General features: G+C 58.6%; 62 protein-coding genes, 1 tRNA gene and 4 pseudogenes (2 of these 67 cut by a window edge). 48 read left to right on the forward strand and 19 right to left on the reverse strand.

The genetic code is table 11. From position 1 onward, the window contains the following. The 4 genes from RAE19_RS10915 to RAE19_RS10930 form a co-directional block, all read right to left on the reverse strand. Positions 1-286: the 5' portion of a hypothetical protein gene (locus tag RAE19_RS10915; RefSeq protein WP_313874911.1), read on the reverse strand. Its footprint begins 230 nt before the window's first position; the window shows 286 of its 516 coding nt (coding positions 1-286); its start codon is at positions 284-286; the stop codon falls past the left edge of the window. Positions 287-522: 236 nt separating this feature from the next. Next, entirely contained in the window at positions 523-1,350 is an 828-nt protein-coding gene (locus RAE19_RS10920) for an ABC transporter permease (protein WP_313874912.1), read from the reverse strand. 1 nt (position 1,351) lies between these two features. After that, positions 1,352-2,284, reverse strand: coding sequence for an ATP-binding cassette domain-containing protein (locus RAE19_RS10925; RefSeq protein WP_313874913.1), 933 nt, complete (start codon positions 2,282-2,284; stop codon positions 1,352-1,354). Further along, entirely contained in the window at positions 2,284-3,777 is a 1,494-nt protein-coding gene (locus tag RAE19_RS10930; RefSeq protein WP_313874914.1) for an AMP nucleosidase, read from the reverse strand. The genes RAE19_RS10925 and RAE19_RS10930 overlap by 1 nt, the downstream gene beginning before the upstream one ends. A gap of 85 nt (positions 3,778-3,862) precedes the next feature. Between RAE19_RS10930 and RAE19_RS10935 the strand changes: the two genes are divergently transcribed. After that, complete coding sequence (locus RAE19_RS10935; RefSeq protein WP_313874915.1) at positions 3,863-4,189, forward strand: hypothetical protein; 327 nt, start codon at positions 3,863-3,865, stop codon at positions 4,187-4,189. On the opposite strand, the gene RAE19_RS10940 is transcribed toward RAE19_RS10935, so the two are convergent. Continuing rightward, complete coding sequence (locus tag RAE19_RS10940; RefSeq protein ID WP_313874916.1) at positions 4,158-4,439, reverse strand: cysteine-rich CWC family protein; 282 nt, start codon at positions 4,437-4,439, stop codon at positions 4,158-4,160. The two genes, RAE19_RS10935 and RAE19_RS10940, sit on opposite strands and share 32 nt — an antisense overlap. Between RAE19_RS10940 and RAE19_RS10945 the strand changes: the two genes are divergently transcribed. Then, on the forward strand, positions 4,438-4,896 hold the full coding sequence (locus RAE19_RS10945; protein ID WP_313874917.1) for a CYTH domain-containing protein: 459 nt from the start codon (positions 4,438-4,440) through the stop codon (positions 4,894-4,896). The genes RAE19_RS10940 and RAE19_RS10945 overlap by 2 nt on opposite strands. 32 nt (positions 4,897-4,928) lie before the next feature. Here RAE19_RS10945 and RAE19_RS10950 read toward each other — a convergent pair whose 3' ends face one another. After that, the gene (locus RAE19_RS10950; RefSeq protein WP_313874918.1) at positions 4,929-5,396 is read right to left on the reverse strand and encodes an Lrp/AsnC family transcriptional regulator; all 468 of its coding nucleotides are present in this window, start codon (positions 5,394-5,396) and stop codon (positions 4,929-4,931) included. Between the two features lie 206 nt (positions 5,397-5,602). Here RAE19_RS10950 and RAE19_RS10955 point away from each other — a divergent pair, with 206 nt between their 5' ends. The 4 genes from RAE19_RS10955 to mmuM all read left to right on the forward strand — a co-directional run bounded on the left by RAE19_RS10955 (position 5,603) and on the right by mmuM (position 8,855). Beyond that, a complete protein-coding gene (locus tag RAE19_RS10955; protein WP_313874919.1) occupies positions 5,603-6,388 on the forward strand; it encodes a transporter substrate-binding domain-containing protein in 786 nt (261 codons plus the stop codon). A gap of 55 nt (positions 6,389-6,443) precedes the next feature. Beyond that, on the forward strand, positions 6,444-7,124 hold the full coding sequence (locus RAE19_RS10960; RefSeq protein ID WP_313874920.1) for an ABC transporter permease: 681 nt from the start codon (positions 6,444-6,446) through the stop codon (positions 7,122-7,124). Between the two features lie 2 nt (positions 7,125-7,126). Then, a complete protein-coding gene (locus RAE19_RS10965; RefSeq protein WP_313874921.1) occupies positions 7,127-7,822 on the forward strand; it encodes an ABC transporter permease in 696 nt (231 codons plus the stop codon). A gap of 88 nt (positions 7,823-7,910) precedes the next feature. Next, positions 7,911-8,855 (forward strand): homocysteine S-methyltransferase, encoded by a 945-nt coding sequence (gene mmuM, locus RAE19_RS10970; RefSeq protein ID WP_313874922.1) that lies wholly within the window; start codon positions 7,911-7,913, stop codon positions 8,853-8,855. Between the two features lie 89 nt (positions 8,856-8,944). Here mmuM and RAE19_RS10975 read toward each other — a convergent pair whose 3' ends face one another. From RAE19_RS10975 to RAE19_RS10990, 4 genes are all read right to left on the reverse strand, one after another. After that, positions 8,945-9,430, reverse strand: coding sequence for a c-type cytochrome (locus RAE19_RS10975; RefSeq protein ID WP_313874923.1), 486 nt, complete (start codon positions 9,428-9,430; stop codon positions 8,945-8,947). A gap of 108 nt (positions 9,431-9,538) precedes the next feature. Further along, entirely contained in the window at positions 9,539-9,928 is a 390-nt protein-coding gene (locus tag RAE19_RS10980; protein WP_313874924.1) for an MAPEG family protein, read from the reverse strand. Between the two features lie 13 nt (positions 9,929-9,941). Beyond that, complete coding sequence (locus tag RAE19_RS10985; RefSeq protein ID WP_313874925.1) at positions 9,942-10,409, reverse strand: SRPBCC family protein; 468 nt, start codon at positions 10,407-10,409, stop codon at positions 9,942-9,944. Positions 10,410-10,438: 29 nt separating this feature from the next. Continuing rightward, entirely contained in the window at positions 10,439-10,792 is a 354-nt protein-coding gene (locus RAE19_RS10990) for a YciI family protein (protein ID WP_313874926.1), read from the reverse strand. A gap of 143 nt (positions 10,793-10,935) precedes the next feature. Here RAE19_RS10990 and RAE19_RS10995 point away from each other — a divergent pair, with 143 nt between their 5' ends. Next, positions 10,936-11,889, forward strand: a complete 954-nt coding sequence (locus RAE19_RS10995) for a LysR family transcriptional regulator (RefSeq protein ID WP_313874927.1) — start codon at positions 10,936-10,938, stop codon at positions 11,887-11,889. A 98-nt stretch (positions 11,890-11,987) separates the two neighbouring features. Here the strand turns inward: RAE19_RS10995 and RAE19_RS11000 are convergent. Continuing rightward, positions 11,988-14,218, reverse strand: a pseudogene (locus RAE19_RS11000) (malate synthase G). Positions 14,219-14,371: 153 nt separating this feature from the next. Here RAE19_RS11000 and RAE19_RS11005 point away from each other — a divergent pair. From RAE19_RS11005 to RAE19_RS11025, 6 genes and pseudogenes are all read left to right on the forward strand, one after another. Then, positions 14,372-14,671, forward strand: a complete 300-nt coding sequence (locus RAE19_RS11005; protein WP_313874928.1) for a Dabb family protein — start codon at positions 14,372-14,374, stop codon at positions 14,669-14,671. Between the two features lie 175 nt (positions 14,672-14,846). After that, positions 14,847-15,680 (forward strand): annotated as a pseudogene (locus RAE19_RS11010) (SdiA-regulated domain-containing protein); the annotation flags it as partial. A 75-nt stretch (positions 15,681-15,755) separates the two neighbouring features. After that, a pseudogene (locus RAE19_RS19440) lies at positions 15,756-15,839 on the forward strand (PEP-CTERM sorting domain-containing protein); the annotation flags it as partial. Between the two features lie 198 nt (positions 15,840-16,037). Then, a complete protein-coding gene (locus RAE19_RS11015; protein WP_313874930.1) occupies positions 16,038-17,234 on the forward strand; it encodes a CaiB/BaiF CoA transferase family protein in 1,197 nt (398 codons plus the stop codon). A 142-nt stretch (positions 17,235-17,376) separates the two neighbouring features. Continuing rightward, the gene (locus tag RAE19_RS11020) at positions 17,377-18,324 is read left to right on the forward strand and encodes a LysR family transcriptional regulator (RefSeq protein ID WP_313868459.1); all 948 of its coding nucleotides are present in this window, start codon (positions 17,377-17,379) and stop codon (positions 18,322-18,324) included. Positions 18,325-18,420: 96 nt separating this feature from the next. Beyond that, complete coding sequence (locus RAE19_RS11025) at positions 18,421-19,029, forward strand: PEP-CTERM sorting domain-containing protein (protein WP_313874931.1); 609 nt, start codon at positions 18,421-18,423, stop codon at positions 19,027-19,029. 128 nt (positions 19,030-19,157) lie between these two features. Here the strand turns inward: RAE19_RS11025 and RAE19_RS11030 are convergent, their stop codons facing one another. The 6 genes from RAE19_RS11030 to RAE19_RS11055 all read right to left on the reverse strand — a co-directional run bounded on the left by RAE19_RS11030 (position 19,158) and on the right by RAE19_RS11055 (position 25,647). Next, positions 19,158-19,454, reverse strand: a complete 297-nt coding sequence (locus RAE19_RS11030) for a hypothetical protein (protein ID WP_313874932.1) — start codon at positions 19,452-19,454, stop codon at positions 19,158-19,160. A gap of 109 nt (positions 19,455-19,563) precedes the next feature. Further along, entirely contained in the window at positions 19,564-20,790 is a 1,227-nt protein-coding gene (locus RAE19_RS11035; protein ID WP_313874933.1) for a DUF1501 domain-containing protein, read from the reverse strand. Between the two features lie 68 nt (positions 20,791-20,858). Beyond that, a complete protein-coding gene (locus RAE19_RS11040) occupies positions 20,859-22,418 on the reverse strand; it encodes a DUF1800 domain-containing protein (protein WP_313874934.1) in 1,560 nt (519 codons plus the stop codon). 59 nt (positions 22,419-22,477) lie between these two features. Next, complete coding sequence (gene proC / locus RAE19_RS11045; RefSeq protein WP_313874935.1) at positions 22,478-23,293, reverse strand: pyrroline-5-carboxylate reductase; 816 nt, start codon at positions 23,291-23,293, stop codon at positions 22,478-22,480. A 38-nt stretch (positions 23,294-23,331) separates the two neighbouring features. Beyond that, entirely contained in the window at positions 23,332-24,822 is a 1,491-nt protein-coding gene (gene glpK / locus RAE19_RS11050) for a glycerol kinase GlpK (RefSeq protein ID WP_313874936.1), read from the reverse strand. A 57-nt stretch (positions 24,823-24,879) separates the two neighbouring features. Beyond that, a complete protein-coding gene (locus RAE19_RS11055) occupies positions 24,880-25,647 on the reverse strand; it encodes a DeoR/GlpR family DNA-binding transcription regulator (protein ID WP_313874937.1) in 768 nt (255 codons plus the stop codon). 159 nt (positions 25,648-25,806) lie between these two features. Here RAE19_RS11055 and RAE19_RS11060 point away from each other — a divergent pair, with 159 nt between their 5' ends. The 26 genes and pseudogenes from RAE19_RS11060 to RAE19_RS11185 all read left to right on the forward strand — a co-directional run bounded on the left by RAE19_RS11060 (position 25,807) and on the right by RAE19_RS11185 (position 43,794). Further along, on the forward strand, positions 25,807-26,880 hold the full coding sequence (locus RAE19_RS11060) for an ABC transporter ATP-binding protein (RefSeq protein ID WP_313874938.1): 1,074 nt from the start codon (positions 25,807-25,809) through the stop codon (positions 26,878-26,880). Position 26,881: 1 nt separating this feature from the next. Further along, the gene (locus RAE19_RS11065; RefSeq protein ID WP_313874939.1) at positions 26,882-27,958 is read left to right on the forward strand and encodes an ABC transporter ATP-binding protein; all 1,077 of its coding nucleotides are present in this window, start codon (positions 26,882-26,884) and stop codon (positions 27,956-27,958) included. Then, complete coding sequence (locus RAE19_RS11070; protein ID WP_313874940.1) at positions 27,955-28,848, forward strand: carbohydrate ABC transporter permease; 894 nt, start codon at positions 27,955-27,957, stop codon at positions 28,846-28,848. The genes RAE19_RS11065 and RAE19_RS11070 overlap by 4 nt, the downstream gene beginning before the upstream one ends. Beyond that, the gene (locus RAE19_RS11075; RefSeq protein WP_313874941.1) at positions 28,841-29,653 is read left to right on the forward strand and encodes a carbohydrate ABC transporter permease; all 813 of its coding nucleotides are present in this window, start codon (positions 28,841-28,843) and stop codon (positions 29,651-29,653) included. The genes RAE19_RS11070 and RAE19_RS11075 overlap by 8 nt, the downstream gene beginning before the upstream one ends. 12 nt (positions 29,654-29,665) lie before the next feature. Further along, positions 29,666-29,974 (forward strand): DUF2160 domain-containing protein, encoded by a 309-nt coding sequence (locus RAE19_RS11080; protein WP_313874942.1) that lies wholly within the window; start codon positions 29,666-29,668, stop codon positions 29,972-29,974. Positions 29,975-30,059: 85 nt separating this feature from the next. Next, positions 30,060-31,791 (forward strand): annotated as a pseudogene (locus RAE19_RS11085) (ABC transporter substrate-binding protein). Between the two features lie 114 nt (positions 31,792-31,905). Beyond that, positions 31,906-33,513 carry a glycerol-3-phosphate dehydrogenase/oxidase gene (locus tag RAE19_RS11090; RefSeq protein WP_313874943.1) on the forward strand — a complete coding sequence of 536 codons (1,608 nt, stop codon included), beginning with the start codon at positions 31,906-31,908 and terminating at the stop codon, positions 33,511-33,513. Positions 33,514-33,696: 183 nt separating this feature from the next. Then, entirely contained in the window at positions 33,697-34,065 is a 369-nt protein-coding gene (gene rplN, locus RAE19_RS11095; RefSeq protein WP_007861702.1) for a 50S ribosomal protein L14, read from the forward strand. 9 nt (positions 34,066-34,074) lie between these two features. Further along, entirely contained in the window at positions 34,075-34,395 is a 321-nt protein-coding gene (gene rplX, locus RAE19_RS11100) for a 50S ribosomal protein L24 (protein ID WP_087496064.1), read from the forward strand. 2 nt (positions 34,396-34,397) lie between these two features. Next, complete coding sequence (gene rplE / locus RAE19_RS11105; protein ID WP_087496065.1) at positions 34,398-34,937, forward strand: 50S ribosomal protein L5; 540 nt, start codon at positions 34,398-34,400, stop codon at positions 34,935-34,937. An 8-nt stretch (positions 34,938-34,945) separates the two neighbouring features. Next, positions 34,946-35,251, forward strand: a complete 306-nt coding sequence (rpsN, locus tag RAE19_RS11110; protein WP_313874944.1) for a 30S ribosomal protein S14 — start codon at positions 34,946-34,948, stop codon at positions 35,249-35,251. Positions 35,252-35,269: 18 nt separating this feature from the next. After that, the gene (gene rpsH / locus RAE19_RS11115) at positions 35,270-35,665 is read left to right on the forward strand and encodes a 30S ribosomal protein S8 (protein ID WP_313874945.1); all 396 of its coding nucleotides are present in this window, start codon (positions 35,270-35,272) and stop codon (positions 35,663-35,665) included. 20 nt (positions 35,666-35,685) lie between these two features. Further along, on the forward strand, positions 35,686-36,219 hold the full coding sequence (gene rplF / locus RAE19_RS11120) for a 50S ribosomal protein L6 (RefSeq protein WP_313874946.1): 534 nt from the start codon (positions 35,686-35,688) through the stop codon (positions 36,217-36,219). 11 nt (positions 36,220-36,230) lie between these two features. Beyond that, the gene (gene rplR, locus RAE19_RS11125) at positions 36,231-36,596 is read left to right on the forward strand and encodes a 50S ribosomal protein L18 (RefSeq protein WP_313874947.1); all 366 of its coding nucleotides are present in this window, start codon (positions 36,231-36,233) and stop codon (positions 36,594-36,596) included. A gap of 17 nt (positions 36,597-36,613) precedes the next feature. After that, entirely contained in the window at positions 36,614-37,138 is a 525-nt protein-coding gene (gene rpsE / locus RAE19_RS11130; RefSeq protein ID WP_313874948.1) for a 30S ribosomal protein S5, read from the forward strand. 13 nt (positions 37,139-37,151) lie between these two features. Further along, entirely contained in the window at positions 37,152-37,334 is a 183-nt protein-coding gene (rpmD, locus tag RAE19_RS11135; protein ID WP_087496071.1) for a 50S ribosomal protein L30, read from the forward strand. 10 nt (positions 37,335-37,344) lie between these two features. Next, the gene (rplO, locus tag RAE19_RS11140) at positions 37,345-37,776 is read left to right on the forward strand and encodes a 50S ribosomal protein L15 (RefSeq protein WP_313874949.1); all 432 of its coding nucleotides are present in this window, start codon (positions 37,345-37,347) and stop codon (positions 37,774-37,776) included. A gap of 20 nt (positions 37,777-37,796) precedes the next feature. Beyond that, a complete protein-coding gene (gene secY / locus RAE19_RS11145) occupies positions 37,797-39,107 on the forward strand; it encodes a preprotein translocase subunit SecY (RefSeq protein WP_313874950.1) in 1,311 nt (436 codons plus the stop codon). A gap of 131 nt (positions 39,108-39,238) precedes the next feature. Further along, positions 39,239-39,352 (forward strand): 50S ribosomal protein L36, encoded by a 114-nt coding sequence (gene rpmJ, locus RAE19_RS11150; protein WP_012348927.1) that lies wholly within the window; start codon positions 39,239-39,241, stop codon positions 39,350-39,352. A 24-nt stretch (positions 39,353-39,376) separates the two neighbouring features. After that, positions 39,377-39,742, forward strand: coding sequence for a 30S ribosomal protein S13 (gene rpsM, locus RAE19_RS11155; protein ID WP_087496073.1), 366 nt, complete (start codon positions 39,377-39,379; stop codon positions 39,740-39,742). Between the two features lie 19 nt (positions 39,743-39,761). Beyond that, entirely contained in the window at positions 39,762-40,166 is a 405-nt protein-coding gene (gene rpsK, locus RAE19_RS11160) for a 30S ribosomal protein S11 (protein WP_029706489.1), read from the forward strand. Between the two features lie 81 nt (positions 40,167-40,247). Beyond that, a complete protein-coding gene (rpsD, locus tag RAE19_RS11165) occupies positions 40,248-40,871 on the forward strand; it encodes a 30S ribosomal protein S4 (RefSeq protein ID WP_313874951.1) in 624 nt (207 codons plus the stop codon). 106 nt (positions 40,872-40,977) lie between these two features. Continuing rightward, a complete protein-coding gene (locus RAE19_RS11170) occupies positions 40,978-41,967 on the forward strand; it encodes a DNA-directed RNA polymerase subunit alpha (RefSeq protein WP_313874952.1) in 990 nt (329 codons plus the stop codon). Between the two features lie 80 nt (positions 41,968-42,047). Continuing rightward, entirely contained in the window at positions 42,048-42,443 is a 396-nt protein-coding gene (gene rplQ, locus RAE19_RS11175; RefSeq protein ID WP_313874953.1) for a 50S ribosomal protein L17, read from the forward strand. 22 nt (positions 42,444-42,465) lie between these two features. Continuing rightward, positions 42,466-42,542, forward strand: a tRNA-Met gene (locus tag RAE19_RS11180). Positions 42,543-43,014: 472 nt separating this feature from the next. Next, entirely contained in the window at positions 43,015-43,794 is a 780-nt protein-coding gene (locus RAE19_RS11185; RefSeq protein WP_313874954.1) for a hypothetical protein, read from the forward strand. Between the two features lie 2 nt (positions 43,795-43,796). On the opposite strand, the gene RAE19_RS11190 is transcribed toward RAE19_RS11185, so the two are convergent. Beyond that, positions 43,797-44,774, reverse strand: coding sequence for a sodium-dependent bicarbonate transport family permease (locus RAE19_RS11190; protein WP_313876223.1), 978 nt, complete (start codon positions 44,772-44,774; stop codon positions 43,797-43,799). A 91-nt stretch (positions 44,775-44,865) separates the two neighbouring features. Between RAE19_RS11190 and RAE19_RS11195 the strand changes: the two genes are divergently transcribed. The 9 genes from RAE19_RS11195 to RAE19_RS11235 all read left to right on the forward strand — a co-directional run bounded on the left by RAE19_RS11195 (position 44,866) and on the right by RAE19_RS11235 (position 53,634). Then, positions 44,866-45,759, forward strand: coding sequence for a LysR family transcriptional regulator (locus RAE19_RS11195; protein ID WP_313874955.1), 894 nt, complete (start codon positions 44,866-44,868; stop codon positions 45,757-45,759). Between the two features lie 48 nt (positions 45,760-45,807). Continuing rightward, a complete protein-coding gene (locus RAE19_RS11200) occupies positions 45,808-46,656 on the forward strand; it encodes a plasmid replication/partition related protein (protein ID WP_313874956.1) in 849 nt (282 codons plus the stop codon). 155 nt (positions 46,657-46,811) lie between these two features. Beyond that, positions 46,812-47,984, forward strand: coding sequence for an ABC transporter substrate-binding protein (locus tag RAE19_RS11205; protein WP_313874957.1), 1,173 nt, complete (start codon positions 46,812-46,814; stop codon positions 47,982-47,984). A 137-nt stretch (positions 47,985-48,121) separates the two neighbouring features. After that, the gene (locus tag RAE19_RS11210) at positions 48,122-48,997 is read left to right on the forward strand and encodes a branched-chain amino acid ABC transporter permease (RefSeq protein WP_313874958.1); all 876 of its coding nucleotides are present in this window, start codon (positions 48,122-48,124) and stop codon (positions 48,995-48,997) included. Between the two features lie 20 nt (positions 48,998-49,017). Beyond that, positions 49,018-50,001, forward strand: coding sequence for a branched-chain amino acid ABC transporter permease (locus RAE19_RS11215; protein ID WP_313874959.1), 984 nt, complete (start codon positions 49,018-49,020; stop codon positions 49,999-50,001). Then, on the forward strand, positions 49,998-50,789 hold the full coding sequence (locus RAE19_RS11220; protein WP_313874960.1) for an ABC transporter ATP-binding protein: 792 nt from the start codon (positions 49,998-50,000) through the stop codon (positions 50,787-50,789). Before RAE19_RS11215 ends, RAE19_RS11220 begins: the two co-directional genes overlap by 4 nt. Beyond that, positions 50,786-51,511 (forward strand): ABC transporter ATP-binding protein, encoded by a 726-nt coding sequence (locus tag RAE19_RS11225; protein WP_313874961.1) that lies wholly within the window; start codon positions 50,786-50,788, stop codon positions 51,509-51,511. Before RAE19_RS11220 ends, RAE19_RS11225 begins: the two co-directional genes overlap by 4 nt. Before the next feature lie 84 nt (positions 51,512-51,595). Continuing rightward, positions 51,596-52,573: a Bug family tripartite tricarboxylate transporter substrate binding protein gene (locus RAE19_RS11230; RefSeq protein ID WP_313874962.1), complete on the forward strand. Its 978-nt coding sequence runs from the start codon at positions 51,596-51,598 to the stop codon at positions 52,571-52,573. A gap of 113 nt (positions 52,574-52,686) precedes the next feature. Next, positions 52,687-53,634 (forward strand): AEC family transporter, encoded by a 948-nt coding sequence (locus RAE19_RS11235; protein ID WP_313874963.1) that lies wholly within the window; start codon positions 52,687-52,689, stop codon positions 53,632-53,634. A 1-nt stretch (position 53,635) separates the two neighbouring features. Here RAE19_RS11235 and RAE19_RS11240 read toward each other — a convergent pair whose 3' ends face one another. After that, positions 53,636-53,863 carry the 3' portion of a LysR family transcriptional regulator gene (locus RAE19_RS11240; protein ID WP_313874964.1) on the reverse strand. The gene runs 687 nt beyond the window's last position, so the window shows 228 of its 915 coding nt (coding positions 688-915); its start codon lies off the right edge, out of view — the gene reads right to left on this strand; the stop codon is at positions 53,636-53,638.

The following is a 53,863-nucleotide window of genomic DNA, read 5'->3' on the forward strand; positions in this document are numbered from 1 at the left end:
CGCTGTAAGGGTACTCGGAAACCAGCGATTTTGAGCCGAAGTAAAACCAGGCACCAAAGATTGGAATAAGAAGGAAAGACCAAGCCCATCCTACGACTACGCCAACAACAATCATTGTTGGTAGAGACACTTTGTAGTAACGACTAAGAAAAGCACGAACTTTTGTTTCAGTCGGTTCGTCTGGAATAACTCGACCCCTACCAAGAACTCCCCAAGGGAAAAATACCGTATTGCCTTTTTGGTCTTTTTTGAAGCTTGCGTTGGTTAAGCCTTGAAAATATCCCATTATTTCCTCCTTAATGCATAACGTAATTTATGCCGCAAAGCGCTGCGGGATAAAGTGGCAGTGTGGTCTAGCAAAATCGGCATTCACTCATATCCAGCGTGCGCAAGTTGCTATCATAAATATAGCAACAAGCCCCGCGGTTTGCCAAACTAGCTTTGGCGTTCCAGTAAGGCGCTGAATATCCCCATTCGGGTGAATTTCTGAACTTCGGCTTCCGCTGTCAACCAGACACCTCATCATTTGGCAAACCGCTTCCGCGTAAGCGCCAACGCCACCCAAAACGACACCACAGCATAGGCCGCCAGTACCGCCAGATGCCGCACCGCATCCGCAGGCCACTGATCCATGAACAGCGGTCGCACTAAGGCCACCGCGTTGGACAAGGGCAACCAGTCGGCGACGACCCGCACCGCAGATGGCAATTGATCCAAGGGAAAAAACACACCACTCAAAAACATCATGGGCGTGAGGAACAGCGTGAAGTAGTAGGTGAAAAAGTCGTAGCCCTTGGCCAGCGCATTGAAGATCAGCGCAATGCAACTAAATGTAATGCCCACCCCCAGCAATATGGGCCAGGCCACCAGCAGCTTGGGACTGTGGCTGATACCGAGCACCAACATCACACCCAAGATGGCCGTCACAGTGAACAGCGACTTGAAAGCCGCCCACAGCATTTCGGCCAGTACCACGTTGTCCAGGCTCACGGGGGCGTTCATGATGCCGTCCCAGGTCTTTTGCACATGCATGCGGCTGAAGGCGGAGTACAAAGCCTCAAACGAGGCAGACTGCATGGCGCTCATGCAAATCGAGCCGCTGGCCAGAAACAGGATGTAGGGCACTTGCTGCCCGTTCACCGTGATCTGCCCGACCAGCGCACCCATGCCGTAGCCGAAGGCGACCAGCCACATCAGCGGCTCGGCAATATTGCCCACCAGGCTGGGGATGGCCAGCTTGCGCCAGACCAGCAGGTTGCGCAAAAACACCGGCCAGAAGCGCATGGATAGCTCGGGCGTGCGCCAGATGCTCTGGGGTTTGAGAAGGCGGGCAGTTGTGGGGGTGCTCATATCAGGCGTCCTCCCGGATCTGGCGTCCGGTCAATTTCAAAAACAGGTCTTCCAGGTTGGCCGGGCGGTGCAGGGTGCGCAACTGCGGATAAGCGACCAACGCCTGCAGCAACTGGGCGGAGTCCTGGGTGTAGAAGAAGACGGTTTCGCCGCTCACCTCCACCCGCGCAGCCAAACTACGCAAGGGGCTGTCTAGCAGCGCGTGGGCGCCAACGCCGAACACCTCTACCACATCAGGCTCTAGGTGGGCGGCAATCAGGTCGCGCGGGGTGCCTTCGGCAATCTTTTTGCCATGGTCCAGCACCAGCAGGCGGTTGCACAGGCGCTCGGCCTCGTCCATGAAGTGGGTGGTCAGCAGGATCGACTTGCCTTGCTGTAGCAGCACCTGCAAGCGCTCCCACATGAGGTGGCGGGCCTGCGGGTCCAAGCCGGTGGTGGGCTCGTCGAGCAGCAGCAGCTTGGGGTCGTTCACCAGTGCGCGGGCCAAGCTCAGGCGGCGGCGCATGCCGCCGGACAGTTCGCCGGGTTTGGCGTTGGCCTTGTGGGTCAGAGCCGCAAACTCCAGCAGCTGCGGAATCCGGGCCTTGATGGCAGCGTCCTTCATGCCAAAGTAGCGGCCATAAACCAGCAGGTTCTCGGCGCAAGTGAAGTCCGGGTCCAGGGTATCGAACTGGGTCACCACGCCCAGTTGCGCTTTGATGGCCATCGCCTCATGGGGCATCTGCAAACCCATCGCAGTGATCGTGCCCCCATCGGGCAGGGTGTGGCCCAAGCACATGCGGATGGTGGTGGTTTTGCCGGCACCGTTGGGGCCGATCACACCCAGGCACTCGCCCGGTGCGATGCTGAAGCTCAGGTCTTTGACGACCTCGGCATCGCCATAGCGCTTGTAGAGGCGGTCGACCTCGAAAAAAGTGGAGTTCGGTGTTGTCATTATTGAAATGCCACTTCCGCAAAACTGCGCAGCTTGCGGCTGTGCAACTGGTCTATACCTTGTGAGCGCAGCAGTTCTAGCGCGCGGATGCCGATGCGTAAATGCTGATCTACCCGCTCCCGGTAGAAGTGGTTGGCCATACCGGGCAGCTTGATTTCGCCGTGCAACGGCTTGTCGCTCACGCACAGCAAGGTGCCATAGGGCACCCGAAAGCGGAAGCCGTTGGCAGCAATCGTGGCGCTCTCCATGTCCAGCGCCACCGCGCGGCTTTGGCTGAAGCGGCGCTGGGGCTGGTTGTCGGGCAGCAGCTCCCAGTTGCGGTTGTCGGTGCTGGCCACGGTGCCGGTGCGCATGATGCTCTTGAGTGCGCTGCCGCTGACCTGCGTCACATCGGCCACGGCTTGCTCCAATGCCACCTGGATCTCCGCGAGGGCTGGAATCGGCACCCACAGCGGCAGCTCTTCGTCCAGCACATGGTCTTCGCGCACATAGCCATGGGCCAGCACATAGTCGCCCAGCTGCTGGCTGTTGCGCAGGCCGGCGCAGTGGCCCAGCATGATCCACGCATGCGGCCGCAGCACGGCAATATGGTCGGTGATGTTTTTGGCGTTGGCCGGACCCACGCCGATGTTCACCATGGTGATGCCCGCGTTGTCGGCCCGGACCAGATGGTAGCCGGGCATTTGAGGCAGGCGGGGGGGCTCTTTGCCCAGTGCGTCTGCGGCCTCTGCCGGCAGACCGACCCGGCGGGTGACCATGTTGCCGGGCTCCACAAAAGCGATGTATTCGCTGTCCGGGTCCTGCATGGCTTTGCGGCCCAGCGCGATGAACTCGTCGATGTAGAACTGGTAGTTGGTGAAAAGCACAAAGTTCTGGAAGTGCTCCGGGCCGGTGCCGGTGTAGTGGCGCAAGCGGTGCAGCGAATAGTCCATGCGCGGCGCGGTGAACAGCGACAGCGGCAGGGGCTCGCCCGGGCGGGGCTGGTAGGTGCCGTTGGCAATGCCGTCGTCCATGGCGGCGAGGTCGGGCAGGTCGAACACATCGCGCATCAGGGTGCGGCGCTCGGCGCTCATCTGGCCTTCCACATGGTCATGCTCTGCAAACGAAAAGTGCACCGGAATCGGCTGGTTGCTGGTGGCCACCTCAATTTCACCGCCGTGGTTTTGCAGCAGCAAGCGGAACTGCTCAAGGTAGTAGCGGTGGTACAGGTCAGGCCGCGTGAGCGTGGTCTCAAAACGGCCGGGGCCTGCCACAAAGCCGTAGCTCAGGCAAGCAATGTCGGCCGCCGCCTTGCGCGACACGGTGTCGGTGTGGATGCGCACCAGCGGGTAGCAGGCGCGCACATGGCCACCCAGATCCTCGCCGGCCACAAATCGTTGCATCGCTTGGCGCAGATGGGCGATGCTTTGGTCGTAAATGGCGTGAACCTGCGCCAGCGCAGCGGCGGCGTCGGTGAATCGGGCGGGTGCGATGAAAGAGGGATGGCTGGTCATGCGCCCATTGTGCCGCCGTATTTTTGCGCTGCGAAGACAAGGGGCATGGGGTAAAGTGTGAGCAGAACCACCTAAGTGAACTCTGGTGACTGACCCCAAAGACTCTCGTTACACCGAAACCGGCTTCCCCTCCTTGCAGTGGGAAGACGATGACTTGGACACGCGCCCCCTGCCTCTGAACGAGCGGCCCTTGCAGGCCCGTATTGACCATGAGATGGCCATCATCGCGGAGCACCACATCCGCATTGCCCTGGCGATCGAGCGGTTCTGGGGCCACCGGGATTGCGTGGAGTACATCCGGACCCTGATCTTGAATGGGGGCTACTCAGATGGCGCTACCAAACGGGTCGGCTTCAAAGCTGAAGTGATTTCGGCACTGATCAATCTGACGGCGCTGCACCAGATTGAGTAGCGCAATCTGCGCAGACGCAGGCCAAACCCTGAGCTTGCGGGGGAATGCGGCCGAGTAGTTCTGCGCTGAAACTCACCTGCGTGCACCAGCAAGGGCCTTGCGCTTGGCCGGTAGATTTCGCAAGCTCCATGGCGCACTGGTTCGCCTTGCCGCACACAGGGCACACTTGAGGGTTGATGGTTGGCGGAGTGGTCATGGTGTTGGCAGTGTAGCCATCCGCTGCCCGCAGCTCACACACGGAGTGCTTCATGGGGATTGAGATCGAACGCAAGTTTTTGGTGAGCGGGGACGCTTGGCGCAACGACAGTGGCGTGTTGTACCGGCAGGGCTACCTGAATCGGGACAAAGCACGCACGGTACGGGTGCGCCTGGCTGGGGATGCTGCTTATCTAACCGTCAAGGGCCAAAGTACCGGCGCCAGTCGGGCTGAGTTTGAGTACCCGATCCCGTGCGCGGATGCGGTTGCGCTTCTGGCTTTGTGCGATGGCCCCTTGATTGAGAAGACCCGCTACATCGTGCTGCATGCCGGCATGCGCTGGGAGGTCGACGAGTTTGCGGGCGACAACGCGGGCTTGGTGGTCGCAGAACTGGAGCTGGCGTCCGAAGACCAGGCCTTTGAGCACCCCGCTTGGCTGGGCGCAGAGGTCACCCACGATGCCCGCTATTTCAACTCCAACCTCGCAACACACCCTTTCAGGGCTTGGTGAGCACCAGGTCTTGTTGCCGGTGACGGGCGGCCTTATTCGTCCACCGGCACATAGAGGTCGGATTTCATTGCATCGATCACCACATTGGTGGTCATGCGAATCACCTGGGGCACTTCGGCCATGAGTCGGGCGGAGAGAGCGTCGTACTCCTTCACGCTTTTGCTCAGGATGACCATCACCAGGTCGACCGCGCCGGTGACGTAAAAGAGCTGCTGCACTTCAGGCTCTTTTTGCACCCATACGCGGATGCGGGGCAGGGCCTCGTAGTTGTCTTTGAGCTCGATGCCGGCGATGAACTGCATGCGCTGGCCCACCACCTGCGGGTCCACGATGGCTACCTCGGCCGTAATCACCTTCTCCGCCCGCAACCGGCGCAGGCGGCGTTGCACCGCGGATGCGGACAGGCCGACGGCCTCGGCAATCACTTCTGCATTGACTTGGCAATCGCGTTGCACGAACTCCAGAATTTTCCGGTCAAAGGGGTCCAAAGGCGTTTCCATCGGTGCATTGTAGGCAGCGTGGGGTGTTGGGCTCCATCGGCGTGCAAGGTGCCTTGTGTGCCGTTTTGCCGCGTGAAAAGTGCCGAATATGCCGCCTGCCGTTATTTCTTTGGGCGAAACTTGAGTTTCCTTTGCGTCTTGAAAACGCAGTGTTGGGTGAATAAAGCGGCGTCTTGCGGTGGGGCGCCCGGATGGAGAAACAAAGAATGAAGCGTCAGTTTGTGAAAGCCTTGTTGGGTGGTCTGTTCCTAGCGGCTGGTTTGGCCCAAGCCCAAGACGTGGTGCGTATCGGCACCCTGTCCGACTACCCGCCGTTTGAGTACAAGGATGCGACCGGCCAACTCAAGGGCATGGAAATCGAGTTGGGAAACGCGATGTGCAAGCACATGCAAGCCAAGTGCGAGTACGTGACCATGGACTTCGATGCGCTCATCCCCGCGCTCAAAGCCAAGAAGATTGACGCCGTGCTGGCCCAGATGTCCATCACTGCTGAGCGCAAAAAAGCGGTGGACTTTACCGACCTATTCACCCTGGCGCCGGTGCAGTACGTAGCCAAAGTGGGCTCCGGCATCAACGAAGATCCGGCCACCCTGCGCGGCAAGACCGTGGGCGTGTACAGCGGCTCCAATAGCGAGACCTACTTCAAGAAGCGCCTGCCCAAGGCCAAGTCCGGCGTCGCCACTAAGTCTTACCCCAACCAGGACGCTATCTGGTTGGACCTGGAAGCCGGCCGCTTGAACACCACCTTGACCGACACCACCGTTGCTTACGAGTGGCTGGAGAAAACCGGCAAGGCCAAGGGCTTCGACTTCGCCGGCAAGCCGGTGAACGACGTAGAAATTTTCGGCGAAGGCACCGGTATTGCTGTGCGCAAGGGTGACCCCCTGAAGGCCCGCTTCAACGCCGCCATCAAGAAAGTGCTGACCGATGGCACCTTCGCTGCGGAGAACAAGAAAGTGTTTCCGTTTAGCATTGCTCCCGCTAGCAAGTAATTGACAGGCCGCCACCGCCCCGAGCGGGCGGTGGCCGCGCTTTCCCGGAGCCGAGATGGATGTTTTGCAGGCCTACACGGGCCAGCTGCTGCAAGGTGCGCTGATGACCGTGCAATTGGCCTGCGCCGCCCTGGTGTGCGGGCTGGCCCTGGGCTTGGTGCTGGCGGCCTGCCAGCTCAGCCGCTACGCCTGGCTGCGCCGCCCGGTGGCGGTACTCACCGGCGTACTGCGCGGGGTGCCCGAGTTTCTGGTGGTGCTGGTGTGCTACTTCGGGCTCTCGAACCTTATCAACAACCACTTTGACAGCGCGTTTGACATTAGCCCGTTTTTTGCGGGCGTGGTGTCTCTGGCGCTGGTGCTGGGTGCCTACTCCTCCGAGGTGTTTCGCGGCAGCTTTGTGGCGTTGGAGCGCGGGCAGCTGGAAGCCGCCAGCTCGCTGGGCCTGAGCCCGGTGCAAACCTTCTTCCTGGTGCGCTTACCGCAGGCCTGGCGCATCGCCATTCCCAGTCTGGGCAACCTCTGGCAATCCCTGCTCAAAGACACCTCGCTAGTGTCGGTGGTCGGTCTGGAAGACTTGCTCAAAAAGTCCAACATGGCGGCGCAGGCCTCGCATCAGCCTTTTATGTTTTTGATGGCGGCAGCCGTGATGTATTTTTGCCTGCTGGCGCTGTCTGACCCGCTGGTTTCCGCGCTGGAGCGGCGGGCGCAGCGCCCCTATCAGGCTCACCGCAGCTAGCTATGGACGCCTGGTTTACCGACATCTTCGTCCTGCTGCAGGACAACCGTGCCGAGCTGTGGGAGGGCTTGGTCGTCACCTTGCAGCTGTGGGCTGCCTCAGGGGCTGCCGGTTTGGTGCTGGCGCTTTGCTTGGCACTGGGCGCCACCCACGGCGGGCCTGTGGTGCGGCGACTGGTGCGCTTGTATGGCGCCGCTTTTCGGGGCACGCCGCTGCTGGTGCAAATGTTCCTGCTGTATTACGGGCTCAGTCAGTTTGAGTGGGTGCGGGCGTCCGTTGCGTGGGTGGTGCTGGAAGACGAGTTTTACTGCGGGCTCATAGCCCTGACGCTGAACATTGCCGCCTACATGGCCGAAGACATCCGCGCCGGCATTCTGGCCATTCCCGCTGGCCAAACCGAGGCGGCTCGGGCCTTTGGTATGCCGTCCGGCACTCTGCTGCGCCGTATCGTGCTGCCGCAGGCTTTGCGGATTGCGACTCCTGCTTTGGGTAACGAAGTGGTGTCTTTGCTCAAAGCCACAGCGCTAGTGAGCACGATCACTGTGTTTGACCTGACGGGAGTGGCCCGCCGCCTCTCTAATGAGTCCTACACCACGGATGCGCTGGTGTTGGCTGGCGTGGTCTATGGCGCGCTGACCCTGCTGATTTCGGCGGGTGTGCATTTTCTGGAGCGACGCCGCAAAAGCCACGCTGCCTGAGCTGCTTGTCTGCACAGAGGCCCAGCAAATTGCCGCCGCCGCGCAGGCGCTTTGTCTAAGCTCATCCTCGAATTTTTGAATGATCTCCATGTTGCTGAATCCCCTGAATAGTTTTCTCGCCCACGACCGCCTGATGGTGCTGGACGGTGCCCTGGCCACCGAGCTGGAGCGACGCGGCGCCAATTTGAATGACGCGCTGTGGTCCGCCAAGCTGCTGATCGAGCAACCCGAACTCATTCGCGCGGTGCATGCGGACTACTTTGCCGCCGGGGCCGATGTGGCCACCACCGCCAGCTACCAAGCCACCTTTGAAGCCTTTGCCCGCCGAGGCATGAGCCGGGCGGAGGCCGCGGACTTGATGCGCCTGTCCGTTACCTTGGCCATTGAGGCGCGCGATGCCTTCTGGGCCGAGCCTGCCAACCGCGTGGGGCGCCTGCGCCCGCTGGTGGCTGCGTCGGTAGGCCCCTATGGCGCCATGCTGGCGGATGGCTCGGAGTACCGCGGTCACTACGGCCTGAGCCGTGCGGCGCTGGCCAACTTCCACCGCGAACGCATGCAGGTGCTGGCCACCTCGGGCGCCGACCTGCTGGCCTGCGAGACGATTCCCTGCCTGGACGAGGCCTTGGCGATTGCCGATGTGCTCGCAGAACAAAACAACATCACTGCGTGGATCAGTTTTTCCTGCAAAGACGGCGAGCACAACGTGCAGGGCGAGCGCTTGGCCGATTGCGTGGCCGCGCTGGAGGCTTTCCCGCACATCGTTGCCATCGGCGTGAACTGCACGGCCCCTGAGCACGTGGCCAGCCTGGTGGAGCAGGCCAAGGCCCGCACCACCAAGCCGGTACTGGTCTACCCGAACTCGGGTGAACACTACGACGCCCAAGGCAAGGTCTGGACCGGTGCCTGCAACCCGGCGGATGCTTATGCGGAGATGGCTGCGCGCTGGCAGGCCAAGGGTGCCCGCATGATTGGTGGCTGCTGCCGTACCGGTCCGGACGACATCCGGGCGGTCCGACACATGGCCGCAGCCTAACGCATTGAAGTATGAAATGGGCCTCTAGCGCCCATGGAATATGCGCAGGTAGCTACTAAAAACGTAGCGTTTTTAGGTTTTGCTGTAGCTCATTGCACTGCCGGGGGCAGCGACATCACCCACTGCGCCATCTGCCGCGCTTGCTCCTCGCTGAGCTGCGGGTGGCGGGGCATCAGGGCCCGGCCCCACTCGCCAGAGCCCCCATTGCGAATCTTGCCCGCCAGGTAGTCCACCGCATCCGGTCGGTCTTGATAGCGCGCAACCACTTGATTGAATGCGGGGCCGACATAACGCCTGTCCACGCCATGGCAGCGCATACAGTTGGACGCCTTAACAGCAGCTTGGCCCAGCGCCAGCGAAGCAGCGGGGGCAGCCGGTGACGTTGCCGCCACCACACCGCTGGCGCTTTTTGCAGGTACGGCGGCACTTTGTATCGTTTCGCCTTTGCTGTTGTCGGCCTGCAGCGTGCGCCAGCCCACGATCAGCATGCCTGCGACGACCACAAGCACCGCCACGATAAGTGCCGCCGCAAGCCAACGTGGCCGCTGAGGTGGGGTGTCGTCTTCCGGGTGCATGTTCTGGGTCTCTGTTAGTGGACTCCCCGAGTGTCGCGCGAAAGCCATCGCATTGTTGGGCGCGGGCTTTTGGGGACCTTGCTCCACCCACGAGAGGGTTAGGGAAAGTCAGCGAAAAACCAACCACAACCCGCATACCGCTTCGATACTTATCACCCCGATGGTGAGCGCCATACCCAAGCTGCGGCTCCAGGCTGCATGGTTCGTCAGCAAACTCGTTGCATGGATGACGCGGCCTAGCAGCAAGGCGACCCCGAAAACTATCAACCACACGCGACCCAAACCACTGAATTCCAGCAGCGCCATCAGCAGCAAAGCCATCGGCGCTGTTTCGGCAAAGTTGCCGTGTGCACGGATGCGGCGCAGCAAAGGGTCGTCACCGCCGTCCAAGAAGTAGACTCCCGCTTTCAGCCGGCGGCGGATCACCAATACAGTGAGCAGGCACTGCATCAATGCGCAGCACGCTGCAAAAAACAAGGTCACAGCAACGGAATGCATGGGCGCCTGGTCTTTAAGCTGCCTCTGCTGTGCGTTTAAGGCCAGCGAGGGCAGCAGGCAGCGTCTTCTTCATGCCGGAGCCGATCAAGCGACTCCAAAGAGGGGCAAGAAAGCCTGAGAACGTAGTGCGATGCGTTGCGACGGTGCTGGCGCCTTGCGCTTGCAACTCATAGTCGAATTGCATCATCCCCAAGGGCAATTTGCATTCCATGCGCACGCTTTTGCCCTGAATCACTTCGACAAACCGCAGTGCAGACTTGGGCCCACTGTGGGGCGATACCTCGCCCACCGCACCTGAAACTAAGGGGCCAGCCAGGCTCGCCGCTTTTAAATCAGGGTCCCAAACGGGCCAGCCCGCGACATTGGCATAAAGGGCGAACACAGTGGTTGCTGGGGCATTGATGGTGATGCTGGCTTCGAATTGCATGGCTCTGGCGCTTTCTTTGTTGAGGGAGGAGGGTTGGGGCAGTGTGTGGTTCATCGTATCTGGCGTTGATGAAATGGTCGAGTTCAGACAGGTGAGTACGCCACTTGGCGTACTTCCAGCGCGCCAAACTGGGTGGCTGGGCATTTGGCCGCCCAGCCTGTGGCCTCTGGTTCGCCGGGAACGTCGATCAGGTAGTAGCCGCCGATTTGTGTGTCGCCTTTGAGGGCGAAGCCCTCTTCAGTTTTGATCCGGCCTTTTTCGGCAAACACCCGCTGGGCGGATTCTGGTGGAGCAAGCTGGCCAGCGGCGATCAGCACGCCAGCTTGTATCAGTTGCTGGTTGTAAGCCATCATGGCTTGCATCATTTGTTGCATGGCCGAATCGGGTACGTCGGTCAGCGCGGCGGGTTGCATTTGGCACAAAAGGAGGTATTTCATGGTCAGGTACTTTCAAAAATCAGCCCGAAATTGAGCATGGATGAACTCTAAAAGTCGCCAAAGTGTTGTGCAACTGACCTAATGCTTCATAAATACCAAACTAAAACTTTGTAATATGCGCGTAGTGCTTGAGAATTCCACGAATGCAAAGTCTTCGAGGCATTCTTAACTTCACCCGCACCGCTGAGCTCGGCAGCTTTGCCAAAGCGGCGAAGGATCTCGGTATTTCCGCAGTAGCCGTCAGTCAAAACATCAGCCGCTTGGAAGCTGCCCTGGGTGTGCGCCTGCTCGCGCGGAGCACCCGCGCCTTACAGCTCACACCGGAAGGCCAAGCTTTTCTGGAGCAGTGCCGCCTTCCACTCGCGCAGCTCGATGCGGCCTGTAAAGAAGTCGCCAGCGATGCGCGCAGTGCCAGCGGCAAGTTGCGAGCCACCGTGATTTCGCCGGTCGCGTATCTGTACCTGATCCCGCTCTTGCCCAAGTTTCTGCAGCGCTATCCGGGCATCGCGCTGGAGCTGGAGTTGAGCGAAGACAGCAGCCCTTTGATCAACAAGCGTTTTGATGTCGGCATTCGGGTGGGCGCGCTGGACGATGCAGCATTTGTGGCGCGGCCGCTCGGGCCGCTGCGGTTACTTTTGTGCGCATCGCCTGCGTATTTGGCGCAAGCGGGTCTACCGCAGAGCTTGGAGGATTTGGAAAAGCACCAAGCGCTGCTGATGCAGATCACCGGGCGGGAGCAGACCACGCCCTTTATCGTTCAAACCCGTGGCGGCGAAGCCGGTGCAGGAGCACGCAGCATGCGGTTTCTACAGTTGCCGGGTCACTTTATTTGCAACGATTTTCGAAGCTTGGCGCAGGCTTGTAGCGGTGGCTTGGGAATTGCCCAACTGCCCCAGCCACTGGCGCTACCCATGCTGCGCAACGGGCAGCTCAAAGTGCTTTTGCCCGATAGCGTGGCTGAGAACATTCAACTCTTCATTCACTACCCCACTCGCAAACAACTGCCCGCGCGGGTGCGTGCTTTTGTTGACTTCGTGATTGAGCTTTTCGCTGGACACCCGGATTTGACGGCGGATATCTCCGGATTTGTTGCCTAGCTCCACCGTGCCGATAAAGCATGGAAACAGACGATTGCCTAGGTGAATAGTGTGCGAGCAGCTCCTAAATTGATAGTGAGCTGCTCGCCTTGGGCGGTTTAAGCAGCCGCCTTCACCTTCAAGCGCCATGCATGCAACAGCGGCTCGGTGTAACCGCTTGGCTGCGCCAATCCCTTGAACACCAGCTCGGTCGCTGCCTGGTAGGCCGCGCCCTTGAAGTTGCCCACCATGGGGGTGTAGAGCTTGTCGCCGGCGTTTTGCTTGTCCACCTTGGCGGCCATGCGTTGGAAAGTTTCTTCCACCTGGGCCTTGGTCACCACACCGTGGTGCAACCAGTTGGCCATGTGCTGGCTGCTGATGCGTAGGGTGGCGCGGTCTTCCATGAGGCCGATGTCGTTGATGTCGGGCACCTTGGAGCAGCCCACGCCTTGGTCCACCCAGCGCACTACGTAACCCAGAATGCCTTGGGCGTTGTTGTCCAGCTCGGCTTGCTTTTCAGCTTCCGTCCAGTTCGGGGTGGCAGTCACCGGGATCTGCAGCAGGTTGTCGAGGATGCCGGGGCGGGCTTTCTCGTAGTTGGTCTTTTCCAGTTCCTTTTGCACGTCGCTCACCAGCAACTGGTGGTAGTGCAGGGCGTGCAGCGTGGCGCCGGTGGGGCTTGGCACCCAAGCGGTGTTGGCACCTGCTTTGGGGTGGCCGATTTTCTGCTCCATCATGGCCTTCATCAGGTCAGGCATAGCCCACATGCCCTTGCCGATTTGCGCCTTGCCGCGCAGGCCGCTGGACAAGCCCACCAGCACGTTGTTCTTCTCGTAGGCTGCAATCCAGGCGCTGCTCTTCATGTCCGCTTTGCGGATCATGGGCCGGCTTGCATGGCGGTATGCATCTCGTCGCCGGTGCGGTCCAGGAAGCCGGTGTTGATGAAGGCCACGCGGCTTTGGGCGGCGGCAATGCAGGCCTTCAGGTTCACGCTGGTGCGGCGCTCTTCGTCCATGATGCCCAGCTTCACGGTGCTGTCCGGCAGGCCCAGCATCTGCTCCACGCGAGTGAACAGCTCAGCGGCAAACGCCACTTCTGCGGGGCCGTGCATCTTGGGCTTGACGATGTAGACCGAACCCTTGCGCGAGTTGCGGATGGCGTCCTTCTTGGTCTTCTTCAGGTCATGCAGGGCGATGGTGGTGGTGACCACGGCGTCCATGATGCCTTCGGGGATTTCTTGGGTGGAGCCGTCGGCAGCGGTGTAGGTGATGGCCGGGTTGGTCATCAGGTGGCCCACATTGCGCACAAACATGAGGCTGCGGCCGTGCAGCTTGACGTCTTTCTTGCCGTCGGGCGCGGTGTACACGCGGTCGCCGTTCAGGCCACGGGTCAGTGTTTTGCCGCCTTTCTCAAAGCTCTCGACCAACGTGCCTTGCAGAATGCCCAGCCAGTTGCCGTAGGCCAGCACTTTGTCTTCGGCGTCCACCACGGCCACGGAGTCTTCCAGGTCCAGGATGGTGGAGAGGGCTGCTTCGAGCACCAGGTCGCTCACACCGGCGGCATCGGTTTTGCCGATGGGCGTAGCGCGGTTGATGATGATGTCGAGGTGCAGGCCGTTGTGAATCACCAGCACGCTGGAAGGATCTTTGGCAGAGCCCTGGAAGCCCACGAACTGGTCCTTGTCGGCCAGCTTGGAGGTGGAGCCGTCCTTCAGGGTAACGACCAAGTCGCCGCCCTTGATGGCGTAGCCGGTGGAGCCCACGTGCGAGCCTTTCTTGAGCGGTGCGCAGCGGTCCAGCACGTTGCGGGCGTATTCAATAACTTTTTTGCCGCGCTTAGGGTTGTAGCCCTTGGGCCCCACTTTTTCGCAGCCCTTGTCTTCGCTGATCACGTCAGTGCCATACAGCGCGTCATACAGGCTGCCCCAGCGGGCGTTGGCGGCGTTGAGCGCGTAGCGGGCGTTGAGCACGGGCACCACCAGCTGCGGGCCGGCTTGGGTGGCCAGCTCTGCGTCCACGTTTTTGGTGGTGATCTTTACCTTCTTGGGGCTCTCGACCAGGTAGCCGATCTTTTCCAGAAAAGCCTTGTACGCAGGCATATCGCTGATGGGGCCGGGGTTGGCTTTGTGCCAGGTGTCCAGCTCGGTTTGCAGGCGGTCGCGCTCGGCGAGCAGGGCAATGTTCTTGGGGGCCAGGTCTGCCACGATGGCGTCAAACCCTTTCCAGAAAGCCTCAGGCGCAATGCCGGTGCCGGGCAGCACTTTGTCCTGGATGAAGCTGTGCAGGCTGGTCGCGACTTGCAGGCGGTGCTCAGCAGTGCGTTCGGTCTTGCGGGGGGTAGTTGTCGTCATGGTGGGCCTTTCAAAGGAAGGGGCGGTCAACAAAGTGAAAACGGGTCGCACGAGGGGGAATACCCTCAAGCTATGGATGTACTGTATTCCATCCTTTGCAGATTACTATATGGAAGAATATCAATCTATTTGTGACTTTTTAGGATGTAGTTCATGCCCTTACGCCATCTGGTGCTGCTGAAGTTCAAAGCCAGCACGGTACCCGCTGAGGTTGAAGCCTTAGAGGCCGCGTTTACCGCATTGGCAAGCAAGATCAGCGCCGTGCAAAGCCTGGAATGGGGCACCAATAACAGTCCCGAAGGCTTGGCCAAAGGCTTTACCCACTGCTTCAACCTCACCTTTGCCGATGAGGCCGCTCGCGCGACCTATCTGCCGCACCCTGATCACCTGCTGTTTGTCGAGCAGCTCAAGCCGGCGCTGGACGATGTACTGGTGCTGGACTACACGGTCTAAGCAAAAAAGGCCATCAAACAGCGGGATTTACCGGAAGCCCTAGTCCGTTCGGATCAGAGGAAACCGGCTTTTCGACACCGTACTGTCACACGGTATTTTTAGCATGGCTCGTTCAGCCTCGGCGGGCATGGGGCCCGTGCGCGGCGAAGTCCGTTTTGTCCTCACAGGTCTCTTCATGCATATCAAAACCACGGTTTCCGCCATCCTTTTGGCATTGGCTTCGGTCTCCGCATCTGCGCAGTCGTTCAGCCTGAGCAACTACACCGTCAAAAACACCTACGGACTCGACCTGAGCGTGGGCGGTGTCTCCGGCTTGGAGGGTTCTGCGATCACTTATGCGCAGGACCGTGGCACCTTGTTTTTCATTGGTGACGAGGGCAAGGGCGTGATTGAAATGTCACTTGATGGCAAGTCAAAAGGTTCGATGGCGTTCACCGGTTGGGGCGCTTTCAGCACAGGTGTGAATGGCAAAAATCCCGGTAACGATTCAGAAGGCTTGGCCTACTTAGGCAATGGCGTACTCGCTGTGGCCGAGGAGCGCCTGCAAAACATCTACCGCTTCAGCTACACCGCCGGTGGCTCGGTCGACTTGGGCACAGTGCCTTTTGCCTCTGTGGGGTCGACGATTGGCAATGTGGGTATTGAGGGCCTGAGCTACGACGCCCGTAACGGCAGCTATGTCACAGCCAAACAAGACAACCCGGCTGCGCTGAGTATCTTCAACAACCTGAGCTTCTCCACGGTGGCATCTCCGGATGCGGTTGCTAATGCGTCATTCACCGGTGCGACGAGCTTGTTTGGCTTGTCCCAACTGTCCGATGTGCAAACGCTCTCCATCTTGGGCAACAACAATTTGCTGGTGCTCAGCACCGGTACCACCCCCGGCGATTCGCGTGAGTTGATCGAAGTCACCCGCGCCGGCACGGTGGTCAGCCGCCTGGACCTGACCCACATCGCTGCCCGCAACGCGATTGAAGGTGTGACGATTGACGAACACGACACCATTTACCTGTTGGCCGAGCAAGACCAACTTAGCGGCGCACCCGCAAACGCCAAGTCGCAGCTGATTGTGTTGACAGCCCCTGTGCCCGAGCCCGAAACCTACGCCATGCTGCTCGCTGGCTTGGGCTTGATGGGCGCTGTAGCCCGCCGCAGGCGCGCTGCGTAAGCGATTGCTTCCTTCCAGGTGTGGTGCGAGCCCGGGTGCGGCTTGCACCACACCGGTGGCGATGCTGCACCGCACGCCGCCAAGCGCTGTCGATAATTGACGTAAAGTTTGTGGCCTGCCTGATGCCTTGCGGTGTCAGGCAGGCCCCGATGTTTCTGCTCTGCAATCCGCAGGGCTTGGCGTTATTGACCGCACCGCATGACCACCGACACCCGTTCACCCTCAGCTCTCCCCCTCGCGGGCATCCGCGTCGTTGAATTCACCCACATGGTCATGGGGCCCACTTGCGGCATGACGCTGGGCGACTTGGGTGCGGATGTCATCAAGGTCGAGCCACTGGCGGGCGACAGCACCCGCAAGCTGCTGGGCAGCGGCGCCGGTTTTTACCCGCTGTTCAACCGCAACAAAAAGAGCATTGCGGTGGACCTCAAAAGCCCGCAGGGCCGCGAGATCGTGCTCAAGCTGATCGCTACGGCCGACATCGTGAGCGAGAACTTCAAAACCGAGACCATGCAAAAGCTGGGCTTGGACTACGCGTCTTTGAGCAAGCTGGACCCGCGCCTGATTTATGTGAGCCACAAAGGCTTTCTCCCCGGCCCTTACGACCACCGCACGGCGCTGGACGAGGTGGTGCAAATGATGGGCGGCCTGGCCTACATGACGGGGCGCCCCGGCGATCCGCTGCGCGCTGGGTCAAGCGTGAACGACATCATGGGCGGCATCTTTGGTGCCGTGGGCGCCATGGCTGCCCTCATGCAGCGTCAGCAGACCGGACGGGGCCAGGAAGTGCAAAGCGCGCTCTTCGAGAACAACATCTTCCTCGTGGCCCAGCACATGATGCAGTTTGCGGTGACGGGCAAGGCGGCAGCCCCCATGCCCGAGCGCATCTCGCCTTGGGGCATTTACGATGTGTTCAGCGTCAAAAACAACGAGCAGATCTTTCTGGCCGTGGTGGGCGACGGGCAATGGAAAACCTTTTGCGAGGCCTTTGGCTACACCGACCTGTTTGCCGACCCGCGCGTTACCACCAACAACGACCGTGTGCTGGCGCGCAGCTGGCTCATCCCCGAGTTGCGCACGCGCTTGGCGCAGTTCAGCCGCGCAGAGCTTTCGCAGCGCTTTGAGCAAGTGGGCCTGCCCTTTGCGCCCATCACCGATCCGCAGCATTTGTTTGACGACCCGCACCTGCAAGCCACCGGGGGGCTGGCGCCCATGGAGCTGCCTGATGGCCGCCAGACGCAAGTGCCTTTGCTGCCCTTGACGCTGGATGGCGAGCGCCTCGGCCTGCGGCTGGACCCGCCCAAGCTGGGCGAGCACACCGACGCGCTGCTGCAAAGCCTGGGGTACAGCGCGGGCGAAGTGGCGGCACTGCATGTGCAAGGCGTAGTGCTATGAAAAATATAGCGGTTTGCGCATATCTGGCGTGCGCCAGAGGCCTGAACGGCAGTGCGGCCTGCTCCGTGTCCCCCGCCCGCTTCGCGGGCTCCTCCTTGACCTGCGCAGACCGCACTGCCGTTCAGGCCTCCCGGAGCTAAAGATGGACAAGCTCAAGCAACTCGAATCTTTCGTCTCGGTGGCCACCCGCGGCAGTTTGACCGCAGCCGCCAATGCCGAAGGCGTTGCGCCCGCCATCATGGGTCGACGGTTGGACGCTCTAGAAGAACGCTTGGGCGTGAAGCTGCTGATCCGCACCACCCGTCGCATCACGCTCACGCACGAGGGCAGTGCGTTTCTGGAGGATTGCCAGCGCATCATCGCGGACGTGACTAACGCCGAGGCCAGCGTGAGCGCTGGGGGCGTGAAGGCGGCGGGCCATTTGCGCATCACGGCGCCTGCGGGCTTCGGCCGCCGCCATGTGGCGCCGCTGGTACCCAAGTTCCGCGAGCTGCACCCGGATGTGACGATTTCGCTCAACCTCAGCGACCGCGTGGTGGACATTGCAGGCGAGGGCTTTGACTGCGCCGTGCGCGTGGGTGACATGCCCGATTCGTCGCTCGTGAGCGTGCGCATGGCCGACAACCGCCGCTTGTGCGTGGCCACGCCGGCCTACCTCAAGCGCCACGGTACGCCCAAAACGCCCGCCGATTTGAGCCGCTTCCACTGCCTCACGTTGTCCAGCGACGCATCTCAAACCCGGGGCTGGGCTTTCAAGCTGCCCGCGGCTAAAGGCGAGCGTGCAGACGCGGGTGAGGTGATTTACCTCAAGCCCGCCGGCCCGCTGGACTGCAGCGACGGGCAGGTGTTGCACGACTGGTGCCTGGGGGGTTACGGCATCGCGTGGCGCAGCACCTGGGAGGTGGAGAACGAAATCGCCGCAGGCCGTTTGGTCGCGGTGCTGGAGGACTACGCCGCTCCGCCCAATGGCATCTATGCGGTCTTCCCCCAACGCAAACACATGCCCCTGCGGGTGCGCTTGTGGATTGACTTCATCAAGGAACGTTACAGCGCGCCGGGGTATTGGCAACGAACCGTGCTTCGGGATTAGTGCTTGCAGACATCCGAAAGAACTATTGCGAGCGCCTTGGCAGCGAAATAAATTAGCGCTAATCGCCGGTGTATCCCGGTTCAAATGGGAGCTCTTATGAAAATTAAACGTGTTTTAACTGCAATTGCGTTGGCCGCATCCGCGCTCGGTGCCAGTGCGACTACTACAGTGGGTGGCATCAGCTTCGCGGACAACGCGTTCGCTGATGCGTTGTATTACTCGTTTGGTAGCTATACCACCTCCGGTGGCACTTTGGCGCAAGTATTGACTGACACTAACCCTGGGACCTATGCGTACTCTCGCACACCCGGTGCCAGTTTGTTGCTTGGTTTCACCGATAACAATGTGTTCAATGGTGCCGGTGCAGACTTGGCTGTTTTTGAACTCGGCATTGCAGACTCTGTGAAAGTTAGCTTCGGCGCACAAACATTGTCTTTTCAAACGGTTGCAACGGGCTACACCGCTGGCGGTTATGCGTTGAACGTTGCCTTGGTTGACTTCTCGGCATTCGGCATCGCTAACGGCGCAAACTTGCAATACCAGTCGATTGGCTTCGATACAGTGGCCCCCGGCGGAACTGTTCCCTCCATTTCGTTGGTGGGTGCACTGCACGTGGCGGCTGTACCCGAGCCTGAGACATACGCCATGTTGTTGGCTGGTTTAGGCGCGATAGGGGCTCTGGTGCGCCGCCGTAAGCGCGCTTAAAAGTACTCGACTTCAAATGAAAAAACCCGCTGAGTTTCAGCGGGTTTTTTCATTTACAGGGTGCGGTGGTCAAAACCATTGAGCCGGCTAGCGCTCAAATCCCGCTTTTCATGATCCCGTGCAGCGGACTACTGGCCGTCGTCTTCCGAAGGAACGTCAAACGGATCGTCCAGGCTGTCGCTTTCCATCATGGCGATCTCGGCGCACTGCACGCCGTTGAGCTGGTGGCGGTAGGCCAGAAAAGCGTGGCGGGCGTTGGCTTCGTCGTCGCCTTCGTCATCGGCTGCGGCAGCGGCCAGATGGTGTTTGGCGGCGGCCTGGAAGTGTTGGGCAGCCATGCGGTGGTAGTCGCCGATGGTCTCAAAGTCGTCGTCCACCAGATCGTCTGCCACGGTGTCGGCCACGGGGGAAGTGTCTTGGGTCATTCAGGGCTCGCTTTTTTGTGAATCACGGCAACATGCCGCCTGCACAGATTGCGCCCTCACCGTGAACCCTGTGTGACAGGCGCGCGAGTCTTTTGCGACGCGTGGCCGTTTAGACTAGACCCCAGTCGCGCGCGCCCTTGAACCCAGGGAAAACGGTGCTGAGCTGGCTGTCGCTCAGACCCCACTGGCGTTTAAAGATGCCGCCCAACACGCTGCGGTATTCATTCAGCACCGCGTAGTCGCGGTTCTGGAACAGGGTGGCCGCCGTCATCTGCACCTGCTCGCCGACCACTTGCTTGCCGCGCACCGCCCTACCTAGCACCCACATCACGCTGCCGTGGCCATGGTCGGTGCCACGGTTGCCGTTCTGCCGGAAAGTGCGGCCGAACTCGCTCATGACGACCACCACGGTGTTGCGCCAAGCGCTCCCCATTTCTTGAGAAAAAGCGGCCAGGCCTTGGCCCAGCTCGTCGAGGCGGCTGGCCAGATAGCCGGTCGCGCCGCCCTGGGCCACATGCGTGTCCCAGCCACCCACATCCACAAAGCCCAGCGCGTATTGCTCGCGCATCAGGCGGGCGATGCGGCGGGCTTCCAGCTCAAAGCCTTTGGCGGTAATGGCGCCGCGGCTGGCGGCATCCATCTCGGCTGACATTTCGCGCATCACTTGCTCACGCACCGCGAAGCCGCTTTGCACCGTGCCCTCCAGGGCCGTGCCTTGATACATGGCGGCAATGATGCGGCTCTGGCGCGTGTCCACCGACGGTTTGGTCAGGTTGCGCAAGCTGGTGTTCGGAACGCGCAGTTCGCCTTGCAGCGCAATCGGCAGTTGGTCAGTAAACGCCATGGGTGCGGGGCTGGTAACAGCGGGGCGCCCTTGCAGCTGCTTTGCCAGCCGGTTCAGAAAGCCTGAGCCATAGGCGGTGCTGCTGTGGTTTTGCTGGCCCAGCTCGATGCTGTCTTGCGTTTCGAAGTGGCTGCGCGACAGGTTATCGGTGCCGCTGTAAGGCACAAAGGCGAGTTCGCCTTGTTGGTAGAGCGGGTAAAGGGTGTCCCGCAGGGCCGGGTGCAGCCCCCAGTCGGCGGTGAGGGGCAGGGCGCTGGTCAGGTCGGCGTCGGGTTTGGCGATGGCGATGTCAGGCCGTACCTCGTAATAAAAGCTGCTGCTCACCGGGGGGAGCAGGCTGGCCGCATCCATGCCGCCGCGCAAAAACACCATCAAAAACCGGGGTGCCCCGGTGGCCGGGCCTGTGGCCGCGTGCAGTTGCACCCCGGGCAGGCCCAGGGCAGCAGCTGCACCGGTGTGCAGCGCGGTGTGCAGAAAGTGACGTCGTTGCATGGTGCTGGCTCCTGAAGCGGGGTGTGTGGCGGTTGGGGCCGAAGTCTGGGGGCAAGCGCGCTCGAGCGCTAGCGGCGCATGGACTCCGGGGCGGCCAGCAGGAAGGTGTTCCACTCCTGCGGCGAGTTGGCTTGGTCGAGCGCTGCGCGGGTGGCGCTGCTCAGGCCGCTTTGGATGGCCTGGTAATACAGCGCATTGGCCAGCTGGGGGAATGCGGCTTTTTCGGTCGATTGCGGGCCGTCGGATTTAAAGAGGCCCGCGCTGCCAGAGCCAATGGCCTTGGCAATTTCAAACCGGGTGGTGAGTTGGCCGGCGCTGTCCCACGCGCTGGCGACCAGGGGGTAGCCGTCAGGCGTTTGGCGGCCGTAGAGCGGCTGTCCCATGCGGTTGATCCAGTTGAGTACCGGGCCAACGTTGAGCACCGCTTTGTCGTCATACGCCAGCCGTACCGAGGACAGCACATAGCGCATCGGGTCTTTGAACTTGGTGGGGCGGGCATTGGTAAATTCCGGCGCGGTAAACAGTGTTTCCAGCACACGGGCAATCTGGCCATCGGTCGCTCGCCAAGTGGCTGCCATCCGGTCCACAAGGGCCTGGGGCGGGGTGTCAGACAGCCAGAAGGTCGCAAGCTTGCGGCTCACGAACCGGGCCGTCGCCGGGTGGCGTGCCAGCAGGTCCAGCGCCTGCTCTATTTCGGCCAGACCCTCGCCGGTGATGGCTTGGCCCAGCAGGGCCTTGGGCCCTGTGTCATGCCGCTGGGGATTGAATTCAAAAATGCCTTTGCGCACATAGAAGAGGTTTAACTCTTTGCGCAGATTGGGGTTGCCGCTGTTCATGTTGACGCCCAGCCCGGTGAGCACGCGGGCCAGCTCTTGGACGTCTTTCTGGGTGTAACCGGCATCCACCCCCAGGGTGTGCAGCTCCATCAGCTCGCGGGCAAAGTTTTCGTTGATGCGGCCTGCGGCATTCTGGTCGTTGTCCAGATACCGCAGCATCGCCGGGTGGTAGCTCACCGCGCCGAGCAGATCGCGGAAGCGCCCAAGGGCGTGCGGCCGCAGGGCGCTGTCTTCATAGTCGCCCAGCATCGCCCGCAGGTTGTGCTTGCTGAGGTGCACATTGAAGTGGTTCAGCCAGAACCATGTCATTTGCTCTTGCACCTGCGCCGGGCTGTAGAGCGCTCGTAGCACATGGCGAGTGGCGGCTTCGCGGGCGAGGCGGTTGAGCTCTTGCTGGTAGGCCTGCTGGGCGGCTTTTTTGGCTACGTCGTCCCGCAGTGCATCGGCGTCTTTGCGCTGCTTTTCCATGGTGTGCACCAGATCGGTCAAGCCGGTCTGGCTGATGGTCATGGCGCTGACGGTGGCCTGGGCGCTCTCGGGCAGGCTGGCGCCTTGGGGTTGGAGTTGCTGCTGCAGCCAGCGCGCGCTGCCCTGTTGTTCCACTACCCGGGCGGTGGCGGTGTTGGCCCCCCAGGTGATGCGGTTCAGCCATTCATAACGGGCCTGCGCCGTGGGGGCCGGCCCGTCTGCCACCCCGCCCGAGGGTAGGGGTGCGCAGCCGCTTAGTGAGAGCAGGGCCACACACAAGCCCCACAGGGGCGCGAAGCGAAGGAGTCGGGTGTCAGAGCGCATGCGCCACATCGTAGCGGCGCAGCCCCAGCTTCACCAACTGTTACATCGACAGGCGGCCCTCAGGCCTTGCCGAACTCCGCACCGAGCTCGCCGGCACGGTGGTGTGCGGCAAACAGGGCTTTGGCAAACAGGTCTTTGATGCCGCTTTCATCCATGCTGGTGATGGCCGCATAGGTGGTGCCGCCTTTGGAGGTGACTTTTGCGCGCAGGCTCTCAGGTGCTTCAGAGGAGGCACGTGCCAGTTCGCCCGCGCCGATAAAGGTGGCCACAGCCAGTTGATACGCCTGGACGCGGTTGAGCCCCATGCGGACCCCCGCATCGGTCATGGCTTCCATGAAATAAAACATATAGGCCGGCCCGGAGCCGCTGAGGGCGGTGACCGCATCGAGCTGCGCTTCCGCCGTGAGCCAGACCGTGGCGCCGGTGGTAGCGATTACCTCGTTGGCCCAGTCTTTGTCCGCCTGAGTGACACCCGTGCGGCCAAAGAGAGCCGTGATTCCTTTGCCGATCAATGCCGGTGTGTTGGGCATGGTGCGGATGATGCGTTCGCTGCCCAGCCAGGTGGCAATGCTGTCAGTGGTAATGCCTGCGGCCACGCTCAGGTGGAGGGCTGTGCGGTTGTGGTTGCTCACCGCCGCGGCGGCCTCTTTGAAGGTCTGGGGTTTGACCGCCCAAACGATCAGGTCTGCGCCGGCCAAAAAGGCGCCGGCTTCGGGCTGCGGCTGCAGGCCGAAATCGGTTGCCAGCCGGGTGCGAGCTTCTGCCCAGGGTTCCACCACATCGATATCTGCGGCCGAAAACCCTTGGCGGAGCAGCCCGCCGATGATGGCGCTGGCCATATTGCCGCCGCCGATGAATGCAATGCGCTTGCCCATGCTGAGTCCTGTGCGTTGAAAAGTCAGAGCGCCCGAGTTTAGAGGGTGGTCTGGCGCACTGCGTGCTCCCAGCGCTCCATCAGCTCCTTGGCGCGTGCGGGCGGCAGGGTGGGGAGGAAGCGGCGCTCGGCCTTCCACAGCTGGGTTAACTCGTCAGTGTTGCTGTACACGCCCGTGGTCAGGCCGGCCAGGTAGGCGGCCCCTAGGGCTGTGGTTTCGGTCACCGCAGGGCGCACCACCGGAATGCCCAGAAGGTCAGCCTGGAATTGCATCAGCAAGTCATTGACACACGCGCCCCCATCCACCCGCAGCTCTGACACGGCAGCAGCACCTGCACTGACAGCATCGCGGCTCATGGCCTGCAAGAGTGCCGCGCTTTGGAATGCTATGCTTTCGAGAGCAGCCCGCGCAATGTGGGCAAGGGTAGAGCCCCGGGTAAGGCCTGTAATCGAGCCCCGTGCATCAGGCTTCCAATAGGGTGCTCCCAGACCTGTAAAGGCGGGCACCACAATCACGCCGCCTGAATCGGGCACGCTTTGCGCCAGACTTTGCACTTCGCCGCTGCCCTGGATGGCGTGCAGCCCGTCACGCAGCCACTGCACCACGGCTCCCCCTACGAACACGCTGCCTTCGAGCGCGTATTGGGGCTGGGTGTTGGCTTGGGCTGCACTGGTGGTGATGAGTCCGTTGCGCGAGGTCTGGAAGGTGCTGCCGGTGTGCATGAGCATGAAGCATCCGGTGCCATAGGTGTTTTTGACCATGCCGGCTTTGAAGCAGGCTTGGCCGAACAGCGCACTTTGCTGGTCACCCGCCACGCCACCGATCGGAATCGCATGGCCGAAGAGGCTGGGCACGACTTCCCCGAACAGGGAGGCCGAGGGTTGCACCGCGGGCATCAGGCTGGCCGGAATGTCCAGCGCGGCCAGCAAGTCGTCGTCCCACAGATTGGTATGCACATTGAAGAGCATGGTGCGGGAGGCGTTGCTTACGTCCGTGACGTGCACACGGCCCTCGGTCAGCTGCCAGATCAACCAGCTGTCGATGGTGCCGAAGGCGAGCTCTCCGTGGGCGGCTTGGGCGCGTGCGCCGGGCACGTTGTCCAGAATCCACTTGAGCTTGGTGCCTGAAAAATACGCATCCACCAGGAGGCCGGTTTTGGTTTGGATGGTGTCGGCCAGCCCGCGCTCGCGCAAGTCGGCACAGGTGGGCTCTGCCCGCCGGTCCTGCCAGACGATGGCATGGTGGATGGGGACACCTGTTTTGCGATTCCACACAACCGTCGTCTCGCGCTGGTTGGTAATGCCGATGGCCTTGACCTGCGCGGCGGTAATGCCGGCTTTGGCCAGCGCTTCGCGTGCGGTGGCGAGCTGGATGCGCCAGATCTCTTGGGCGTCGTGTTCGACCCAGCCGGGCTGGGGGTAGATTTGTTGCAGCTCCAACTGGGCCATCGCCACGGTGTGGCCCGCCTCGTCAAACACGATGCTGCGGGAGCTGGAGGTGCCTTGGTCAAGCGCGAGGATATAGGTCATAAGCGTAGGGTCAGAAAAGGTGGGTGTGCGGCAAAGCGCGTCGCTGTGGCGGTGGGCTCAGGCCTGAGCCACGTCGAGTCGTACTTGTGCTTCTTCGAGTAACGCAGGAAACGGCGCCGGTGGCTGTGCGTCGGTGAACAGTCGGTCGATTTGCGACAGCGTGGCGACTTCGACCATGGCGGGGCGGTTGAATTTGCTGATGTCGGCAGCAAGCCAGACCTCGCGGGCGTGGGAGATGATGGTTTGTGCCACCTTGACCTCGCGGTAGTCGTAGTCCCGCAGGGTGCCGTCAGACTCGATGCCGGAAATGCCAATCAGCGCCAAATCCACCTTGAATTGGCGGATGAAATCCACAGCGGCTTCGCCCACGATGCCCTGGTCCCGGCCGCGCACCACGCCACCGACCACGATGACTTCGCAGCGCGGATTGGTGCTCAGGATGCTGGCCACATTCAGGTTGTTGGTAATGACCCGTAAACCGGTGTGGTGCAGCAGGGCGCGGGCTACCGCCTCGGTGGTGGTTCCGATGTTCAGGATCAGGGAGCAGTCGTTGGGTACGGCTTGCGCCACTTGGCGGGCAATGCGCTGCTTGCCATCGGCGTTGAGGCTTTCGCGCTGTTGGTGGGCCAGGTTTTCGGTGGTGGAGCTTGGCACCCGGACGCCGCCATGAAAGCGGGCCAGCAAGCCCTCGTCTGCCAGGCGCTGTACGTCGCGGCGCACGGTTTGCAGTGTGACGCCCAGCGTGTCTGCCAATTCATCGACCGTCACTGTGCCTTTGGCCTGGACGACGGAGAGCAGTGTGAGTTGTCGGGGATTTGGATTCATGCGTATTTGTACCCCCAAAGCTTGTAGGCGCCCAGACTATAAAACGAATCAAAAGGAATTATTTCAGGGTAATCACCAAGAAAAAACGAATCAAAACGAACAATAATTTGCAAATTCGAAAATCTACGGATTCGCAATGCAACAAAAAAAGGTGGCGTGATGCAATTGAATCTCGAAAGCATCAGCAAGAAAGTCGGTCCGCAAACCTGGCTGTATGACATGACGCTCGCTCCACGCAGTGGTGCGGTGACGGTGCTGTTGGGTGCTACGCAAGCGGGCAAAACCAGCTTGATGCGCATCATGGCCGGCTTGGATGTGCCCACGGCCGGCATCGTGCGTGTAGACGGTATAGATGTCACCGGCATGCCCGTGCGGGAGCGCAACGTGGCCATGGTCTACCAGCAATTCATCAATTACCCCTCGCTCAAGGTGCGCGACAACATCGCTTCGCCTCTGAAGCTGCGCGGCGAGAAAAACATCGATCAGCGCGTCCGCGAGCTGGCGGAGAAGCTCCACATTGAGATGTTTCTGGACCGCTATCCGGCAGAGCTCTCGGGGGGGCAGCAGCAACGCGTCGCCTTGGCCCGGGCGCTGGCCAAGGGTGCGCCCTTGATGTTGCTGGACGAACCTTTGGTGAACCTGGACTACAAACTGCGTGAAGAGCTCCGCGATGAACTGACCGCTTTGTTTGCGGCAGGGGACTCCACGGTCATTTATGCGACCACTGAGCCCGGCGAAGCCCTTTTGCTGGGCGGCTATACCGCGGTGCTGGATCAAGGTGAGTTGCTGCAATACGGGCCCACGGCAGAGGTGTTTCACGCGCCGTGCTCCATCCGGGTGGCTCGTGCTTTTAGTGACCCGCCCATGAACTTGCTGGCGGCCCAGCCTGCAACTGGTGGTGTGCAACTCACGGGAGGCGCATTGATCCCCATGGCCTTGCCGGCCGTGGCGCCACAAGCCCTCACGGTGGGCATGCGTGCCAGCGCACTGCGGGTGCACTGGATGGATGGCGACATTGCCTTGGCCGGGCGGGTGGAGTTGGCAGAAATTTCGGGCACAGACACCTTTGTGCATTTCGAGACCCCGGTGGGGGAGCTGGTCGCGCAGCTGACGGGTGTGCATCACTTCGACCTCGGTCAAGCGGTCACTTTTTACTTCAACCCGGCGCAGGTCTATGTGTTTGATGCACAAGGCTTGTTGTTGATGGCCCCGGTGCGCGGCAAAGGACGTTGATATGGCTCGCATAGAACTTGATTTGGCCCACGCTTACCGGCCCAACCCCCAGCAGGACAGCGATTACGCCCTGTTGCCTCTCAAGATGGCATTTGAGGATGGAGGTGCTTACGCGCTCTTGGGCCCCTCGGGCTGCGGAAAGACCACGCTGCTCAACATCATGTCGGGGCTGGTTACGCCGTCACAAGGTACGGTGCGCTTTGACGGGCAGGACATGACCCGGATGACACCCCAGCAGCGCAACATCGCTCAGGTGTTTCAGTTTCCGGTGATTTACGACACCATGACGGTGGCGGAGAACCTTGCCTTTCCCCTGCGCAACCGGAAGATGCCGGCCGACCAGATCAAGAAACGGGTCGGGGTGATTGCGGAGATGCTGGAGATGAGTGGCCAGCTGAACCAACGCGCAGCGGGCTTGGCCGCCGACGCGAAACAGAAAATTTCACTGGGTCGTGGGCTGGTGCGTCCCGATGTGTCTGCGGTTTTGTTTGATGAACCGTTGACGGTCATTGACCCCCACCTGAAGTGGCAACTGCGCCGCAAGCTCAAGCAGATCCACCACGAGCTCAAGCTCACCTTGATTTATGTGACCCATGACCAGGTGGAGGCTTTGACCTTCGCCGATCAGGTGGTGGTGATGACGCGCGGACGTGCGGTTCAAGTGGGGTCTGCTGCAGATCTGTTCGAGCGGCCCAAGCACACCTTTGTAGGGCACTTTATTGGCTCACCGGGCATGAATTTTTTGTCGGGACAGCACACGGGTGGGCGTTTTCACACCCTTGGCGCGACCGTGGATATGCCCGCCAACCGTGCGCTGCCAGAAGGCGCCTACAAGCTGGGTGTGCGCCCGGAGCATGTGCGGGTAGCCGAGGCCGGTGCCGTGGGGGCGCTGCCGATGACAGTCACGCAGGTGCAGGACGTCGGTACGCACGTCATTCTGAGCGTTGCCCGGGAAGGGCAGGTGCTCAAGGCCCGCCTTGCGCCGGACGCAACTTTATGGGCCCCCGGCGACGCGGTGTGGATGCAGGTCATGGGCCCCCAAACGTGCTTCTACCAAAATGAGGAGATCGTGGCATGAGTACGACAACCAAGCCGGTGAACCAGAAGGCCTGGTTCCTGATTTTGCCGGTGCTGATTTGTGTGGCTTTCTCAGCCATCCTGCCTTTGATGGTGGTTGTGAACTATTCGGTGCAGGACATCATTTCGCCGGAGCGCCGGGTCTTTGTGGGCACTGAGTGGTTCGCCGCCATCATGCGCGACGAAGAGCTGCACGGTGCCTTGTTGCGGCAGATTTCTTATTCTTTTGCCGTATTGGCGGTTGAGCTGCCGCTCGGCATCTTGTTGGCGCTGTCCATGCCGGCACATGGCTGGAAATCGTCAGCAGCCTTGGTGATTGTGTCGCTCTCGTTGTTGATTCCGTGGAACGTGGTGGGCACGATTTGGCAGATTTTCGGGCGGACCGATATCGGCCTAATGGGAGCGGCCCTGCAAGGCATGGGCATCGACTACAGCTACACGGGCAATGCCTTGCACGCCTGGCTCACAGTGCTGCTGATGGATGTGTGGCACTGGACTCCGCTGGTCGCCTTGTTGGGTTATGCGGGACTGCGTTCGATTCCTGACGCGTACTACCAAGCCGCAAGTATTGACGGTGCCAGCAAGTGGGATGTATTCCGCTATGTGCAGTTACCCAAGATGCGTGGGGTGCTCATGATTGCGGTGCTCTTGCGGTTCATGGACAGTTTCATGATCTACACCGAGCCCTTTGTATTGACCGGCGGCGGCCCGGGGAACTCCACTACATTCTTGTCGCAGTTTTTGACGCAGAAGGCGGTGGGGCAGTTTGATCTGGGCCCGGCCGCCGCGTTCTCGCTGATCTATTTCCTCATCATTTTGTTGATGTGCTTTATTTTGTACAACTGGATGCAGCGCGTAGGCACCCAGGCGAAGGAAGGTGGCCATGAATAAGCCCAAGTTTCAAAAGCGCTCGTTGTTCATGATGGCGTACATCGTGTTCGCCCTGTTGCCCATCTACTGGATGATCAACATGTCGTTCAAGACGAATAACGAGATTCTTGCGGGTTTCACGCTCTTCCCGGATCACTTCACCTGGGACAACTACAAGACGATATTGACCGACCCCGCCTGGTACTCGGGGTACATCAACAGCCTGATTTATGTGGGGATCAATACCGTCATCTCTTTGACGGTGGCACTGCCGGCGGCTTATGCGTTTTCGCGCTACAGCTTTCTGGGTGACAAGCATGTGTTCTTTTGGTTGTTGACCAACCGGATGACACCGCCTGCCGTATTTTTGCTGCCATTTTTCCAGCTCTATACCTCGGTGGGGTTGATGGATACCCACATCGCTGTGGCCTTGGTCCACTTGCTGTTCAACGTTCCGTTGGCGGTCTGGATTCTTGAGGGTTTCATGAGTGGCATCCCCCGGGAAATTGATGAAACAGCCTATATCGACGGTTATTCGTTTCCGCGTTTCTTCATCCGTATCTTTATTCCGCTGATCAAGGCCGGCATCGGGGTGGCTGCGTTCTTCTGCTTCATGTTCAGCTGGGTGGAATTGTTGCTGGCACGTACGCTGACCAGCGTAAATGCAAAGCCGATTGCTGCCACGATGACCCGTACCGTTTCGGCCTCGGGGATGGACTGGGCCACGCTCGCTGCGGCAGGTGTGTTGACCATCGTGCCGGGGGCCATCGTGATCTGGTTTGTCCGCAATTACATCGCGAAGGGTTTCGCGATGGGCCGTGTTTAAAGGGAGTTCACGATGTTTGAATGGATGGCGTGGACCACACCGGTGGCTGTATTTTTTGTGTGCATCGCCCTGATGCTGATCGGGATGACGGTCTGGGAGTTGAAGTCCCCGACCACCATGCGCAAGGGTTTCCTGCCGATGGAGACGACGCGGGGTGACCGCTTGTTTGTAGGACTGCTCAGTGCGGCCTATGTGAATTTGGCTTTTGTCGGGGTGAGTGGCCGGCTGACGGAGTGGCTCAGTTTGGAGGCTGAACCTTCTATCTGGTTCAGCTTTGTGGCATCGATGGCGCTACTCGCTTGGGTCATGCGCAAGGGTTGATCTAAGGATTTCAGCAGCGGCTTGTCGCCCCCTGGGGTCGTTGCATTTTCTTTCACAGGGTTGCACTACAACGAGGAGATTGACAATGAAATTGAGATATTCCGTATTGGCTGTCGCGATGGCTTGTGCCCTGGGGTCCCAGAGCTGGGCCGATGAGGCGGCCGCCAAGAAGTGGATCTGACAGTGAGTTCCAGCCTTCTACTTTGAGCAAAGCGCAGCAGGCCACTGAAATGAAGTGGTTTATCGATGCTGCCAAGAAGCTGCAGGGCAAGGGCGTGAAGGAAATTTCCGTCGTGTCGGAAACCATTGCAACCCACGAATATGAGTCCAAAACACTCGCCAAGGCATTCGAGGAAATCACCGGTATCAAGGTCAAACACGATCTGATCGGCGAAGGTGACGTCGTCGAGAAACTGCAGACCTCCATGCAGTCCGGAAAGTCCATCTATGACGGCTGGATTACGGACTCTGATCTGATCGGGACCCACTACCGCTACGGAAAGATCATGAATCTGACCGACTACATGGCAGGCGGCGGCAAAGAGTGGACCAACCCGGGTCTTGATTTGAAGGATTTCATCGGCACCAGTTTCACGACCGGGCCGGACAAAAAGCTCTACCAGCTGCCAGACCAGCAGTTCGCCAACCTGTATTGGTTCCGCGCGGACTTGTTTGAGAAGCCTGAATTGAAGGCAAAGTTCAAGGCCAAATACGGCTATGAGTTGGGTGTTCCCTTGAACTGGAGCGCCTATGAAGACATTGCTGCGTTCTTCAGTGAAGACGTCAAGACGATTGATGGCAAGCCGATCTACGGCCACATGGATTACGGCAAGAAGGATCCTTCTCTGGGCTGGCGCTTCACAGATGCGTGGCTGTCCATGGCGGGTACTGCGGATATCGGTATTCCAAACGGCAAACCGGTCGATGAGTGGGGCATTCGCGCATCTGCGGATGGATGCACTCCCCAGGGCGCCTCGGTGTCCCGCGGCGGTGCGACCAACTCTCCGGCGGCAGTCTATGCATTGACGAAATACATCGACTGGATGAAAAAGTATTCGCCGAAAGAAGCGATCGGCATGACCTTTGGCGAAGCCGGTCCCGTGCCTGCACAGGGCCAGATTGCGCAGCAAATTTTTTGGTATACCGCTTTCACTGCGGACATGATCAAGCCCGGTTTGCCTGTCGTGAATGCCGATGGAACTCCAAAATGGCGCATGGCCCCAGGCCCCAATGGTCCGTATTGGAAGCAGGGCATGCAGAACGGCTACCAGGACGTCGGTTCTTGGACTTTCTTTAAAGACCATGATGCCAACAAAGTCGCCGCCGCATGGCTCTATGCGCAGTTCGTAACTGCCAAGACCACTTCGCTAAAGAAGACCATTGTGGGCCTGACACCTATCCGCGAATCGGACATCCAGTCAAAGGCGATGACCGACATGGCGCCTAAGCTGGGTGGTTTGGTGGAGTTCTACCGCAGCCCTGCGCGCGTGGCGTGGACCCCGACCGGAACCAACGTGCCTGACTATCCCAAGTTGGCGCAACTGTGGTGGAAGAACGTTGCCGTGGCTGTGACCGGTGAGAAGACACCCCAGGCTGCGATGGATAACCTCGCAGAAGAGATGGACAGCGTGATGGCTCGTTTGGAGCGCTCCGGTATGGCGGTGTGCCCACCCAAGTTGAACGCCAAGAGCAGCCCCGACAAGTGGCTGAGCGATAAGGGCGCCCCTTGGAAGAAATTGGCAAACGAAAAGCCGAAGGGTGAAACCATCGCTTACGACACGCTGCTGAACGCCTGGAAAAATGGAAAAGTGCGTTAAGTCTTCTTGAAGAAAAGGGCGGCAGGAGCGCAGACCTTGCGACTTCAGCCGCCCTTTGCCCGTAGGCATGGGCGCAACAGAAATGCCTGAGAATTTGGATATTGAGTGAACCCTATGAGCGCCACCCCTTCAAGCAATACGACGATGCGAGCAGACTTGCTGAACCGTCTTGCAGAGCCCCAAGAGTACGACCTTGCCGTAGTAGGCGGGGGCGCGACGGGGCTCGGTGTTGCCTTGGATGCAGCAGCCAGGGGTTTTCGTGTAGTGTTGATCGAATCTCACGACTTTGCAAAAGGGACCTCTTCACGGGCGACCAAGCTTCTGCATGGCGGGGTGCGCTATTTGGCGCAGGGAAATATATCCCTGGTGCGAGAGGCGTTGCATGAGCGCACGACGCTGTTACGGAACGCGCCACACCTTGCGCAGCCTTTGGCTTTTGTGATGCCCTCTTACAAATGGTGGGAAACGCCCTTTTACGGAGCGGGGCTTACTGCCTACGATTTTCTCGCAGGCAAGGCGGGGTTGGGTAAAACGGAGTTTTTAAGCGCAGCGGAGACTCAGCGCCTGGTGCCCCGGGTTGCGCCTGCCGGCCTCAAAGGAGGCGTGAAGTATTGGGATGGACAGTTTGATGACGCCCGTCTCGCACTGTCCATAGCGCGGACCGCGGCGTCGAAGGGGGCGCTCTTGGTTAATTACTGCGCTGCCAAGTCTTTGACTTATATGGATGGAAAGATCTCCGGCCTCGAATGTGAAGACACCTTGAGTGGTCGGCAGTTCACTATTCGTGCCAAATGTGTGGTGAACGCTACCGGCGTTTGGGTCGATGGCCTCCGGGAAAAAGATGGCGCAGCAAATCCCAACGATGGCCGGAGTCCTACCAAACCCATGGTCGCACCAAGCCAAGGCGTGCATATCGTTGTGGATCGCGAGTTTTTGGGTGGCGACACCGCTCTGATGGTGCCGAAAACGCAAGACGGTCGCGTGCTGTTCGCCGTGCCCTGGCTTGGAAAAGTGATTCTTGGCACCACGGATACGCCGCGAGCTGACCTCGACCGAGAGCCAAAGCCCTTCAAAGAGGAGTTGGACTTCATATTAAGAGAGTCCGCACGGTATTTGACTAAAGCGCCTGCCCACTCTGACATCCGTAGCATTTGGGTTGGGCTTCGTCCATTGGTCAAATCGCAAGCCGATGATGGTGAAAACACCAAGACGATCAGTCGTGAGCATACGGTGTTGGTAAGTCGCAGTGGCTTGGTGACAGTGACAGGCGGTAAATGGACGACGTACCGCGCCATGGCCGAAGACGTCCTAGCAAAGTGTGCAGACCACCAACTGATTGACTCGCGCCCCGCCGGGGTGACTGAAAACCTGCGTTTGCAGGGTGCCCAGGGAGGCGAAGTCGCCCAAAGCGCCATGGCGGCACCGCAAGGTGCCCACTCTTATGGATGGGATTACGCAGCTGTCTTGGCGCTTGAGGGTGCACAAAACGAAATAGCTCCGGGGTTGACAGAAGCCATGGTGCGATACGCGGCTCGGTACGAATACGCAATTAAAGTGGAAGACGTACTGGCACGCCGTTGCCGCATGCTGTTTTTGGATGCCCGATTAGCGGCGTCGGTTGCAGTGAAGGTTGCTGAAATCCTCGAAGAGGAGACCGGAATGTCGTCGGAATGCCAAGAATTTGTAGCCTTGGCACGCCAATACATGGAAATTCCGGTTTAAAAGTAGTTGACTGCCGGTTTAAGGACTGGCACAATAGTGGGCTTCGCTTGAAAAAGCTGAAGGTTCTGCCCAAATAGAAATCGTGCAAGTGGTTTGTGCGACGGATAGCGGGCCCAAGACTGACTTGGTTTTGTAGTTGCCAGTGTGGCAAAGCAGCTCCAGGTGCAAGTTGGGAATAATGAAATGATCCAAACTGAATCTCGACTGGAAGTTGCCGACAACACCGGCGCGAAATCCGTTCTCTGCATCAAGGTGCTGGGCGGGTCGAAGCGTCGCTATGCAAGCGTCGGCGACATCATCAAAGTTTCCATCAAAGAAGCTGCTCCACGTGGACGCGTCAAAAAAGGCGAAGTCTATAGCGCTGTAGTAGTTCGTACTGCCAAGGGCATCCGCCGTGGCGACGGTTCTTTGGTGAAATTCGACGGCAACGCAGCTGTGTTGCTCAACGCCAAGTTGGAGCCTATCGGCACCCGCATCTTCGGACCAGTGACCCGCGAATTGCGCACTGAAAAGTTCATGAAGATCGTGTCCTTGGCTCCTGAAGTTTTGTAAGGACCCGCCATGAACAAGATTCGCAAAGGCGACGAAGTCATCGTTATCGCAGGTCGCGATAAGGGTAAGCGCGGAGTGATCTCCTTGCGCGCTGACGACTCTCACGTAGTCGTCGAGGGCATCAACTTGGTGAAAAAGCACACCAAGCCAAACCCTATGAAGGGCACAACCGGCGGCATCGTTGAAAAAACCATGCCTATTCACCAGTCCAACGTTGCCATCTTCAATGCGGCAACCGGCAAGGCTGACCGTGTTGGTATCAAGGTGCTGGCTGATGGCAAACGCGTTCGCGTTTACAAGTCCAGCGGCGAAGAAATCAAGGTGGCATAAACATGGCACGTCTACAACAACACTACCGCGAAAAAGTGGCGCCTGAGTTGACAGCCAAGTTTGGCTACACCTCGCCCATGCAAGTGCCACGTTTGACCAAAATCACCCTGAACATGGGTGTGAGCGAAGCCGTTGCCGACAAGAAGGTCATGGATCACGCTGTGTCCGACCTGACCAAGATCGCAGGCCAGAAGCCCGTGGTGACCAAGTCCAAGAAAGCTATCGCTGGTTTCAAAATCCGCGAAGGCCAGGCTATCGGTTGCATGGTGACTCTGCGTGGCGTTCAGATGTACGAATTCCTGGATCGTTTCGTGACCGTGGCTTTGCCCCGCGTTCGTGACTTCCGTGGTATTTCTGGTCGCGCTTTTGATGGCCGTGGTAACTACAACATCGGCGTTAAAGAGCAGATCATTTTCCCTGAGATTGAATATGACAAGGTTGATGCCTTGCGCGGCCTCAATATCAGCATCACCACGACGGCTAAGACAGACGAAGAGTGCAAGGCACTGCTCGCTGGCTTCCGCTTCCCGTTCAAGAACTGAGGTGACCTGTGGCTAAAATGGCTTTAATCGAGCGCGAGCTCAAGCGCGACAAGTTGGCTGCTAAGTACGCTAAGAAATATGCGGAACTGAAGGCTATCGCTGGTGACGCAAAACGTTCTGACGAAGAGCGTGCTGCAGCCCGTCTGGGTCTGCAAAAGTTGCCCCGTAATGCAAACCCCACTCGCCAGCGTAACCGCTGCTCCATCACGGGTCGTCCCCGTGGGACGTTCCAGCACTTCGGTCTGGCTCGCGCGAAGATCCGTGAAATGGCATTTGCTGGCGAGATCCCCGGCATTGTCAAGGCCAGCTGGTAAGCGATAGGAGAACTGAACATGAGTATGAGTGATCCAATCGCCGACCTGTTGACACGCATTCGCAATGCACAAATGGTTGCGAAGACAACAGTGTCCGTGCCTTCTTCCAAAGTGAAGATCGCAATTGCACAAGTGTTGAAAGAAGAAGGCTACATTGATGGCTTCAAGGTTTCCACCGAAGGTGGCAAAGCCGAGTTGCAAATCGCCTTGAAATATTACGCCGGTCGCCCTGTGATCGAGCGTATTGAGCGTGTGAGCCGTCCTGGCCTGCGCGTTTACCGCGGCAGCGAAGCGATTCCTCAAGTCCAAAACGGCTTGGGTGTTGCTATCGTGACTACACCGAAGGGTGTTATGACAGATCGCAAAGCGCGCGCTACCGGTGTCGGTGGCGAAGTGCTGTGCTACGTCGCTTAACGCTACAGGAGTAATAAAGAATGTCCCGCGTAGGCAAACTCCCCGTCACCGTTCCTGCAGGTGTTGAAGTGTCCATTCAAGCTGGTCAAATCAGCGTGAAAGGCACTGGCGGCACCCTGCAATTGGCTCAAAACAGCCTGGTGAATATCCAAAATGAAGCTGGCAAGCTCAGCTTCAAACCCGCAAACGACTCTCGTGAAGCTGACGCAATGACTGGCACCTTCCGCCAGTTGGTCAACAATATGGTCGTTGGCGTTACCAAAGGCTTCGAGCGTAAGCTGAGCCTGATTGGTGTGGGTTACAAGGCGCAAGCAACAGGCACCAAGTTGAACTTGGCTGTTGGTTACTCGCACCCAGTGAACCTTGAAATGCCTTCCGGTATTTCTGTGGCCACACCGACACCTACTGAAATCTTGATCAAAGGTGCTGACCGCCAACGTGTGGGTCAGATCGCCGCTGAGATCCGTGCTATTCGCCCACCTGAGCCCTACAAGGGTAAGGGCATCCGTTATGCGGATGAGAAGATCACGATCAAAGAAACGAAGAAGAAATAAGGAGCTGCATCATGTTGACCAAAAAAGAGCAGCGTCTTCGTCGGGCACGTCAGACCCGCATCCGTATTGCAACGCAAGGCGTCGCACGTTTGACTGTTACACGTACAAACCTGCACATCTATGCCAGCGTTATCTCCGGCGACGGCGGCAAAGTGATTGCCTGCGCATCAACTGCTGAAGCAGAAGTTCGCAAGTGCCTCGGTGCAACTGGCAAAGGCGGAAACGTCGCAGCAGCACAAATCATCGGTAAGCGCGTCGCTGAAAAAGCGAAGGCAGCTGGCGTTGAAAAGGTGGCGTTTGACCGTTCCGGTTTCGCCTACCACGGTCGCGTCAAGGCGTTGGCTGATGCCGCGCGTGAAGCTGGCTTGCAGTTCTAAGCAGATCGGAAATTAAGATGGCTAAAGTTCAAGCAAAAATGCAAGGTAAGGCCGAGGGTCCAGAGGACGGTCTGCGCGAAAAGATGATCGCGATCAACCGCGTGACCAAAGTCGTGAAAGGCGGCCGTATTCTCGGTTTCGCTGCTCTGACTGTGGTTGGTGACGGTGATGGTCGTATTGGTATGGGTAAGGGTAAGTCCAAGGAAGTGCCTGCAGCAGTGCAGAAAGCCATGGAAGAAGCTCGCCGTAACATGATCAAGGTAACGTTGAAGAATGGTTCTATCCATCACAAAGTGATGGGTCACCATGGCGCAGCAAGCGTGATGATGGCTCCAGCACCAAAGGGTACGGGCATCATCGCCGGCGGTCCAATGCGTGCCGTTTTCGAAGTCGTGGGTATCACTGACATCGTAGCCAAGAGCCACGGCTCTTCCAACCCTTACAACATGGTTCGTGCAACCTTGGATGCTTTGTCTGTGTCGACGACACCAGCTGAAGTAGCAGCCAAGCGCGGCAAGACGGTTGAAGAGATCTTCGCTTAATCGAGGACTTCAAATGACTACACAACAAACTGTGAAGATCCAATTGGTGCGTAGCCCAATTGGTACCAAAGAGTCCCATCGCGCCACTGTGCGCGGCCTGGGTCTGCGCAAGCTCAACAGTGTTAGCGAGTTGCAAGACACGCCAGCAGTGCGCGGCATGATTAACAAGATCAGCTACCTGGTCAAGGTGCTTTAAGAGGTTGATGATGGAACTGAATAACATCAAGCCCGCTGAAGGTGCCAAGCACGCTAAGCGTCGCGTCGGTCGCGGCATTGGTTCTGGCCTTGGTAAAACTGCTGGTCGCGGTCACAAAGGTCAGAAGTCACGTTCTGGCGGATACCACAAAGTTGGTTTCGAAGGCGGTCAGATGCCTATGCATCGCCGTTTGCCTAAGCGTGGCTTCAAGTCTCATCTCTTGAAGTTCAATGCAGAGATCACTTTGACCGCTTTGGAAGCCCTTGGCTTGGAAGAAGTCAACTTGGTGGCTCTGAAGCAAGCTGGCGCTGTTGGTGAATTGGCCAAGGTGGTGAAAGTCATCAATACCGGTGCAATTACTAAAGCCGTTAAGCTAAGCGGAATCGGTGCTACAGCTGCAGCCAAGGCTGCAATTGAAGCTGCCGGCGGCGCAGTCGCTTAATTAGCACGCGAAAGTAACTAGTGGCTACAAACGCAGCACAAACAGCCAAGGCAGGCAAGTTCGGTGACCTCCGTCGCCGGCTTGTTTTCTTGTTGTTGGCGCTCGTGGTCTACCGCTTGGGGGCACACATACCTGTCCCCGGTATTGATCCGGCCCAATTGCAGCAGTTATTCAAGGGTCAGCAAGGCGGCATATTGAGTCTATTCAATATGTTTTCCGGCGGAGCTTTGTCGCGCTTCACAATTTTCGCTCTGGGCATCATGCCCTATATCTCTGCTTCGATCATCATGCAGTTGCTCACTTACGTGTTGCCTGCGTTTGAGCAGTTGAAGAAAGAGGGCGAAGGTGGTCGTCGTAAGATTACCCAGTACACCCGCTACGGCACTTTAGGGTTGGCGTTATTCCAGTCCTTGGGCATTGCGGTGGCGTTGGAAGCGTCTGCAGGATTGGTCATTTCGCCTGGCTTTGGCTTTCGAATGACTACGGTAGTGACCTTAACAGCAGGAACCATGTTCTTGATGTGGTTGGGTGAGCAAATCACTGAGCGTGGGCTGGGGAACGGAATTTCGATTCTGATCTTCGGTGGGATCGCTGCAGGTTTGCCAAGCGCCGTAGGTGGTCTTCTTGAGCTTGTCCGTACAGGCTCCATGGGCCCGATCGTTGCAATGCTTATCGTTGTGGTTGTTGCGTTAGTTACCTACTTTGTGGTGTTCGTAGAGCGTGGGCAGCGGAAGATTCTTGTGAACTATGCTCGCCGCCAAGTCGGTAACAAGGTTTACGGTGGTCAATCGTCCCATTTGCCTTTGAAGCTGAATATGGCGGGTGTTATTCCTCCGATTTTTGCTTCTTCGATCATTTTGCTGCCCGCAACGATTGCAAACTGGTTTAGTTCAGGTGAGTCGATGCGGTGGCTCAAAGATATCGCGGCGACATTGAGCCCCGGTCAGCCTGTCTATGTAATGTTGTATGCGGCTGCCATCGTATTCTTCTGTTTCTTCTACACAGCGCTTGTTTTTAACAGCCGTGAGACAGCAGATAACTTGAAGAAGAGCGGAGCGTTTATCCCCGGGATCCGTCCTGGTGATCAGACAGCAAAGTACATCGACAAGATTTTGGTACGGTTGACGCTGGCTGGTGCGATCTACATTACCTTTGTGTGTTTGTTGCCGGAGTTCTTGATCCTGAAGTACAACGTCCCGTTTTATTTCGGTGGAACCTCGTTAATGATTATTGTTGTGGTCACTATGGATTTCATGGCTCAAGTCCAGAACTACATGATGTCCCAGCAATACGAGTCACTGCTGAAAAAGGCGAACTTCAAGGCGTCTTGAGTCAGGTAGTTCATAGTTGAAATGAAGCCTGACCAGCCTGGCTGGAACGGTAGATGTTTTAGTATCAAGTTATAGCGCTTGTTCCGCGCGATTCAAAGTCGGGACTTGGCGAAGAGTTTTAGGAGAAGAAAATGAAAGTTTCGGCTTCGGTCAAGAAAATTTGCCGCAACTGCAAAATCATCCGACGCAAAGGCGTTGTGCGTGTGATCTGTACAGATCCACGTCACAAGCAGCGTCAGGGTTAATTGCAAGAGTTTTAGAGGACGAAAATGGCACGTATTGCTGGCATCAACATTCCGCCGCACCAACATTCTGAAATTGGCTTGACTGCCATCTTTGGTATTGGACGCACCCGCGCACGCAAGATCTGCGAAGCTTGTGGCATCGCTTATTCGAAGAAGGTCAAAGATTTGACTGACTCCGATCTTGAGAAGATCCGCGACCAGATCGCTCAGTTTACAATCGAGGGCGATCTGCGCCGCGAAACAACGATGAACATCAAGCGTTTGATGGACATCGGTTGCTATCGTGGATTCCGTCACCGCCGCGGTTTGCCGATGCGCGGTCAGCGCACACGTACCAACGCACGTACACGCAAAGGCCCACGTAAGGCTGCTGCGTCTTTGAAGAAATAATAGGGATTGAGAGACCACTATGGCAAAGGCTCCCGCTAATAACGCAGCACAACGTGTTCGCAAAAAGGTTCGCAAGAACGTTGCTGACGGCATTGCACACGTGCACGCTTCGTTCAACAACACCATCATCACCATTACGGACCGTCAAGGCAACGCTTTGTCTTGGGCCTCGTCCGGTGGTCAGGGTTTCAAGGGTTCGCGTAAATCCACTCCGTTCGCTGCTCAAGTAGCGTCTGAAGTGGCTGGTCGTGCAGCTCTGGAACAAGGCATTAAGAACCTCGACGTCGAGATCAAGGGCCCAGGCCCAGGTCGTGAATCTTCGGTTCGTGCCTTGGCAGCATTGGGTATCCGCATCAACATGATTGCTGACGTTACTCCTGTGCCGCACAACGGTTGCCGCCCTCAGAAGCGCCGCCGTATCTAATCTCAACCAAGCCCACCGCCACCAACTTTTGTTGGTGGCTTGCGCGTTTCTACGCGTCAGATGACATAAAAGGAAGTTCAAGTGGCACGTTACCTCGGCCCCAAGGCCAAACTATCTCGCCGTGAAGGCACGGACCTGTTTCTGAAGAGCGCTCGTCGTTCTATCGCAGACAAGGCTAAATTCGACTCCAAACCAGGTCAACACGGCCGCACTTCTGGTGCACGTACCTCTGATTACGGTTTGCAATTGCGCGAAAAGCAAAAAGTCAAACGCATGTACGGCGTTTTGGAGCGTCAGTTCCGCCGTTATTTTGCTGAAGCCGATCGCCGTCGCGGAAACACAGGCGCGAACCTGATGGTTTTGCTGGAGTCCCGTTTGGATAACGTGGTTTACCGTATGGGCTTCGGTTCTACACGTGCAGAAGCGCGTCAGCTGGTGTCTCACAAAGCGATGACCGTGAACGGCGCGCCTGTGAATATTCCTTCTTACATGGTAAAGGCTGGTGACGTTATCGCTGTTCGCGATAAGTCCAAAAAGCAAAACCGTATCGTTGAAGCTCTCCAATTGGCCCAGCAAGTTGGTTTGCCAGCATGGGTGGAAGTGAACGTTGAGAAGGCTGAAGGCACATTTAAAACTGTTCCTGACCGTGACCAGTTCGGTGCTGACATCAACGAATCGCTGATCGTTGAATTGTATTCCCGCTAATATTTTCGGGTTTTTGTAATCGTTCCTTTGTTACGGGGCACCGTGGCAAAGGTACTTCACCAGCCTTACCGATGTAACGAGTCGGGGGTATTGAGAGGAAGTTTGCATGCAAAACAATTTGTTGAAGCCAAAGTCGATCAGCGTTGAACAGCTTGGATTGAATCGCGCGAAGGTGGCCTTGGAGCCTTTCGAGCGCGGTTACGGACACACACTCGGCAATGCGCTGCGTCGCGTTCTGTTGTCGTCTATGCCAGGTTTTGCTGCGACAGAGGTGACAATCGCAGGCGTGTTGCATGAGTACTCTTCGATTGATGGTGTTCAAGAAGATGTTGTAAACATTTTGTTGAACCTCAAAGGCGTTGTCTTTAAGTTGCACAACCGCGAAGAAGTCACATTGAGTTTGCGTAAGGACAGCGAAGGTGTAGTCACTGCCGCTGATATCCAGACTCCACATGATGTAGAAATTATCAACCCTGAGCACGTCATTGCGAACCTGTCATATGGTGGCAAGCTCGACATGCAAATCAAGGTTGAAAAAGGCCGCGGATACGTTCCCGGAAGCATGCGTCGCTATGCTGACGAGCCAAGCAAGTCCATTGGCCGTATTGTGTTGGATGCGTCTTTTTCTCCGGTTCGGCGCGTAAGCTACACAGTCGAGAGCGCTCGCGTAGAGCAACGCACTGACTTGGACAAACTCGTGGTCGAGATTGAGACCAACGGCGCAGTGACCGCTGAAGACGCAGTTCGCGCTTCCGCTAAAATCTTGGTCGAGCAATTGGCAGTGTTTGCCCAGCTGGAAGGCAGCGAATTGGATGCGTTTACTGCTCCAGTTCCCCGTGGCAATACGCAATTCGATCCGATCTTGTTGCGCCCAGTGGATGAATTGGAACTCACAGTCCGTTCTGCGAACTGCTTGAAGGCCGAGAACATTTACTACATCGGTGACCTGATTCAGCGAACCGAAAACGAGTTGCTCAAAACGCCAAACTTGGGTCGTAAGTCCCTGAATGAGATCAAGGAAGTTTTGGCTTCCCGTGGTTTGACTCTGGGAATGAAGTTGGAAAGCTGGCCTCCAGCTTCCCTCGAGAAGCGTTAATAAATTGAACCCTGCGAAGGGTTCCGTGCATCGGACAGTACCTGATACGGCTGTCTGTTAAATAACTGAAGGAAATTAAAATGCGTCACGGACACGGTTTACGTAAATTGAATCGCACTAGCTCACATCGTTTGGCGATGTTGCGCAACATGATGAACTCGCTCATTCAGCACGAGGCCATCAAAACTACAGTGCCTAAGGCCAAAGAGCTACGCCGCGTGGTGGAGCCTATGATCACTTTGGCCAAAGAAGCTACCGTTGCAAATCGCCGCTTGGCATTTGACCGTTTGCGCGACCGGGATAGCGTGACCAAGCTGTTTGATGTGCTTGGTCCCCGTTTCAAGGCTCGTCCTGGTGGTTACACACGCATCTTGAAGATGGGTTTCCGCGTGGGTGACAATGCGCCTATGGCTTTGGTCGAATTAGTTGAACGTTCTGAAGAAGTTTCTGCAACTTCTGAAGAAGCCAAGGTTTAATAGGTTATAATTAAAGTCTTGACGCGGAGTGGAGCAGCCTGGTAGCTCGTTGGGCTCATAACCCAAAGGTCGTTAGTTCAAATCTAGCCTCCGCAACCAATAGACACGTGGTTTACCACGGCAAAAAAGGCTCACTTCGGTGGGCCTTTTTTGTTTATGGCACAATTTTGGGCCGTTTGAGGGGTAAGAGCTCGTTCTTCGCCTCGACCAGTACTCCGTTCGCTTACGCAGTATCCCCACCACAAGCGTGAGTAGCTTGATTTTGAGAAGTTAGATGGCCAAATCACCGACCAAAGACACCATCGTAAATGATGGTCTGAATTACAAGTCCAAAGCAGGAGGCTCACCGTTCCTCGAGTCTTCTTACCTCGGGGCCGCGACTATGTCTTGTTTTCTGTGTGGAAAGCATCGTTCACGTCAGTTCCTTAAAACACGTAAGTTGATCGGGAAGTCACACACCGTTTGTGCACCTTCCTGTAAAGAGCTGGCTGAGCTAGAAGCTAAGTAATAACATGCACAAGCTCAAGCTTGTCCTTGGGCAAGGCTTCTGTTGATTTCTCCTGGGCTCCAAGTGGTTCAGGACCGGCTTTCTGGTGAGCTTGAGCGCCTCTATGGCCTGCAGGCCTGTGCGGAGGCAAAGGGCGTCAGTCAAGATGATTCCAGAGCGCTTATTCTGCAACTGAGTACGCCGAGCGAATGGTCAACTCTTGCGGTCTTATGGCACGCCTTCGTTAGTGAATGGGGCATGCCGGCCCCCGCTATCGCCGTTAATGGCCGCGATGGCATTCAGCTTTGGTTTTCGTTATCCCAACCGGCTTCAAGCAGTACGTGCGAACGCTTTCTGATGGCGTTGCGTGAACGATTTCTGGACGGACTACCCCAAGACCGGGTCTCTTGGTATCCGAGTTGTGAGCCTCTGAGCCTGCATGGTAATAGACTGTTTACCGCAGTGCCCGCCTGCATGTCGGGAACAGACCATTGGTCCGCCTTTGTTACACGGGACCTAGCAGCTGTTTTTGGCGATGAGCCTTGGGTCGATGTCCCCCCGGTGCGCGATCAACAAGCCGAAATTCTTTCCCGGCTTTCGCCCATGACTCGGGCGCAGATGGACTTCGTACTTGAGCAGCTGGACGCTATGAACTCCTTAAGCCGAAAAGATGCGGCACCCTATATGGCAGAGCGTTCTGATGGGTCAGACCGCCGAAACAGAGTGGACCCACTTTCAGAATGGCGAGGACCTGCCGAATTCCTGTGGGCCGCGATGAACAATACGTCGCTCCCTATGGGCGAACGCATTGAAGCTGCAAAAGCGCTGCTGCCTTATCCTGAGAGCCATTGGAAACGGGGCTAGGTTCACGCGCCAGCGACTCGGAAGGCTACGTACACGTACAGCGGGATTCCAATCACGAGGTTGAGCGGCAGCGTAATCCCCAATGACATGCCTAAGTACAAGGCTGAATTCGCTTCTGGCATGGAATGTTTCAGCACCGCAGGTACGGCAATATAAGACGCACTCGCCGCCAGTACCATCAAAAGTGCCAAATCTCCAGCCTTGATTCCCAAGCCAAACCCCAGCACTAGCGCCAACGCGGCATGGACCAGGGGTGCGCTGAGAGCGTATACGTAGATCCACGGCGTCTGCCCCCTCAGCTTGGGCAGGTTCTTGGCTGCACTAACGCCCATGTCCAGCAAGAAAAACGCGAGCATTCCCTTGAACAGATTTCCGGTGAAGGGCTCCATGGCCAGCTTGCCTTCTTGACCTGTCAACAATCCAATTGCGATTGAGCCCAAGAGCAGAAATTGTGCGCCGTCCGTGAGCGACTCATGAAGCACCCCTTTGAAGCCCATAGGTGCGACTGCCTGAGGCCCGGGCTGGACGGCAAGCTTGCTCCGCATCTTGCTTGCCAGTGCAATCGCAAAAATGATCGCAGGCGACTCCATCAGCGCCATCGCCGCAGCCATGTGGCCGCCAAAGGCAAGGTTGCGACCCTCCAGATACTGGATCGCGGTGATGAAGGTCACCGCACTGACGGAGCCGTAGGTGGCGGCTACGGCAGCCGCATCAAACTGCCCTATGAGCCTGCGCATCAACAAGAAGCTCAGTGCCGGAATGATCACCGCCAAGAGCAGGGCCAACCCCAGCGCCAACCCCACCTCGCTGCCAAAACCCGACTGAGAAAGTGCAAACCCACCCTTCAAGCCGAGTGCCATCAGCAAATAGAGCGCCAGGAAGCGGGACACTTGGGGAGGAATCTCAAGATTCGACTTTAGAAATCCAGCGGTCAAACCTAGCAAAAAAAACAAAATGGCCGGATCGAGTAAAGCTTGCATCGCACACCTACAGAAAGAGTCCTGCGATGGTACGAACAAGCATGCATAAGGCAAAATCAAAAATAATCGAATTGAACATAGACTAAAAACTATGAACATCACATTCCGCCAACTCAAGACCTTTCTGGCCCTAGCCGAGCACTGCAGCATCACCGAAGCCGCGCGGGCTATGCATGTCACCCAACCCACTGTTTCTATGCAACTCAAAGAGATGGCAGAGATTGTGGGTTTGCCGCTCTATGAAGTCACGGGGAAAAAGCTGCAGCTCACCGACGCTGGCCGCGAACTCGAAAACACGGCCAAGAACCTTCTGGACGAGTGGGATCGCTTCAAACAAGCCATCGCTGCCCAGAAGGGTCTCACGGCAGGTCGATTACGCCTCTCCGTTGTCAGCACTGCCAAGTATTTCACTCCACGCTTGTTAGGCGATTTCTGTCGTATGCACCCTGATGTGGAGATCTCGCTCGAGGTACTCAACCGCGATGGCGTGGTGCAGCGCCTGCGCGACAACGTGGACGACCTCTACATCATGTCCAAACCCCCGGTTGATATTGATGCGGTGATCCATGCCTTCCTGCCCAACCCCTTGGTGCTCATTGCGCCCGTAGGACATGCCTTGGCAGGACGAACACATGTCATGCTGGCAGACCTCCACGCAGAGCGTTTTGTTCTGCGGGAAAAAGGCTCAGGAACGCGGCTCACCACCGATGCCCACTTTGCGAAGCACCACTTTGTGCCACGGCTACGTCTTGAAATGGGCAGTAACGAGGCGCTCAAGCAGGCCGTTGCTGGCGGGTTAGGCTTGTCTGTGGTGTCACAGCACGCGCTAGGCCCTGACCTTGCAGGCCAAGGCCTTACTGTGCTGGGGGTGGAGGGGTTTCCCGTGGAGTCCAACTGGTACACCGTGCACCTCCGGGGCAAGCGACTCTCCCCATTGGCTACGGCCTTCATGCAATACATCGACCACTTCGCAGCCAAGGCCTAGGGGGCTCCAGCACCTACAATCCAGCCCTTTTGCGTAGGCACACCCGGTATGGACATCATCGTCAACGAAGAACTCAAAGCCTATATTGACCCTCTTACCCCCGAGGAGCATGCCGCTTTGGAGCGCAGCATTCTGTCAGAGGGGTGCCGCGATGCCCTCGTCCTGTGGGGAGATGTGCTGGTCGACGGACATAACCGCTACGGCATCTGCCAAAAGCACGGCTTGCCCTATCAAACAGTGCAGAGCAGTCTGTTCAAGTCCATGGACGATGTGCACCTGTGGATGATTGACCAGCACCTCGGACGCCGCAGCGTTTCGGACTTTCAGCGCGGTGTCCTTGCCCTGCGTAAACGGGAAATCCTCACGGCCCGCCGACAGGCCGCGCTTGCCGACAAGCCCGGCACAGGCGGCGAAGAGGCTGCCAATGCCACCGACGAAGCCGCTTCCACCACGCCATCCGCGGGTGCCGGTGAGGAAGGTGCTTTCAAGAGCCGTGAAGATCTCGCCAAAGCGGCTCGCCTGAGCAGCAGCCAAGTGGTGATGATCGAAAAGATCCAAAAACAAGCCGCACCAGAATTGGTGGCAGCGGTGAAGTCTGGTGTGATCTCGATCAATGCAGCAGCCGCAGTCGCCAGCTTGCCCGAACAAGAGCAAGTCGCCGCGGCCAGTGCCGGCAAAGATGAGCTGAAGCAAGCCGCCAAGCGGGTGCGGGACGCCAAGCGGGTCGCTCGCGAGGCCATGGCGGCCCACCAGCCTTCGGCAGCCGCGGCTGTCGAAACCGCCACTGGGGAAGCGCCTGTTGAGTGGACCATGGAAGCCCTGCGCGAGCGCGTTACCCAGTTAGAGGCCGAAAACGCCCATCTCCGCCGCCAGCTGGCCGAAGTCAAACCGTTCTGAGGCGGGCTTACACAATCGAATTGTTAAAAGCGAAACAACGGGCCGGATATTGCAAAATGGAATAACTAAGAGTGCGTATCCGCAGTTGCAATAGGGGCTGTAAAGGGCGATAGTCGCACGCAGTGTGATTCAAAAAACCGTTCAGGAGACAACAAATGAACAAACGCCACTTCCTCCGCGCAACCGCATTGGCCTCGTTGGCAATCGCCGGTTCCACTGTCTTTGCACAAGACAATGTTTTCAAAATCGGCTTGATCCTGCCCATGACCGGGCAGCAGGCCACTACCGGTCGCCAGATTGAAGCGGCCGCCAAGCTGTACATGGCCCAAAACGGAGACACCGTTGCGGGCAAAAAAATCCAGCTCATCATCAAGGACGACACCAGCATTCCTGATGTGACCAAGCGCATGGCGCAAGAGCTCATCGTCAATAACAAGGTAAACGTGCTTGCCGGCTTCGGCATCACGCCCTCTGCCTTGGCAACCGCGCCCTTGGCTACCCAGTCCAAAACGCCCCAGGTGGTAATGGCCGCTGCCACCTCGAGCATCACCGAGGCCTCGCCTTACATCGTGCGCACCAGCTTCACACTGCCTCAGGCATCGGTCTCGATTGCAGACTGGGCGCCCAAGAACGGCATCAAGAAGGTCGTGACCCTGGTGTCCGATTACGGCCCGGGCCTGGACGCAGAAAAGTTCTTCAAAGAACGCCTGGTATTCAACGGCGGTACGGTGGTGGACACGTTGCGCGTACCTATGCGCAACCCTGATTTCGCGCCCTTCTTGCAAAAGGTGCGTGACCTGAAGCCCGATGCGCTCTTCGTCTTCGTGCCATCCGGCGCCGGCGCAGCAGTCATGAAACAGTTTCTCGAGCGCGGCATGGACAAAGCCGGCATCAAGCTCATCGGCACCGGTGACATCACGGATGATGATCAGTTGAACGACATGGGCGACGGCGCTCTGGGCGTGGTGACCTCCCACCATTACTCTGCCGCGCACCCGTCTGCTGTTAACAAGAAGTTTGTTGATGCGTTCCAAAAGGCCAACAACAACCTGCGCCCCAACTTCATGGCGGTGGGTGGTTATGACGGCATGCGCGTGATTTACGAGGCGCTCAAGGCCACCAAGGGCCAAGGCGGTGGCGATGCCTTGTTGGCTGCCATGAAGGGTCAGATTTTCGAGAGCCCACGCGGCCCGATCTTCATCGACGCCCAGACCCGCGATATCGTGCAGAACATCTATTTGCGCAAAGTGGAGAGGAAAGACGGCCAGCTCTACAACGTGGAATTTGATGTCATCAAAGACGTCAAAGACCCGGGTAAAGCCCGTTAACCGACTCCCCTGATCGCTGACCATGCGTTAAGCAGTGGGCGGCAGTCTGCAGGCACAAAAAGCGATGGCAACGCCCTCGCTTTTTTGTTGCCCAAACTCGGCCGCTCACCAGCAAGATTGACCCGGAAACTACCTTTATGTTGACCATACTTTTCGACGGCATTGCCTACGGCATGTTGTTGTTCATCCTCGCGGTCGGCATTGCCGTCACCATGGGGCTGATGAACTTCGTGAACCTCGCGCACGGCGCCTTTGCCATGGTGGGCGGTTACGTCACCGTGCTGCTGATGCAGCGCCTCGATGTTCCCTTTTTGCTGTGCCTGCCCATCGCGTTTGTCACCTCGGCATTGCTGGGCGCTGTTCTGGAGCGAACGCTGTACCGCCCGCTGTACAAACGGCCGCACTTGGACCAGGTGATGTTCTCCATCGGCCTGACCTTCATGGCGGTGGCCGCGGTGGACTACTTTGTGGGCTCCACCCAGCAGATCATGCAGTTGCCTGAATGGCTCAAAGGCCGCACTGAAATCGGTGAGGGCGCTTGGATGCTGGGCATGGGCCACTACCGCCTGTTCATCATTGCCGTGTGTGCAGCGCTGACCATTGCTCTGCAGCACATCCTGACCAAAACCCGCTTCGGCAGCCGCCTGCGTGCCTCGGTGGACGACCAGCGTGTGGCCGCCGGCTTGGGCATCAATGTGAATGTGGTGTTTCTGGCGACCTTTGCAGTGGGCTCCGGTCTTGCCGGTCTGGGCGGAGCGCTGGGCGCTGACGTACTGGGCATGGACCCGACATTCCCGCTCAAGTTCATGATTTACTTCTTGATCGTGGTGGCCGTGGGCGGCACCTCCAGCATTACCGGCCCGCTCTTGGCAGCGTTGCTCTTGGGCATTGCGGACGTCGCAGGCAAGTACTACATCCCCAAACTTGGCGCCTTCATTGTGTACAGCCTGATGATCATCATCCTGGTCTGGCGCCCGCAAGGCCTCTTTGTGCGCAAAGGTGGCAAAGCATGAACACCCCGGTCTCTTCCTCCATGAACAACACCAATATCCTGATGCGTGCCGGCCGCTGGCGCTGGTGGGAGCTGCTGCTCTGGGCGGTGGCCCTGGCATTGCCCTGGGTCATGAACACCCACGCACTCATCATCAACGAGATTGCCATCGTCGCGCTGTTTGCCCTATCCCTGGACATCATCCTCGGGTACACCGGCATTGTGTCGCTGGGCCATGCGGCCTTCTTCGGCATGGGCGCCTATACCGCAGCCTTGTTCTCCAAGCACATCAACCCCGACCCCTTGTTCGGCTTGGCCGTGGCCATGGCGGTGTCCACGGTGCTGGGTGCCATTTGCAGTGTGACGGTGCAGCGCGGTACCGACCTGACCCGCCTCATGGTGACCATGGGCGTCGGCCTGATCCTGATGGAACTGGCCAACAAGCTCGACTGGCTTACCGGCGGTGCCGACGGCCTGCAGGGCGTGATGATGGGCCCCTTGCTCGGCCGCTTCGAGTTCGACCTGTACGGCAGCACGGCCGCCACCTATTCCATCGTGGTGTTGTTCATCATGTTTGTGTTGGCACGCCGCTTTGTGAACTCGCCTTTCGGCAGCACGCTTAAGGCCATTCATGACAACCGTTTGCGCGCCATGGCCATCGGCATTCCCGTGGCCAGCCGCATCGCAGTGGCCTACACGGTAGCTGCAGGTGCTGCCGGCATGGCCGGGGCACTGCTGGCGCAGACCACCGGCTTTGCTTCGCTGGACGTGTTTGAGTTCCACCGCTCAGCAGACTTGGTGTTGCTGCTGGTCATCGGCGGCGTGGGCTGGTTGTATGGCGGCGTCATCGGTGCCATCGTGTTCAAGGTGTTGCAGGACGCTATATCGAGCATCACCCCCCAGTACTGGACCTTCTGGATCGGCCTTTTCCTCGTGGTGCTCATGCTGGTGGGCCGCGAGCGTGTGGTGCGCCCCTGGACCTGGTTCGGCACATCGTCCTCCAAGAAGAAGGAAGGTGCTGCATGAGCGCCACCTCTAGCTCCATGAATTCCAACACCGTACTCAGCGCGCAAGGGCTGGTGATGAAGTTTGGTGGCATTACTGCCACCAACAACGTCACGCTTAACCTGCAAAAAGGTGCGCGCCATGCACTCATCGGCCCCAACGGCGCCGGCAAAACAACGCTCATCAACCTGTTGACCGGCGTGCTCCAGCCCACGGAAGGCCGCATCGTGCTCGAGAGTGAGGACATCACGCATCTGGCACCGCACCAGCGTGTGCGCCGTGGCATGGTGCGCACCTTCCAGATCAACCAGCTGTTTGACAGCATGAGCCCGATGCAAACACTAGCCATGGTGGTCAGCCAGCACAAGGGGCTGGGCGGCAAGTGGTGGCAAGCGTTGGGGGCAGACCGCAGCGTGGTGGAGCGGTGCGAGCAGCTGCTCGAGCAGTTCCACCTCAGCAGCGTCATGCACCAGGAAACCCGGGTGCTGGCCTACGGCAAGCGCCGCTTGCTGGAGATTGCGATTGCGCTGGCCTGCGAGCCGCGCGTGCTCTTGCTCGACGAGCCTGTGGCCGGTGTGCCTGCCGGCGAGCGCGAAGAGCTGCTGCAAACCGTGGCAGCCCTGCCGGCGGATGTGTCCATCCTTTTGATTGAACATGACATGGATCTGGTCTTCAGCTTTGCAAATCGCATGACGGTGCTGGTCAATGGCACCATGCTCACCGAGGGCAACCCCGAAGAAATTGCCAATGACCCGCAGGTCAAGGCGGTGTACCTCGGCCACGCCGAAGGCGAAGGAGCCCACGCATGACCGAGCTGCTCAAAGTAGAAAACCTGTCTGCCGGCTACGGCGAGGCGGTGGTGTTGCACGGCGTGTCAGTGTCCATCTTTGAGGGCGAAACACTGGCGCTGCTGGGCCGCAATGGCACCGGCAAAACCACGTTCATGAACACCTTGGCTGGCGCCACCCGGCAGCACGGCGGCACCATGCGCTTAGGCGGGGCCGAACTTCACAAAATGCCCCAGCACGAGCGGGCAGCGGCCGGTATCGGCTGGGTGCCGCAAGAGCGCAATATCTTCAAGTCGCTTACGGTGGATGAAAACCTGACCGCGGTGGCTCGCCCGGCCCGTGCCGGCCGCAAGGCCGCGATGTGGACCCCCGAGCGCGTGTACGAGCTATTTCCCCGTCTGGCCGAGCGCAAGACCAACCTGGGCACCCAGCTCTCCGGTGGCGAGCAGCAAATGCTGGCCGTGGGCCGCGCGCTGGTGCTCAACCCCACGCTTCTGCTGCTGGATGAGCCGTGCGAAGGCCTGGCCCCCATCATCGTGCAGGAGTTGTTACGTGCCATTCGCCGCATTACCCGCGAAGAGGGCCTCTCTGCCATCATCGTGGAGCAGCACCCGCAAGCGATTCTGGCCATCAGCGACACCGCGGCGGTGCTGGACCGTGGCACCGTCGTGCACAGCGGCACCGCCCAGAGTTTGCGGGAGCAACCCGAGCTGTTGGATAAGTTGTTGGGTGTGGCCCGCTAGAGACTTGTTTGCTATTAAAAACAGAGCTGCTCGCGCATATCCTGTATGGGATAGTGGCTCTTTTTGTATAAAAAGGTGGCAGTTATGAATCATTTCACTCGCCGCAGCGCTCTCGCTGCCATGGCTCTGTCCACACTTGTCGCTGCATTGCCCGCATCAGCAGACACTTTCCCCAGCAAACCGATCCGCATCGTGGTGCCCTTTGGTGCCGGCGGTGTGGCTGATCTGACAGCCCGCACCGTGGCGCAAAAGCTCTCCGAGTCGTTGGGTCAGCCGGTCATCATCGACAACAAGCCGGGCGCCGGTGGTGTAGGTGCGGGCGAGGCGGTGGCCAAGGCGGAGCCCGATGGCCACACGCTGCTGCTCATGTCCAACGGCACCGCAGTCAGCGCGGGCCTGTTCAAAACACTGCCATTCGATGCCCAGCGCGACTTTGCGCCCGTGTCCACCTTGGGTTTCTTTGACCTCGCGGTGCTGGCCTCGGCCAACGCGCCTTTCAAGAACCTGGGCGAGCTCATGGCCTTTGCCAAGGCCAACCCCGGCAAGCTCAACGTGGGGACCATCAACATCGGCAGCACCCAGCACTTGGCGGCTGAGCTATTCAAGTCGCGCACCGGGCTGGACTTTTTGATCGTGCCTTTCAACGGCACGCCTGCACTCACTACCGCCCTGCGTGGCTCTCAGGTGGATGTAGCCATCGAAATCCTCGGGCCCATGATGGGCCAAGTCAATTCCAAGGCGGTGCGCCCGCTGGCCATTCTGGGTGACGAGCGCGCTGCGCAGGTGCCCGATGTGCCCACCGTCATGCAAAGCGGCGTGGCCAACTTCGATGTGTCGTCTTGGAACGCGTTGGCGGCTCCCGCCAAAACGCCCAAAGACGTGATCGCCCGCCTCAACAAAGAGGTGCAAGCCGCCTTGGCTAACCCCGATGTGAAGAAAAAGCTGTTTGAGCTGAATGTGTCTGCCCGTGGCTCTACCCCCGAAAAGTTGGGCGAGTTGCTGGGTAGCGAGATCAAGCGCTGGGGCGAGGTGATCACCAAGTCGGGTGTGCCGCGCCTGTAAGTTTTGCTATTATTTCAGGAGCTGCTGACGCATATTCTGTATGGGCTGGAAGGGTATTTGATGATGATAGCGACCAGTTTCTTACTCGCTGCTCCCTCCACTGACAGGTTCTGATGCTCGATATCTTGGCCATCACCGGCCCCATTTACCTGTGCATTACCATGGGCTACCTCTGCACCCGCATGGGGGTGTTCAGCAAACCTGATTTGCGTGTGTTGGGCAAATTTGTGCTCAACCTGGCCTTGCCTGCGCTCTTGTTCAATGCCATTGCCCAGCGCCCGCTGGCCGACGTGATGCACATGGACTACCTGCTCGCCTATGGCCTCGGCTCCGCGGTCATGATGCTGGCGGGTTACCTCTGGGCCCGTTATGTGAACCACAGCACCGGCAGCTACCGCGCCTTTTTCGCCATGGGCACCTCATGCTCCAACAGCGGCTACATGGGTTACCCGGTGGCGCAGCTAGTGCTGGGCAGCATTGCCCCGGTGGCGCTGGCGCTCAATATGGTGTTTGAAAACCTCATCAAGCTGCCCGTGCTGCTCACGCTGGCCGACAACGCCGATGCCGGCGGCCACCGCCGCTGGCGCACCGTGTTGCTGGATATTGTGCGGGGCTGGGTGCGCACACCCATGCTGGTAGTGATTCCGCTGGCACTGCTGGTGTCGGTGATGGGCTGGGTGCTTCCTGGCCCGGTGGCACGCACCATTACCTTGTTCTCGCAAGTGACTACCGGCCTTGCGTTGTTCATCATCGGCGGAGCCCTGGTGGGATTGCAGCTCAAGGGCAAGCGCAGGCTGGTGGGTCAGATCACCATCGGCAAGCTGGTGTTGCACCCGCTGTGCGTGTTTCTGGCGTTCACCTTCGTAGTGCCGATTGCCGATCCGCAACTGCGCACCGCCGCCTTGCTCTACGCCGCCATGCCCATGCTGGGCATTTATCCCATCCTCGCGCTGAAGTATGGTCATGAAGAGGTGAGCGCCGCCACCTTGCTAGCTGCCACCGTGGGCTCGTTTTTCACGTTGAATGTGCTGTTGTGGGTGTTGAAGCACTACCCCCTGTAGGCTATCGGTGAATCGCTTCCAGCACCGCCTTGCTGACCACGTCCATCGCCTTGCGCTGGGTCTGGGTAGTCGGGCGGCGGGCGGACCATACCAGCATCAGCTGGCTCATGATGCGCGGGCTGTGGATGGACTGCACCGTGAAAGTTTCTGGATTGTCGAAATTACTTAGCGTGTAGCTGGGCAGCACTGCGTGGCCCATGCCTTCTTTCACCAGGTTCAAGATGGCATT

Origin of the sequence: Rhodoferax potami, assembly GCF_032193805.1 — a bacterium.
Taxonomy (GTDB): Bacteria; Pseudomonadota; Gammaproteobacteria; order Burkholderiales; family Burkholderiaceae_C; genus Allorhodoferax; species Allorhodoferax potami_A.

What these genes read in the sequence shown, in the direction of transcription:
- RAE19_RS10965 (WP_313874921.1), top strand. Translation starts at nt 7,127, where the DNA reads ATGGACGCCTGGTTTACCGACATCTTCGTCCTGCTGCAGGACAACCGT.
- rpsH (WP_313874945.1), top strand. Translation starts at nt 35,270, where the DNA reads ATGAGTATGAGTGATCCAATCGCCGACCTGTTGACACGCATTCGCAAT.
- RAE19_RS10960 (WP_313874920.1), top strand. Translation starts at nt 6,444, where the DNA reads ATGGATGTTTTGCAGGCCTACACGGGCCAGCTGCTGCAAGGTGCGCTG.
- RAE19_RS11035 (WP_313874933.1), bottom strand. Translation starts at nt 20,790, where the DNA reads ATGCAACGACGTCACTTTCTGCACACCGCGCTGCACACCGGTGCAGCT.
- rpmJ (WP_012348927.1), top strand. Translation starts at nt 39,239, where the DNA reads ATGAAAGTTTCGGCTTCGGTCAAGAAAATTTGCCGCAACTGCAAAATC.
- RAE19_RS11220 (WP_313874960.1), top strand. Translation starts at nt 49,998, where the DNA reads ATGAGCGCCACCTCTAGCTCCATGAATTCCAACACCGTACTCAGCGCG.
- RAE19_RS10985 (WP_313874925.1), bottom strand. Translation starts at nt 10,409, where the DNA reads ATGAACCACACACTGCCCCAACCCTCCTCCCTCAACAAAGAAAGCGCC.
- RAE19_RS11030 (WP_313874932.1), bottom strand. Translation starts at nt 19,454, where the DNA reads ATGACCCAAGACACTTCCCCCGTGGCCGACACCGTGGCAGACGATCTG.
- mmuM (WP_313874922.1), top strand. Translation starts at nt 7,911, where the DNA reads ATGTTGCTGAATCCCCTGAATAGTTTTCTCGCCCACGACCGCCTGATG.
- RAE19_RS10995 (WP_313874927.1), top strand. Translation starts at nt 10,936, where the DNA reads ATGCAAAGTCTTCGAGGCATTCTTAACTTCACCCGCACCGCTGAGCTC.
- rpsE (WP_313874948.1), top strand. Translation starts at nt 36,614, where the DNA reads ATGGCTAAAGTTCAAGCAAAAATGCAAGGTAAGGCCGAGGGTCCAGAG.
- RAE19_RS10950 (WP_313874918.1), bottom strand. Translation starts at nt 5,396, where the DNA reads ATGGAAACGCCTTTGGACCCCTTTGACCGGAAAATTCTGGAGTTCGTG.
- RAE19_RS11190 (WP_313876223.1), bottom strand. Translation starts at nt 44,774, where the DNA reads ATGCAAGCTTTACTCGATCCGGCCATTTTGTTTTTTTTGCTAGGTTTG.
- rpmD (WP_087496071.1), top strand. Translation starts at nt 37,152, where the DNA reads ATGACTACACAACAAACTGTGAAGATCCAATTGGTGCGTAGCCCAATT.
- RAE19_RS11170 (WP_313874952.1), top strand. Translation starts at nt 40,978, where the DNA reads ATGCAAAACAATTTGTTGAAGCCAAAGTCGATCAGCGTTGAACAGCTT.
- RAE19_RS11080 (WP_313874942.1), top strand. Translation starts at nt 29,666, where the DNA reads ATGTTTGAATGGATGGCGTGGACCACACCGGTGGCTGTATTTTTTGTG.
- RAE19_RS11055 (WP_313874937.1), bottom strand. Translation starts at nt 25,647, where the DNA reads ATGAATCCAAATCCCCGACAACTCACACTGCTCTCCGTCGTCCAGGCC.
- rplQ (WP_313874953.1), top strand. Translation starts at nt 42,048, where the DNA reads ATGCGTCACGGACACGGTTTACGTAAATTGAATCGCACTAGCTCACAT.
- RAE19_RS11200 (WP_313874956.1), top strand. Translation starts at nt 45,808, where the DNA reads ATGGACATCATCGTCAACGAAGAACTCAAAGCCTATATTGACCCTCTT.
- rpsK (WP_029706489.1), top strand. Translation starts at nt 39,762, where the DNA reads ATGGCAAAGGCTCCCGCTAATAACGCAGCACAACGTGTTCGCAAAAAG.
- rpsM (WP_087496073.1), top strand. Translation starts at nt 39,377, where the DNA reads ATGGCACGTATTGCTGGCATCAACATTCCGCCGCACCAACATTCTGAA.
- rplO (WP_313874949.1), top strand. Translation starts at nt 37,345, where the DNA reads ATGGAACTGAATAACATCAAGCCCGCTGAAGGTGCCAAGCACGCTAAG.
- rplE (WP_087496065.1), top strand. Translation starts at nt 34,398, where the DNA reads ATGGCACGTCTACAACAACACTACCGCGAAAAAGTGGCGCCTGAGTTG.
- RAE19_RS11205 (WP_313874957.1), top strand. Translation starts at nt 46,812, where the DNA reads ATGAACAAACGCCACTTCCTCCGCGCAACCGCATTGGCCTCGTTGGCA.
- RAE19_RS11225 (WP_313874961.1), top strand. Translation starts at nt 50,786, where the DNA reads ATGACCGAGCTGCTCAAAGTAGAAAACCTGTCTGCCGGCTACGGCGAG.
- RAE19_RS10955 (WP_313874919.1), top strand. Translation starts at nt 5,603, where the DNA reads ATGAAGCGTCAGTTTGTGAAAGCCTTGTTGGGTGGTCTGTTCCTAGCG.
- RAE19_RS11235 (WP_313874963.1), top strand. Translation starts at nt 52,687, where the DNA reads ATGCTCGATATCTTGGCCATCACCGGCCCCATTTACCTGTGCATTACC.
- RAE19_RS11215 (WP_313874959.1), top strand. Translation starts at nt 49,018, where the DNA reads ATGAACAACACCAATATCCTGATGCGTGCCGGCCGCTGGCGCTGGTGG.
- RAE19_RS11090 (WP_313874943.1), top strand. Translation starts at nt 31,906, where the DNA reads ATGAGCGCCACCCCTTCAAGCAATACGACGATGCGAGCAGACTTGCTG.
- rplX (WP_087496064.1), top strand. Translation starts at nt 34,075, where the DNA reads ATGAACAAGATTCGCAAAGGCGACGAAGTCATCGTTATCGCAGGTCGC.
- RAE19_RS10980 (WP_313874924.1), bottom strand. Translation starts at nt 9,928, where the DNA reads ATGCATTCCGTTGCTGTGACCTTGTTTTTTGCAGCGTGCTGCGCATTG.
- RAE19_RS10945 (WP_313874917.1), top strand. Translation starts at nt 4,438, where the DNA reads ATGGGGATTGAGATCGAACGCAAGTTTTTGGTGAGCGGGGACGCTTGG.
- RAE19_RS10940 (WP_313874916.1), bottom strand. Translation starts at nt 4,439, where the DNA reads ATGAAGCACTCCGTGTGTGAGCTGCGGGCAGCGGATGGCTACACTGCC.
- RAE19_RS11060 (WP_313874938.1), top strand. Translation starts at nt 25,807, where the DNA reads ATGCAATTGAATCTCGAAAGCATCAGCAAGAAAGTCGGTCCGCAAACC.
- RAE19_RS10920 (WP_313874912.1), bottom strand. Translation starts at nt 1,350, where the DNA reads ATGAGCACCCCCACAACTGCCCGCCTTCTCAAACCCCAGAGCATCTGG.
- RAE19_RS11025 (WP_313874931.1), top strand. Translation starts at nt 18,421, where the DNA reads ATGAAAATTAAACGTGTTTTAACTGCAATTGCGTTGGCCGCATCCGCG.
- proC (WP_313874935.1), bottom strand. Translation starts at nt 23,293, where the DNA reads ATGGGCAAGCGCATTGCATTCATCGGCGGCGGCAATATGGCCAGCGCC.
- RAE19_RS11070 (WP_313874940.1), top strand. Translation starts at nt 27,955, where the DNA reads ATGAGTACGACAACCAAGCCGGTGAACCAGAAGGCCTGGTTCCTGATT.
- RAE19_RS10930 (WP_313874914.1), bottom strand. Translation starts at nt 3,777, where the DNA reads ATGACCAGCCATCCCTCTTTCATCGCACCCGCCCGATTCACCGACGCC.
- RAE19_RS11230 (WP_313874962.1), top strand. Translation starts at nt 51,596, where the DNA reads ATGAATCATTTCACTCGCCGCAGCGCTCTCGCTGCCATGGCTCTGTCC.
- RAE19_RS11005 (WP_313874928.1), top strand. Translation starts at nt 14,372, where the DNA reads ATGCCCTTACGCCATCTGGTGCTGCTGAAGTTCAAAGCCAGCACGGTA.
- rplR (WP_313874947.1), top strand. Translation starts at nt 36,231, where the DNA reads ATGTTGACCAAAAAAGAGCAGCGTCTTCGTCGGGCACGTCAGACCCGC.
- rplN (WP_007861702.1), top strand. Translation starts at nt 33,697, where the DNA reads ATGATCCAAACTGAATCTCGACTGGAAGTTGCCGACAACACCGGCGCG.
- RAE19_RS10990 (WP_313874926.1), bottom strand. Translation starts at nt 10,792, where the DNA reads ATGAAATACCTCCTTTTGTGCCAAATGCAACCCGCCGCGCTGACCGAC.
- rplF (WP_313874946.1), top strand. Translation starts at nt 35,686, where the DNA reads ATGTCCCGCGTAGGCAAACTCCCCGTCACCGTTCCTGCAGGTGTTGAA.
- RAE19_RS11020 (WP_313868459.1), top strand. Translation starts at nt 17,377, where the DNA reads ATGGACAAGCTCAAGCAACTCGAATCTTTCGTCTCGGTGGCCACCCGC.
- RAE19_RS11075 (WP_313874941.1), top strand. Translation starts at nt 28,841, where the DNA reads ATGAATAAGCCCAAGTTTCAAAAGCGCTCGTTGTTCATGATGGCGTAC.
- RAE19_RS11065 (WP_313874939.1), top strand. Translation starts at nt 26,882, where the DNA reads ATGGCTCGCATAGAACTTGATTTGGCCCACGCTTACCGGCCCAACCCC.
- glpK (WP_313874936.1), bottom strand. Translation starts at nt 24,822, where the DNA reads ATGACCTATATCCTCGCGCTTGACCAAGGCACCTCCAGCTCCCGCAGC.
- RAE19_RS11040 (WP_313874934.1), bottom strand. Translation starts at nt 22,418, where the DNA reads ATGCGCTCTGACACCCGACTCCTTCGCTTCGCGCCCCTGTGGGGCTTG.
- RAE19_RS11210 (WP_313874958.1), top strand. Translation starts at nt 48,122, where the DNA reads ATGTTGACCATACTTTTCGACGGCATTGCCTACGGCATGTTGTTGTTC.
- RAE19_RS11015 (WP_313874930.1), top strand. Translation starts at nt 16,038, where the DNA reads ATGACCACCGACACCCGTTCACCCTCAGCTCTCCCCCTCGCGGGCATC.
- RAE19_RS11195 (WP_313874955.1), top strand. Translation starts at nt 44,866, where the DNA reads ATGAACATCACATTCCGCCAACTCAAGACCTTTCTGGCCCTAGCCGAG.
- RAE19_RS10925 (WP_313874913.1), bottom strand. Translation starts at nt 2,284, where the DNA reads ATGACAACACCGAACTCCACTTTTTTCGAGGTCGACCGCCTCTACAAG.
- RAE19_RS10975 (WP_313874923.1), bottom strand. Translation starts at nt 9,430, where the DNA reads ATGCACCCGGAAGACGACACCCCACCTCAGCGGCCACGTTGGCTTGCG.